This is a genomic window from Nocardia sp. NPDC049220 (assembly GCF_040647855.1).
In the GTDB taxonomy this organism is placed as follows: Bacteria; Actinomycetota; Actinomycetes; order Mycobacteriales; family Mycobacteriaceae; genus Nocardia.
Genome location: NZ_JBEZDA010000012.1, coordinates 88161 through 145630 on the forward strand (window position 1 = coordinate 88161; position 57470 = coordinate 145630).

Genomic DNA, 57470 nt, shown 5'->3' on the forward strand with positions numbered 1-57470 from the left:
TCCGGTACTCGGAACGATGGCAGTCAAGGTCGGCACCGCGATATAGGTGTAGCCGACGCCGTTGCTGGTTCCGCCGGCGGTGGTGACGGTGACCAACACCGTCCCGGTTCCGGCGGGGGCGACGGCGGTGATCTGGGTGGGGGAGTCGACGGTGAACGAGGCCGCTGGTGTGGCACCGAAGTTCACGGCGGTGGCTCCGGTCAGTCCGGTGCCGGTGAGGACAACGGTGGTGCCGCCGGAAACTGGTCCGGTACTCGGAACGATGGCAGTCAAGGTCGGCACCGCGATATAGGTGTAGCCGACGCCGTTGCTGGTTCCGCCGGCGGTGGTGACGGTGACCAGTACCGTCCCGGTTCCGGGTGGGGCGACCGCGGTGATCTGGTTGTCGGAGTTGACGGTGAACGAGGTGGCTGGTGTGGCACCGAAGTTCACGGCGGTGGCTCCGGTCAGTCCGGTGCCGGTGAGCACGACTGTGGTGCCGCCGGTCACCGGTCCTGAACTGGGAGCGATGCCGGTGAGGGTGGGCACAGCAGCATAGGTGTAGGGGAGGCCGTTGCTGGTTCCGCCCGAGCCGGTGACGGTGACCAGCACCGTTCCCGTTCCGGGTGGGGCGATTGCCGTGATCTGGGTGGGCGAGTTGATGGTGAAGATGGCCGCGGTGGTGCCGAACCGTACGGTCAAAGGACCGGTGAACCCGGTGCCGGTGATGATGACGTTGTTACCACCCGACGGGGGTCCCGCGGTCGGGGAGATGGACGTGATGGTCGGGACCACGACATAGACGAACGGGACCGCACCACTGGTGCCGCCTGGACCGGTGACGGTGACCGGCACGATCCCTGTCCCGGCAGGAGAGACGGCCGTGATCTGCGTATCGGTGTCGACAATGAACGAAGTCGCTGGTGTGCCACCGAAATTGACCGCGGTGGCTCCCGTCAGACCCGTCCCGGTGAGCGTGACCGTCGTCCCGCCCGAAGTAGGCCCTTGGTTGGGGCTGATGCTGTTCAACACGGGAACTGCGACATAGTTGAACGGAACCCCATTGCTGGTGCCACCAGTCGAGGTGGTGACGGTGACCAGCACCGTGCCGGACAAATAGGCGGGGGCGATCGCGGTGATCTGCGTGGGCGAGTCCACTGTGAAAGAGGTCGCCACATTGCCGAATTTCACGGTCGTGACGATAGGGACGAATCCGGTGCCGGTTATTGTGACTACGGTATTGGCAGGCCCCGATGTCGGGGAGATGGAAGTGATGGTAGGCATGACGTTGAACCCCTTGCTGTAATGGTTTCTTCTGCACCGGCGGAACCTCCGCCACCATCTACTCCCCCGGCTCTATTCCAGTAACCACCCGAGACCAGCTGCGGCGCAATACCTCTGCCAGTCCGTTTCGGTCCGTTTTTCCAAGCACTGCCTATCAGAGACAACAGATCCGAAACAGCACCGACCCGATACCGGCCGAGACCAAACCAATCGCCGAAGCCCTTGAACCGTGACCGGGCGCGACTCGAACCCGTGCTGTATCCACGAGGGAAACCCCCTACGCGGCAACAACTGATCTCCCATATTCCGGCGATCCTTCTGCTGACGCCGGTATTTTTGTTCAAAACTGTTCCGCTTCGACAGAAGGGATCACGTTGATTCACACCGAGTTCGCGGCTGCGGCTGGTGCGCTTGTTTTCGGTTCGCTGGCCGCAGCAGGCATGGCGACCGCGCAAGCACCCAGCGTCCGCTCCCCGGCTGCGCCTACCCAGCCCACAGGCGCGACCTCCGGCACGTCCGACCCCGCGGCGACGCGATCTGCCCCTGGTGGACCCAACCCATGCACCTGGGCGCCGAGCTATTGGTGCGCATCAACTGCCAATGCCTACCAGTGCGGTCTCACAGAAGAGGATTGCGAGAGATACGGGGGGATCAAGGAACCGTTAGCACGCCCGTTCGGGGTGTCGGTGCCTCCGCGCGCGATCCGGCGCCCCGGGCGCTGACCGCCGGTGACGTTCACATTCCCGCAGCTATTGGTGGTCAGCCGTGAAGCAGGCTGTGCTGCGACCCTTCCTCGCCGTGCCGCTGTCCGTTGCGCACGGATGAGCTCCCATCGAAATCGCCGAGAGCCGGCGAAGTTCGGAAGACCGCCTGGTAGAACGTGATTCGGCGTCTCGGATCGCGTGGTGGGATGGTCGGTGCTCGGCTTCGCTGCGTACGAGTGGTCGGCGTCACGGAGCGTCGGGGGTGTCTCGGCGGGATGTCGAGAACCCCTGTGCGGCTCCGTCTCGGGAGTAGACACGGCCACAACGAGCCGTACTAACGTCAAGGAGAACATCGGAGATATGACCATTCAGCGGATGGACAACGTCGCCATCGTCGTTGATGACCTGGACGTGGCTGTCGCGTTCTTCGCCGAACTCGGCATGGAACTCGAGGGCGAGGGGCAGATCGAGGGCCTGTGGGCGGATCGCACCGTCGGACTCGACGGCGTCCGCAGCGACATCGCGATGATGCGGACCCCGGACGGCCACAGCAAGCTGGAACTGACCAAATACCACACCCCCGCGGCGTCCGGCGCTGAGCCGGCGAGCCCTCCGCCCAACACGCTGGGCCTACATCGCGTCATGTTCGCCGTTGACGACATCGACGACACCATCGCCCGTCTGCGCGCCCACGGCGCCGAACTCCTCGGTGCGGTGGCGCGGTACGAAAACATCTTCCGGCTTTGCTATCTGCGCGGTCCCGCGGGCATCATCGTCGCTCTGGCAGAACAAATCGGCTGACGCGGGCCCGCGCTCGATCGAGTCACCGCTACCCGAACACCGTTGTCACAGCCGTTCGGTGTCCGGGTGGCTCTCCGCCGAGTCGTATGTACGCTGCCGTCACCGGTCTTGGCGTCGGATGTGGCGCGGCCGGAGATCACCGTTGCGGTAACGGGAAATGGTTTGCTGTTTGCAGACATCCCAGTTCGTTCACCACGGCGGCGACCTGGATGTCCTAATGGGTGTCGACACCAAGGAAGCAAGCACCGGCCAGAACCGCAGCCGACAGATCAGAGCTCAGGACACTCGTTCAGTCGCGGCACGGGTAAGGCCGTAACTCTGGCCGGTACTCGATCATCCGCACAGTCTCAGCACGTCGAAGACGAGCGGATCGCCGCCCCGCTGCGCTCGGCGTAGTGCGTGCGTCGCGCGGCTCGCCGGGCTACCGACTCGAACTCGCCGCAAGTCGTTGGAACTGCAGCTCTTCGTCTTTCGTGCGGAGCTGTGGCAGATTCGCGAGCGTGTGCCCCGGATGTAGCGGCGATATCTTCCCTGCCATGAGCAGTCGGCTACCGAGGACCGCGGTCAACAGCGCAACGCTGTTGGCAGAGGTCATGTGGGACAGATGGCTGGGATAGCTAGCGCCCAGCATCTGCTCGAGTTGACCGGAAACACGTACGCAAAGCTGCTGCTCGTGCGGACTTGGCTCCAGTGCCTCATTCGACGGACACCGCCCGCGGCCGTACATGATTTCACCATCGCCGGAACTGACCTTCCCGAGTTGGATGTGCGCGCATCTGGCGATCTTTTCCGCCTGCACTGCGTAACCCGCTCGCTGGTAAGTCAGTCGCCAATCCCCCTTGCCGCTTTCAACGACAAAGGGATTCGGTTCCCGATCGGTATAGTTGATAGCGCTTCCCACCGAGTCCACGACCGCGGCGGTGACGGAGAATTCGGCATTGGCTGCGATCATGATATCGGGCCATCGATCCACCGGGACATGGGCGTCCGCCAAAGCCGACATGGCGGCCTCCAGGGTAGTTGCCCCTAGGGCGCTGAAACCAATGTAGTTGCTTGGCAGTTGCTTGAATAAGTCCGGCTGCAGACCGTTGTTTGTCCGGTCGGGCACCATCCCCACGTTGCTCCAGAAGGCAGCCGATCGGTTTCGAAACGGAACGGATATTTCCTCGCTATAGGGCTCTTTGGATAAGGATTCCGAATCGTAGCGACCCGACGCGCTTTCTTGTCGATAGATTGTTTGCGATAGAGTGCCGAACTCTTCCGTAAGAGCCTTGTTATGATGATGGAGCGTCGCCAGATGATCCTCCGGGAACGTTTGGAGCGCTGCCGAGAAACTGTCGATCAACACCGCCTCCAGCGCGGCCGCGAGACGCGCCGAGTCGCCACTCAGCCAGTAGTTTCGCGGCCCTTCCCAGCTGTAGATCTGGTCCAGCGACGTACCGAGGCTGTTAGACGCGACCCTGCTGTCGACGGCATCGGCCACATCATAATTGGGGTCAATAAATTCCAGAGCCTTTGCGAGTATGGCGTATCCGATTCTGTCGGAAATGACTCTCTGTATGCAGCGACGCAGGTCCTGGGCTACTCGTTGCCCGACGTAGCTCGGCTCCAGTTGACGGTCCGCAAATACAAGGTTGTTGCCATGAAAGTTGCGAAGAAACTTCCGTAGTTCGGCAAGATGGGCTCCCGCCTCGAGAGGATCTTTCTTGATCAGGTTGGACACTGCTAGATCATGTCGATCTCGTTCCGCGTGCAACGACTGCTTGATTTGTGAGACATCGGGCATTGGATACTCCTGAAATGTCAGTGCCTGTGAACATGCTGATAGCTGGTGCTTATTAGGGGGCTTGCGCTGTCCTTTGCTCGATGGCCTGCGTGTCGGGTCCGAGTGGTGGCGGGGGCTTCCCGGTCGCAAGGGTTTTCCGAATCACCGCTTGTCCCAGAGGGTCCCGTATGTCGTTGTACTCCCGTGCTGCGATGGTTGGCAACGATTCCGCTGACACCGGTTGGGGCGTATGGCCCGCCGGTTGGTCTCTGCGCGAAACACACTGTGCGCGAGCGGTGTTACACCTGCGACGTTGATCAATGCCGTTTATGCCGCCGCAGTCAGCGAGACGGGCTCAACCTGGGAGGCGACCGCCGCCACGACACCGTCGAGCAGTCGGGTGGCGGACTGTGCCCTACCGCTTGGAGGATGGCGTCGACCATCCGGGCGTCGGCAGCTGCCGAACTCGGAGATGGCTCACCGAAACCCACGTGCCAGATTCCTCTCGACGACTTCGCAGGACTGATGATTGCGCGGTGCGACGCCGATGGGGGCGTGTACCTGTTCTCCTGCGATGCGGACTGGAACATCATCACCGACACCTACCATGACGAGTTCGGCGGAGCCTCGACCAAGCCGCGTACGAGTTCGGCCCGATCGAATTCGTCGAACTCCCACCAGCCTGAGCGCAGTGGCCATGGACTGCATCGATCATGGCGTCGTCGATCGGCGAATCTCGACCGCAGTGCGGATGGACTGGATGTCCTATCGGCGAATCGGGCGTCACAGTCCTGCGTGACATTGCGCTGTCGAATGCGGCCGTGCGTGGGCTCCGCGTGCGTTCCAGGTGCATGATCGAGTCGACTGATCGGATCGGATCGCTGCTGTCGGGCGCGGGAGGGATCCTGTGCGCCAGGGTTGAGTCGGAAGGAGGCCTTTTGATCTCGGCACTCAATCAGCTTGTCGATCTTGTCGAGGAGCACCTCACCGAGGAGTTCGACGTCGACGGGTTGGCCAGGGCGCTCGGCACGACCGAATACCACCTGCGCCGGATGTTCTCATCGTTGGCGGCGATGCCGCTGTCGGACTACGTGCGCCGCCGCCGGATGACCGTCGCCGCCGCCGATGTCATCCGGGGCGAGGACGATCTGCTGAGCGTCGCCGTCCGGCACGGTTACGGCTCGACCGAAGCCTTCGGACGTGCGTTCCGGGCAGTTCACGGCGCCGGCCCCAGTGACGTTCGCCGCGACGGAGGCCCCCTTCGCACCCAACCGCAACTCAGGTTCCGCCTGACCGTCGAAGGGAACACCCCCATGGACACCCGCATCGTCGACCGCCCCGCATTCCGGCTCGTCGGACACGCCGCCCGGGTTCCGCTCATCCACCAGGGCATCAACCCGCACATTCAGGCGCACATCAGCGCACTGCCGCAGGAGGAGCATCTGCGGCTGAAGGCCCTCGGCGACGCCGATCCGGGCGGTCTGCTTCAAGTGTGCGACGACCTCGACCCCGACGGTGCCGAGGCCAGCGAACTGACCTATCTGCACGGGGTCGCTGTCTATCGGGACACGCCAACTCCCGACGACCTCGACGCCATTGATGTCCCAGCCGGGAAATGGGCGGTCTTTCACACCGCCGGACCCCACCCGCAGGCCCTCCAGCAGACCTGGGCCGCGACCGCGACCGACTGGTTTCCCTCCACCCCGTGGCGTCTGCGGCCAGGTCCCTCGATCGTTACGGTCCTAGAGCGTGCCGACGACTTCAGCACTGCGACCTGCGAGCTGTGGTTACCCGTCGAACCGGCGTGACAACCCTGCGGAATCCAGACCGCACCCGGTCTGTCAGATGTCTGACGAGCCTGCCACGGCCGCAGGGAGAAAGCGGTCCCGAATGACACAAGGCCTTCGGTCGCATGGAAAGAACGCCGTGCACAACACGATCGGCTCCTAGGCGTAGGCCTGCTGATCGGTACCTCCGGAGGGCGAAGAACGACGAGCCGAACGCCGCGTATCGGCTCGGTTCAATACCGGATCTGTCCCACATCCCGTGATCGGGCCTGTAGGGATCATGATGACCATCTTCTATCACGTCTGTTAGGGTCTCGGCTGGCATCGCGTGTTGGTCACCGGCTGGGTGAAGCATGGAGGTGCCGGGAGTTGCCTTGTAGGAGGCATCCGACATGACAGTTTCTGTCGAGCTGAACCATTTGATCATCCCGTCCCGAAACAACCGGGAGTCCGCCGAATTTCTGGCAACCATCCTCGGATTGGACGTCGGCGAGCCCTGGGGGCCGTTCGTTCCCGTCGAAACCCGCAATGGCGTCCGCTTGGATTTCGCCTCCGTGCCGTTGGAGGATCTGCGACTGCAGCACTACTGTTTCCTGATCCCCGAGGATGACTTCGACGCCGTGTTCGCGCGGCTGGTCGAGACCGGCGTGACCTTCCATGCCGATCCGATGGGCAAACAAGTCAGCGAAATCAACCACAACCACGGTGGTCGCGGTGTTTACTTTCTCGATCCCGGTGGCAACGGTATCGAGATCATCACCCAACCGTATGAGCCCGAACGCCGCCGTCCGACGACCTGGTAGGTATTCGGAAAGTCGCAGGCCAGCCATTTGGTGGCCGGCCTGCCTCTTTCGTACCCGACCTGCTCGGCGTCGAGTCCTGTTGAGCGACCGAGTGACCTATCGCGGCCCGCGACGCCGACGTATCGGTCGTCGACAATCATTCTCCATACTCGGGTGTAGAAGAAGGCCGGGCCGTTGGCCGCATGGTCAGTACACCGGACGGTGGAGACGACGAGATCAATTGCGCCCCGGAGTTGTTCGTTCTTCGTGGGTGATCGCCAGTCCGGCGCGTAGCTCCGCTGACGCCGGAGCAGAGCTATCAGACCGCAGCGTCGAAATGTCCAGCGCTGCCAACGTTGCTGGCATGGACGGAGCGATTTCGGTGAGATCAGCGTTCGCTTCGCCCTCGACGGGCGGCGCCGCGTGCGTTCGGGCGATTACGGCAGTGGAGTGTCGTCGACGTTCAGGACCATCCGGAAGCGGGCGTCGCCGTTCATCATCCGTTCGTAGGCATTGGCCGCGTCTTCGAGGCGGGCAGGCTCGATGAGAGCGCGGATGCCCTGTGCGGCAGCGAACTCGAGGTTGTCCTCGTTCTCGATGGAACTCCCGGTGAGGGAGCCACCGATGTTCACGTCTCTGAAGATGAGTTCCAGTGGTGTCACGGAGAGGGGTTCCGTCGAGGCGCCGACAACGACGAGGCGACCGCCGGCCGCGAGCCCTCCGAGCAGCGGGGTCATCGAGCTGCCGCTGGCAGCCGTTGCGATGATGACCTCGGCGCCTCCGAGCTCCTTCAGCTCGTCGCCGGAATTCGTTGCCGCAGCATCAATGTAGTGGTGTGCGCCGAGTTGGAGCGCGAGTTCGCGTTTCGCGCTACCGCGGGCAACCGCGGCAACGCGCAAGCCCATTTTTACTCCGTACTGGATTCCCAGGTGGCCGAGGCCACCAATGCCTTGGACGGCCACGAGGTCACCGGCAGCGGCCTTGCCTTTGAGGAGGGCGTTGAAGGTGGTGAATCCGGCGCAAAGTAGGGGCGCGGCTTCTTGTGATGTGAGTTCGGCCGGAATGGCGGCGAGGCCGCTGGCGCGAGCGTACAGGACTTCGGCATATCCCCCGTCGACCGTGACCCCGGTCTGAGGCTGGTCGGTGCAGGCGACGAAATTGCCACGGCGGCAGTGATCGCAGATTCCGCAATGTCCGCCGAGGAATCCGACACCGACGCGGTCGCCGACCGCCCAGCGACTGACATTGGCACCAAGGGCATCGATGATGCCGACGACTTCGTGGCCGGGTACCCGTCCTTCTTCGCTTTCTGGGTGTTCGTGCACGGCGACGCTATCGGTGTGGCAGATGCCGCATGCCTGCACTCGAATTCGGACATGCCCTGGGGCGGGTTCGACAAGTGGGCGCTCGGAGGGCCGCAGCGCGCCGCTGGGTCCGACTTCGATAACTCTGTAGGTGCTCATATGACAACTCTCGGGATACTTGGGCCGGGTATTCGAACGAACAGCCGGTGTGAAACGATTGAATATGGTCGACCATCTTGAGACGGGGACAAGGCTGCGATACAAGGCTGCGATGAAGTCGCAGGCCGGAGCGGTCAGCCGGTGTAGTGCTCTGCGAAGGCGCGGAGCATCTGCGGAAGACCGATGGTGATGAAGCTGTTCATCGGTGCCGGCGAGTCAGTTGCTCGGCCTCGCAGGGCCGCACCCTCATAAGCGTCGATCATGAGCCAGGCGGTCGTTTCGGAGTCGTGCCCGTCAGCGGAGCGAATGTCCGCGGCCTCGTCGAGAGCAGCTGCCAGAAGGCCGGACCAGGCCGTGAAATTTCCGATCACGGTCGCGCGCATCCGAGGCGTCTCGGATGACATCTCGGCGGCGAAATTGCCGAGGAGGCAGCCGAGGTGAAGTCCTTCTTTGCGAAGTTCTTCCGCCATGAATTCGAAGTGAGCTTGAATTCTCGCCAACGGCTCGACGCTCGAGTCTCGCAGCATCTCCATGCGTTGGCTCTTGCCGTAATCCGTGATTACTTCGATGGCAAGGTCTTCCTTGCTGGGGAAGTGGTTGTAGAACGAGCCTTTGTGCGCGCCCTCGGCACGCGTCGTAATTCCGGCAATGCCGGTGGCGTTGTAGCCGCGCTCATGAAACTCGGCACGTCCCGCGTTGAGAATTGCGGCCCGCTTGCTTGGTTGTGCCACCTTCGTCCCTCCGTCGCGGTCCAGTCCAATATGGTCGATCATCTTGGAATAGTCAAGGCCACCTCGGAGCGTCCTGCCAGGGTCCGTCGCAGACCAGGTGGCCACGCACTACTAGGTGCCGACTTCGTGGATGTTCAGGGCCCGTCGTCCCGCCACGCGAGCCTTTCGCTGCGCGGCGAGCGATCTGATATCACGTTCGAGGCTGACGAACCGGGCGCGCCGCCGGCGCAGCGCCTGCCGGGTCGACGGATGTGGGCACGCCTTGTCCGCGATCACCGACTCGGGCCGACCCGGCCCGTATTCAGACCAACCGCTTACGGCCGGTACCGGACCTCGAAAGTTGTGCAGCCTTCCGCGCTGGTCCACGGGCCGTGTTCCATACCAGGGGGGCGGCACGCGTAATCGCCCGCTGTGAAGGTTCGCCCCAGCCGTATATCGGTGAAGGAGCCGTCCAGGATGTAGACCTCCTCCCAGAAGTCGTGTACCTGGACGCCGTTCGGGGTCGTGTCCGTGCCCGGGTCGAAGTGCAGAATGCGAGTGGCCACACCGCTGTCGCCGTCGGCGGCGAGAATGCGTTCGGTGAGACCGTCGACGTTACCTTCGCAGGGGGTGAACGCAACGTCGGTCGCCGGGAAGAACTCGAATTCCGGCTTGGTCATGGTTTGTCCTTTCAGGCCAGGGAATACGCGTGGGCGAGGGTGGCCCCGCCCGGCACGGTGAGTGAGATGGTCCAGGCGGTGCCGGCGATGAACGTGCCACCCAGCAAGGGGAGTGTGCCGCCGAATAGGATCAGGTCGCGGTCGGCTTTCCCCGGATACAGGGCCAGCACGTCGGTCGTGGCTCGCAGCGCGGTCAGCGGGCCGTGCTGGTACTGCCTGTCGTCCACGGTGGACTCCGCTGTGAGCGCGTCGAAATCGAGGTCCGCGATGGGAATGACGGAGGTGCCGAGCGGCTTCGGGCACGCCGCTTTGGACTCGAGCACGCTGTCGCGTTCGATGTCGCGGTCGGTGTGGTCGGAGCCTACGGTGAGGAACAGGCGACCGCCCGCGCGCACGAGCACGGGTTCGACTTCACCGGAGGTATTCGGGCCGGACACAGAGATCGCCGGCGTCTGAGTGGCGAGGTCCGGGGCGAGTTCGTAGAAGGCGGGCACCGAATCCGGCGGCGCCACACCGATGGCGGCGAGCTCGTCGATGTGCGCGCGCACCGATTTCTCGTCGCGGCCGGTGTACCCGGCGACGACGAGGTCGAAATCGCGGACCTCGATCGTCTCGCCGGTGTCGTGGACAGTGAATGACAGCATTGTGTTCATACCTCGTGTGTTTCGATCAGGCCGCTATAGGACGGCAGCCGGTCGCCGAGGACCGGGAACTCATCACGTACCGCGGGCACCACGCCGGGATCGGCCTCGCACCACGTGATGCCCTCATGTGTTCCCGCCTCGGCGAGCACGGTGCCCCAAGGGTCGACGACTCGGCTGTGCCCGGCGAGTTCGACGCCGGCCTGGGTGCCGGTGGCGTTGCACGCGATCAACAGCACTTGTTCCTCGACCGCGCGCACCGACGTGAACAACTGCCAGTGCGCCAGACGCGCGGCGGGCCACGCGGCGGGGACGATGACCACCTGCGCGCCGGCGTCGACAAGGCACCGCCACAGTTCCGGGAAGCGCAGGTCGTAGCAGGTGGTGGCGGCGACGACGCCGAACGGCGCGCGCGTCGCGGTGACCGACTCTCCCGCGGCCAATAGCTGGGCTTCCTTCGACCGATAGCCGAAGACGTGGATCTTACTGTAGCTGTGCACGACCGAACCTCGCGGATCCAGCAGCGCCGCCGTGTTGCGCAGCGCGCCGGAGGCGAGCCGTTCGACGAAACTGCCGACGTGCACGTACGACTCGGTCTCGCGGGCCAGTTCGGCCAGCCGTGACACGGTCGGTCCCGTCGTCGGCTCGGCCTCGCGGTCGTAGTCGTCGAACGCGAAGTACCCGGCGGCCCACAATTCCGGCAGGACGATCAGATCCGCGTCGCCGGCCGAGCGCACCAGGTCGTCGACCCGGTCCCGGCGCTCGGCCACCGGTTCGGCTGCGGGGCTAGCGATCTGGACGAGTGCGATCTTCACCGGGACTCCCACAGCCCGCGCACGGAGGTCTCGACGATGTCGGTATAGGCCAGTTCGCGGTCGGTGAGCCCACCGGCCTTCGCGAACGAGGCGAGGCCTTCGGTGGCCTGCTCGGAGATCGCCGGGTCGTAGAAGTCGAGGTCACGCTCGATGAGGTCGGCGATCAGTTCCGCCTCCATCGCCGGGAACAGGGCCGAGCCGACTTTCGTCGCCAGCGAGGTATCACGGCGCAGTTCACGCTGCGCGCGCATGATCCCGCGAACGGCCGCGGCGGTCGCGTCGGGCTGTTCACGGAGCATCCGGCCGGATGCCATGAGCGCGGGGAAGGTGAACAGGGCTGCGTCCGCGCCATTTCGTCGGGCATCCACGATTACTTTTCCGGCGCCGGTGCGCACGGCAACCTCGGCGCCCATGCCGTTCGCCCAGAAGGCATCGATCTTCCCGTCCCGCAGCGCCTGGGCCGCCGTGACGCCGAACGAGACGTTGCCCGCCGTACCGGGCACCGGCGCGATGGTGACCTCGGCCAGGTCGACACCTTCGGTTTCCAGCAGGCGCCGTAGTCCGAGGTCGGGTCCGGGCGCGGCGCCGATCCGGATATCGTGCAGGCTGGCGAGCGTTCGGCGGGTTACGTCGAGATCCGGGCGGACGACCAGGAACCAGTACATGTTTCGCGCCAGCGAGGCGAGCAGTCGCGCGTCGCCGTAACTGGGATCGGCGTAGAGGGGCGCGTGCGCGCAGCCGGCGAGGAAATCGATTTCCCCGTCCCGCAGGGCGATCGCGGCGTCTGTGACCGGGAACATCAACTCGAGTTCTACGTCGAGGCCCTCGTCGCGCAGGTAACCCAGTTCGACCGCGGCGATGGCGGGAAAATAGGAGTTGGACACAAGATCCGGTACGGCAAGGCGCATGATCAGCTCTCTACCTCGATACAGCAGATATCTATATGAAATTTGCGGTCGAAGTGCTCTCCGCCGGTGCCGACCTTCCGATCGCGGCAGGCTGCGGCGGCGACCGCGTGCCGGTCACGGAGAGGCGGCTCCGCGCCAAAGTGGCGACTGAATACATTTTCCAAGGAAGGCTAACACCGGTGTGGTCGTTTGAACACAACCATGACCGGCGTGACTGGTCGAGCCTTAGCTGACCTGGGCTGAAGCAGGCACGTCCGGGGTCAAGGCCGTGGCGGCGCCGGCGGCCGCGGCTGCCGGCGCGGGAGCCCTCCGCCGTGGAACGACCGCGGTGGCCCACGGCGTGGCAGTCGGCCTACCGGTGATCTTGTGGCGCCGGACCGGTCGACCTCGCGTCGTCGAGCGTCTTTTGTCGCAGCTGGCGCGGTTGTCCTGCGAGTGCGTACTGGTAGAGGAGTGGTGGCGCCGGGAGGGTACGGTGCATTGTGGGTAAAGGTCGTGGCCTGCCCCTATCTTTCTGGAAGTACAAATGTATTCTGTCTACATGAGTCGCTATGACGTTCAGGGTCGACTTGAGCTCGAGGACCGCATTCGCGCGACCGTGCTTCCCGAGCAAGGTCGAATCCCGATGTTCACCTACACCGACCCCGCTGTGTACGAGCTCGAGATCGAGCGCATCTTCGGGCGTACCTGGCTGTTCGTCGGTCATGTCTCCGAGATTCCGCGCGCCGGCTCGTTCGTGACCCGCACGATGGGCGAGGAGTCGGTGATCGTCGGGCGGGGAGATGATGCTGTCGTCCGCGTCTTCCTCAACGCGTGCCGCCACCGCGGGATGCGGCTGGCCTGCGAGGACTTCGGCGAGGTCAACAACTGGCGCTGCCCGTATCACGGTTTCACCTACGGTTCAAAGGGCGAGTTCCTCGGCACGTTCATGGGCGCACCCTTCGAGAAGGTCGCCTATCCCGAGGGCCTCGACCGTGCCGCGCTCCACCTCGTCGAGGCGCGCTGTGAGACATACAAGGGCCTGATCTTCGCCACCTGGTCGAAGGAGGGGCCGTCACTCGACGAGTTCCTCGGCGACGCGAAGTGGTATCTCGACCTGATAGTGGGGCGCGCGGAGATGGAGGTTGTCGGCTACCCGGAGCGATGGATCGTCCCGACAAACTGGCGACTACCCGCGGAGAACTTCGCCTCCGACGCCTATCACACCGCCACCGCGCACTCCTTTCTCCAGCGTCTGGGCATGGTCAAGGGCGCGGACTTCGGCCGCGACGGCTACCACGTCGACACCGGCGGCGGTCACGGTCTGGGCGTCGGCGTTCATCTCGACGACCAAAGCTATTTCCCCGCCGAACTTGCCGCGGAGTACGCCTCGAACCTCGACGACGATCAGCTGAATACGTTGTCGCGGCTGAAGAACCTCCACGGCAATGTATTTCCCAATTTCACCTTCCTCATTCCGAACTTCATCGAAGTCGATGGGCAGCGAGTGTCCGGGGCCATGCTGCGGGTGTGGCAGCCGGCCGGACCGAACAAGACGCAGGTGTGGTCGTGGCATTTCGTCGAGAAGAACGCGCCCGACTGGTGGAAGAAACTCGGTAAGCGCATGTACACGCAGACCTTCAGTTCATCGGGCATGTTCGACCAGGACGACACCGAGAACTGGGAGATGCAGACACGAGTGTCCGACGGCGCCCTCTATCGGGACGAGGATTTCGTTCTCCACTACGGCATGGGGCTCGATCTCCCGACGCTGGCGAAAGACGAGTTCCCCGGACCCGGTGACGTGTACGACGGAAAATTCAGTGAGGCCGCGGCTCGCACCTACTACAAGGTGTGGCGTGACCGGATTGTGCAGGAGAAGCGGTGACCACTGTGCCCATCGGCGCGATCGACCTTGCCACGCGCATCGAGATTCAGGACTTCTACTACTACGAAGCCGAACTGCTCGATGACCGCCGTTGGGAGGAATGGGTCGCTCTCTTTGCCCCCGAGGTCGAATACACCGCGCCGATCCGTGTCACCCGCAAATCGCCGGCGCCGGACATCATCGATGAACTGGGGCATTTCGACGACAACAAGGCGTCGCTCGAACTTCGGGCCAAGCGTCTTCGCACAGATGTGGCGTGGGCGGAGGATCCGCCGTCACATACGCGGCGCCTGATCACGAATGTTCGTGTGCGGCCGGGCGATGCGGACGATGCGGACGGCGCGCTGGCGGTGCGCACGAATTTCCTGCTCTACCGCAGCCGCGGTGATATGGGCGCCTTCGACCTGATCGTGGGGGAGCGACAGGATGTGCTCCGGCGCGCGGGGGATTCTTGGCTCATCGCCAAGCGACGCATCATCATCGACCAATCGTCGATGAGCACGAAAAATCTAGGAGTGTTTCTCTGATGAACGTTGTCATCGACCTCGGCGTGTGCCAGGGCTACGGGAATTGTGTGGTGGCTGCCCCCACCTTTTTCGACTTGGACGACGCGGGGCAGGCGGTGCTGCTGCGGGCCCAGGCCGAGACCGAAGCCGAGCAGGCGGCCATCCGGGCGGCGATTCCGGTGTGCCCGATGAACGCGATACGTCTCGAGCAGTGATGTTCGCCGGTAGGCCGGTACCGCGCTTGCACGCCTGCCAGTAAGTGTATACAGTTGACAGTGCGCACTATTGGGTGGCCTGCCTGGAACGAGGAGCCGCGGTGAGTCCGTCGACCACCTCGATCGGGTCCGTCGAACCGACGCATCGCCGACCGGCCGTACGCGTTCGAAGGCGGCCAGGAAGAAGGCCACTCAGCTCTTTGGGAAAAGTCCCCAGCGCGAATCGGGGCGTCGGCCACGTCAACTCCGCCGGCACGAGCCCGAAGTAATACGACCCGTTTCGAACCCGCACTCGCCTCGACCGCGCGTTCGACCACGAAAGGCAACTGATCATGGCGCTTCCGTATCGCCGCAGTGAAATCAAGGAACGTGCGAAGAACGAATGGACCGGTGGCTGCAACGTCACCCTTCCGTCTTTCACGGAGGATTTTTCGTCGCTGAACGAGGCGGGGATCCGGCACGACATCGCCCATGCGGCCGAACTCGGTTTCTGGGGCACGCTGGTCGCTGCCGAAAGCGGTACCACGTTCGACGAGTACAAGCGCTTCCTCGAGGTCGCGGCCGAAGCGGCGCCGAATGGCTTCAAGATCGTTTCCCATCTCAGCTTCGACACGGTCGAGCAGTCGATCGAGGTGGCGAAGCTGTCCGAGGACCTCGGTGCCGAGGCGGGATTGCTGTCCTACCCCCAAAGTTTCCGCCCGACGAGCGCGGCCGAGATCGTCGAGCACACGCGCTATGTCACCGACCGTACCGGGTTGGCGATGATCCTCTTCGCGTCCTCGGCCTGGGGATTCAAGCCGCTGTCGCCGACCGGGTTCCCGCTCGAAGCGCTCGAGGAGATGAGCAGGATCGAGACGGCCGCGGCGCTCAAATACGAGGGCGGCGGTTCAGCCTTGTTCTCCGCCCTTGCCGAGGTTGTCGACAAGTGCGGTGACCACGTCATCGTCGAGAACCCGATGGAGCAGCAGGCTCCCGCGCAGGCACGCCTGTTCGGGACCCGCTGGTGGGGCACCAGTGCCTACGAGTCGTTCGGGGATCGTGTCCCTAAGGTCATGGCCGCGCTCAACGCCAACCGATTCGACGAGGCGATGGAGATCTTCTGGAGCTACAACGCCGGCCGAGAGGCCAAAGGGGCGTTCCATGCGTCCTTCGCCGGTGCGAACCTCATCCATCGTCAGGGATGGAAGTACCTCGGCTGGTTGAACGGGTTCAACGGCGGTTTGCTGCGGATGCCCCAGATGAGGCTGGCTCCCGGTCAGATGAAGTCGTTGCGGGCGGGTCTGGCCGCCTCCGGCTTCGATCTCCCTGCCGACGACGCGGAGTTCTACGCGGGTCGGGTTCGATGACTCTGCACCTCGACAGCGCCGCGATCAGGCAGCTCTGCGACGAGACGATCGCCTTCCGCGCGGCCGAGTTGGCCCTGGAGGGGCAGTTCGCCCTACCGACCCGTATCGACGTCAACGTCCCGACCGGCTTCCTCAGGGTGATGCCCGCCGCCTTGGGTGACCATATGGGCGCGAAGATCATGACCCTCGCCAAGGGGGTCGGCAATCGCTACCTGTTGCTGGTCTATATGCAGGAGACCGGCGAGTTGCTGGCGACACTCGACGCTTCCGAGATCACCCGGCTGCGGACGGCCGCGACGACCGCGCTGGCCGGGAAACTGCTGTGCCCGCAGGGCTCGAATGTCCTCGGGCTGATCGGTTCCGGCTTCGAGGCAGAAGGTCATCTCCGGGCGTTTGCGCATATGCTGCCGCTGGAGAAGGTCCGTGTGTACAGCAGGTCGGAATCGAAGCGCCGAGAGTTCGCGCAGCGCCTCGGCGACGCGCTCGGCCTGGATATCGAACCGGCAGCGGACGTCGCGGAGGTGACGAGCGGTGCACCGATGACGGTGCTGTGCACCAAGTCCACGGAGCCGGTGGTCGATGGCGCTACCTTCGCCCCCGGCGCGGTCGTCCTGTCGATCGGATCTACCCGGCCTGACCTACGAGAACTCGATGACACCACATTCGCGCGTTCGCGGGCAGTGCTGGTCGACGACGTCGCCTCGGTCCTTGCGGAGTCCGGTGATGTCGCCTCCGCTATCTCGGCCGGGGCCATCGACCGGACATCGCTGGTCTCGATGGCCGAGTGGTCGCAGCACCGCGCCCCAGCCGAGGGCTCCCGAGATCTGCTGGTGTTCAAGTCCGTGGGTACGGCGCTGCAGGACCTCGCTCTGGCCGCGGTGCTGATCGAACGCGCTGTCGAGCGCGGACTCGGCCGTGAGATCGGCGATATCACCGAACTGAAGAGCGCGCCGCGCCGCAACTGATGGAGACGAAGTGACTACTGCTACAGAAGCCGCGGCGGTCGGCGTGGCGAGCGGGCTGCTGATCGACGGTGAATGGGTGACCACCGAGGCTACGTTCGACGTGCTCGATCCCGCGACGGGCGAATTGATCGCCAGGGTCGCCGACGCGGACGTCGTCCACGGGCTCGCCGCACTCGACTCGATCGACGCGGCTGCCCCGAGCTGGGCGCAGGCGCCGCCGCGCGAACGCGCGGAGATCCTGCGCCGCGCGTTCGAGGCCGTGATCGCACAGCGCGAGGAATTCGCGCGGCTCATCTCCGCGGAGATGGGCAAACCGCTGGTCGAGGCGCGAGCCGAGGTCGACTACGGCGCGGAGTTTCTGCGCTGGTACGCCGAGGAGGCCGTCCGCCCCGACAGCGAATACCGGCGCTCGCCCGACGGCGGCTCGCGGCTGCTCGTCGCCCGCCGGCCGGTCGGACCGTGCCTGCTGATCACGCCGTGGAACTTCCCGCTGGCCATGGCCACGCGGAAGGTCGCCGCCGCGTTGGCCGCCGGGTGTACGGCCATCATCAAGCCCGCTCCGCAGACGCCGCTGACCACGATCAAGTTTGCGCAGACCCTGCTCGAGGTGGGTCTGCCCAAGGGCGTGCTCAATGTGGTGAGCACGCTCGACGCCCCCGGCGTCTGCGGCGCCCTGCTGGCCGACGGTCGTATCCGCAAGGTGTCGTTCACCGGCTCGACTGCGGTCGGCCGGATACTGATCTCGCAGTGCGGGCCGAATGTGATTCGTCCGTCGATGGAGCTCGGCGGGAACGCGCCGTTCATCGTCGACGCCGACGCGGATCTCGCGCGCGCGGTCGACGGGGCGATGGTCGCCAAGATGCGCAATATGGGTGAGGCGTGCACCGCTGCCAACCGCTTCCTCGTGCATCGGTCCGTCGCCGACGAGTTCAGCTCGATGCTCGCCCAGCGAATGGCGGCTTTGACCGTGGGTCACGGTCTTCATGAGGGCACTGAGGTGGGGCCGGTCATCGACGAAGCTGCCCGGGAGAAGCTGGGTGGGCTGGTCGCCGACGCGGTCGCGCGCGGCGCCCAGATCCGCACTGGTGGCCGGCCGATCGACGGGCCAGGAACGTTCTTCGAGCCGACGGTGCTCACCGCGGTACCGGCCGACGCCCGGATGTTCGGCGACGAGATCTTCGGCCCCGTCGCCGGAGTGACAGTCTTCGACGATCTGGAGGAGGCGGTTCACCTCGCGAACGCGACCGAATACGGTCTGGTCGCCTATCTGTACTCCGGCGATCTCGAGCGTGCGCTCCGGACAGCCGAACGGCTCGACTTCGGCATGGTCGGTCTCAACCGGGCGCTGGTGTCCAACGCCGCGGCGCCATTCGGCGGAATCAAACAGTCCGGACTCGGACGCGAAGGCGGAAGGGAAGGAATCAATGACTACCTCGACCTCCAGTACATCGCCATCGACGCGTAGGTTGGGCCGAGCGCCGGGGACGGTCGAGCGCATGGTCCTCACCGTTCCGGACCCGGAAGCGACAGCCCAATTCCTCAGCGAGGGACTCCTGCTTGACGTTCGCGAGACGGACGGTCGCCTGTTGGCCGTGTGCGACGGCGAATACGGGACCGGGCGCGGCCAGGGCGCCATCGAGTTGTGCCACGGTGCGGAGTCGAGTGTCCACCGCCTGGTGTTCGCGCTCCCCGACGACGCCGACTTGGCAGAGTTGCAGAAGTTGCTCGACGCCGAACGGGTGTCCGACACGGCGGTCGAGGTGACCGACCCCACCGCCGATCTGACGGTCACACTCGAGCTGGCGTCGGCGCTGCGCGTCGCGGTACCGAGTGCGTCGGTACTGCGCCCACGGCGTATGGGGCACGTGAACCTCAAGACACCGGACCCCGGCGCGACGGCGTCCTTCTTCACCGATGTGCTGGGACTTCGTCTGTCCGAGTACATCGGTGACGCGCTGTTCTGGATGCGGACCGACACCGAGCATCACAATGTGGCGCTGCGCCCTGGCGCACCGGGCACCGTGCATCACCTCGGACTCGATATCGGCGGCTGGCACGCCTATCAGCCGATCCTCGATCACCTCGACAGCCGTGGATTCAAGATCGAGTACGGTCCCGGTCGCCATCGGCCGGGCCGGAGCCTGTTCGCCTACGTGTGCGACCCGTCGTCCGGCCTTCGGATCGAATTGTTCGCGGACATGGTGCACATCACCGACTCGTCCGCGCCGCCCATCGCGTGGGAGCCCGGCGATCGCCTGACGCAGACGCTCAACACTTGGGGTCCGCTTCCTCCGGATTCCTTTCTCGCGTAGGTCGCCGCAGGGCGACGCCACCAGCCCCAACTCGCCGAGAAAGGCGTGTCAGTCCATGTCTCCTCAGACGGATCTCTCGGTCATCGCTACCTTCCTCGTGGCCAGGGTGGGAACCGACCCGAACTCGCATGACAGACCGACTACAGGAGGCGACGTCTGATGAGCAACCCGTTCTACTCCGCTTCGGCGATAGCCGACCGCCCCACGCGACGGCTGCTCGACGGCAAGCGGATCGCGGTGAACATCGAGTACGACGAGCCCGCGCTCGGACCGGCCCGGTCCACCGCCGGTCTCGCCCGCGCGACGGGTTTCGGGCTGCGCCCGACCCGGTCGGTTAGACCGTTGCGGGTGCGCTACGCCGCCGAAGCACTGGTGCAGTTGGCCGGTGACGACGATGTCCGGTTCGCGACGCCGGACGAGATCGCCACATGGCATGTGGGCGGGGCCGCATGAGCGAGTTCGGCAATGTTGTCGTCGTGGGCGCCTCGCTCGCGGGCCTTCGCGCGGTCACCACCCTGCGCAACGAAGGCTTTTCCGGCTCCGTCACCGTGATCGGTGACGAGCCGGAGATGCCCTACGACCGACCACCTCTGTCGAAGGAGGTGGTTCGCGGTGAGCAGGGCCCGACCGAAATCCGGCTCGCGGGCACCGAGGAACTCGACGCGATATGGAAACTCGGCTCGCCGGCGGTCGCGCTCGACCCGGCGAAAAAAATCGTCGTCACCGGCGACGGCGCGGAGGTTCCCTATGACGGCCTGATCCTCGCGACCGGAAGCGGCACACGCACGCTGCCGACCTTCGACGCGCGCGCAGCGAACGTGCACCACGTCCGTAAGCTCGCGGACGCGCAGCGTCTGCGGGAGGCGCTGCGGCCGGGTACTCGACTGCTGATCATCGGGTGCGGATTCGTCGGCATCGAGGTGGCCTCGTCGGCACGTTCCCGCGACGTCGAGGTGACGGTGGTCGGCATCGACCCTCCGGTCGCTCCGGCCGGTCCGCTCGCCAGCGCGAACGCCACCCGTCTGCTCACCGAGGCAGGGGTGAGTCTGCACGTCGGACAGACAGTGGCCGAGGTCGATTCGACCGCGACGGGGTACCGGGTCACCCTCTCCGGCGGTGCCGTCGTCGACGCGGATCACGTGGTCGTCGCGGTCGGTTCCGTGCCGAACGTCGCCTGGCTGGCGAGTTCCGGGATCGATATCGGCGACGGAGTCGAGTGTGACGAGGCTCTGCGTGTGATCGGCCTCGACGACGTCGTCGCCGCGGGTGACATCGTCGGGTGGCCGAACGCGACCTTCGGTGGTCTGCGCATGCGGGTGGAGCACTGGAGTAACGCGGTCGAACAGGGTGTCGCGGCGGCGAAAGCGCTCCTGGCCAGGCGAGATGCCGCCCCCTTCGGATCGGTACCCAGCTTCTGGTCCGACCACTTCGGCATCCGGTTGCAGAGCGTGGGCCTCCCGCGCCTCGCCGACCGCTTCGAGGTAGTTGCCGGCGCCGCGGCGGAGGAAACCTTCTGTGCGGCAGCCTATGCCGGCGATGTGCTGGTCGGGGGAGTGGCCTACGGAATGCCCCGGCCCCTCGTTTCGATCAGGATGAAGCTCGTCAAAGGAGGCGTCGCCCTCCAGCCCGTAGAAAGCTGAGCGCGTTCACTCGCGCCGACAATCGGTAGAGGAGACAGTGCGATGGGATGGCTCGACGGTGACGTCGCGATCGTGACCGGAGGCGGCTCGGGTATAGGCCGTGCGATAGTCCGGCGCTACGTCGAAGAAGGTTGTCGTGTCGTCGTCGCGGATCTGAGCGCCGAACGGTTGGCCGAAGTCCAGGCGGAACTGGGCGACGCGGTGACGACGATAGTCGCCGACGTTCGTGACTATGCGCAGAACGAAGCCGTTGTGGCCAAGGCGGTCGCCACGTTCGGGAAGCTCGACGTATTCGTGGCGAATGCGGGAATGGGCGATAAGTTCACCGAACTCGCCGACCTCCCGGCACAGAACATCGACGCTGCCTTCACGCAGATCTTCGAGGTGAACGTGAAAGGCATCATCCACGGGGCGAAAGCAGCGCTTCCAGCGTTGCTCACGACCAAAGGCGCATTCGTGATCACGCTGTCGAATTCGTCCTTCTATCCGGATGGCGGCGGCGTCATGTACATCGCGAGCAAACATGCCGCGCTGGGTGCGATGCGCCAGCTCGCCCACGAATTCGCGCCACATATCCGTGTCAACGCCGTCGCTCCGGGCGCAACGCGGACCAACATCACCAGTCCCGCCGCCTTCGGCGCGGCCTCCGCCGGCCCGCAGGCCCCGGGCGGCGCGGACGACGCGGCGCGCGTGGCCGCAATCGAGGCGACGATGCCGCTGAAGAGGTTCGCCGAACCTGAGGATCACAGTGCGGCGTACGTACTGGTTGCCTCACGTACGCAGGCGCCGGTCATGACGGGTACCGTGATCGAGTCCGACGGTGGGCTCGGTGTGCGTGGTCTGCGCCGGGTGCGAGGTGGCGACGACCTGCCGCGGCGTGTATTCGGCCATAGCTGACGGCTGGCGCTCCCGCTGCACATAGTTCGGTCTCGAAGAGTTCGAGCCCACCACTGCGCGCTCGAGGTCGGCTCCGTCGTCTCTCTGTTCTCCTGACGGGTGCGGAGTCCGACCCGCCGCTGCACGAGCCGCGGGCGACTACTTCTCCCGTGACGGCACGGTCCGGTCTCGGTGCCGGCCCCAACCATTCCAGTGGACGACTTGTTCGACGGGCAGCCGCCGCGGCTCGGCCCAGCGGCCGCGCAAGGGATATCCCAGGGGTAGCAAAGCCATCGTTACGGCGTGATCCGGCAGGCCGAGCAGGGTCCGCAGTTCGGGCTCACGGTCGACGTAGAACGTCGTGAGCACGCTGCCGATCCCGTACGCGCGCGCAGCGAGAACCAGTTGCTGGACAGCCCCGTAGATCGAAGCGCCGAGGCGAGGGTTCGTGGACGCCGCCGCATCGGGCAGCACCGGGATCACCCAGACTGGGGCTTCCGCGATGTGTCCGGCGAGGTACTCGATCGCGCGGAACGACGCGGCGCCGAACCCCTGGCTCGACGAACTGGCCCGGGACAGTTCTTCTCGCCGCGGCTCGTACGTTCGTTGCCAGTGATCGCGGTACCAGTCGGCGACCACCCGCTTGATTTCCGGGTCGGTGACCACCACCCAACCCCAGGCCTGCCGATTCCCGCCCGACGGTCCCCTGGTCGCCGTGTCGAGGATGTCCCAGAGTACGTCGGTCGGGATGGGTCGATCGGACAGATAGCGCCGTGACGGTGTGGTGCGCAGGGCGTGTAGCAGTGGCAGATCCGGCAGGGATGTCATCGGTTCTCCATAAGTTCCGAGGTGTTGAGGCTGGAGGTCTGGATGCCCAGGGCGGCAGGGTGTGGCTGATCGGTTCTTGCTCGAACGGCTCGAGTGCCGCACTCCAGCCGCGGCGCCGGCAGATAGGGCCCGTGCAGTCTCTTCCAGTTCTTCCGGCACACGCGACGGCACCTTCAGAGGCCACGCCTCTGAAGGTGCCGAATCCCGCTGCTCGTCGCCCTCGCGGTATCCGTACTCGTGCCTGGATCACGTTCCTTCGCTATTCGCGTCGTGCCAGTTCGAGTCGGAACTACTGACTTACCGGCGAGGGCGCGGCAGCGTCGGTTCCTTTGCGGTGTGCCTGCCACGCGAACACTGTGGCGACGAGCGTGCATGCCCCGCACACCACAAAGGACAACGAGTAGGCGCTCGGAGCGGGGAACACGCCGCCCGGAGCCGTATTCGAAGCGAAGAACACTCCGACCGCGGTCGTCCCGAGGGAGTTGCCCACCGCGTAAACGATGGCGGTGAGTCCGAGCGCGACGCCGGACTGCGAGGGCGGCACGGACCTGGCGACAATCACCTGTGATGCGGCCAGACCCATCGTATTGCCGAGTGCGTAGACCGCGAGGCTGGCCATCATCGGCTCGAAGGTGCTGTGCGCGATAGCCAACGTGAAATAGGCGATAGTGCAACAGACAACGCTGACCGCGGCAGCTCCGGCGAATCCGATGCGTTTGCCCAGCGGTTGCAACAGCGCCGCCGCCGCCAGACCGCCGATCGCCACCGGGACGGCGAACAACCAGCCGTCGGTCGGCGTGTACCCGAAGCCGTACCCGGCGACGGCCGGATTGGTCTGCGAGAAACGAGCGACCGCCGAAATCGCGCCGTAGATGCCGAACGCGATCAGGAATACGACGATGATGGGTGTACGGGTCGCGGTGCGCCGCAGCAACGCCAGATCCACGAGCGGACTCGCGACGCGACGCTGGACCGTCACCCACAGGACGAGTACTGCCAGGCCACCGATGATCAGCAGCAAGACTTGTGGTGACGCCCAGCCCCAGGTGGGCCCCTTGCTCGTGCCCAGCAGGACCCCGACCAGCCCGACGGCGAGCAGCACTGCGCCGGACACATCGATTCGTCCCGTCGCTCGGTACGGTGACTCGCGAACCAGCAGCAAGGCGAGCAGGCCGAGCGCCAGCGTTCCGACTGCCACCCAGAAGTAGAGGTGGTAGTCCCGGCCACCCGCGCCGACGAGCGCACCGAGGAGGAGCCCGCCGGCAACCCCGACGGAGTTTCCCGCATGGATCGTGGTGATGGTGAACCGTGCCTTCTCGGGCCGCATCGTGTCGCTCGCCAGCGCCTCCGGCAAAGCCAGCATCGGCGCCTGGGCGCCCATGAGCGCCCGAGCGATCAAGAGGACGGTGACGTCCTTTGTCAGCGCACCGAGAACCGCTCCAGCGAGCGCCACCGCGAGGCACACGGCCATGATGCGCCGTTTGCCGAACAGATCGGCAAGACGGCTGAACACCGCCAGCGCGACAGCGCCCGCCAGAAGTTCTGCGGTGAGTACCCAGGACACGTCACCTACCGACAGATGGAGCTGCCGGCCGATTGCGGGTAACTGCGGCACGATGCCCACCTGCAGAAGCAGGACTGTGAAGCCCAAATACGACATCACGCCGCTCGCGACGTTGCCGTTGAGCTCGGCGGTCGGTGACTGCGCGATCGGCGGGGACGTGGGCTTCGTTGCCATGTGGCCTCCTCTGGCTGTATGGGGCAGCCTAGCTGTGCATACTGTATCCACTTCATGAATCCAGTCAAGACTTTCTTTTCCGGACGCGCGGTTTTCCCTGGTGATCGGTGGGTCGAGATGCGGCTGCCACGGAGAGGTGATAGCGATTCTCTCAGGTGAATACACTATTGCGCCAGCTGGTCAGCACGGGCGCGCTGGTGTGACGGACGTGGATGCGCACGGGCATTGCCTGCTTCCGGTTCTTTGCCGGCCGAGTTGAACCGGATCCCGTGCGGAGCGGGGCCGGAGGTCCGCAGGTAGCCCCGGTTCGACCGTCTGGTCGGGAGTGGATCGACCGGGGGCTTCGCCGGGCTCGGCCTGGCCACGTCTCGGTCGAGCATTGCCTGCTACCGCGGCGAGCTGCGCGTAGGGGATATGCCACGTTCGGCGACAGGGCGGTGCGGTGCGACGGCCGTGTCGTATCGCACCGGGTCGGCTCGCGCAGCGGTGGGTGGCCCGCCGACCGGGCGACGATTCTGCTGTGCGGTCAGGCGGTGACCGAGGTGCTTCCGCGTTCGGTCTCGAAAAGCTTGATGATGTTTTCGCGGGTGCGCATGAGATGGAATTCCAGCTCGAGTTTTGCGCGTCGTGCGTCGCGGTGGGCGATGGCGTCGACTATGCGCCGGTGCTCTCCGCCGGCTTCGGTCGATCGCTCGACGCCTGAGCCGCTCCACATGTACAGGTAGCGCCCGATACGACTGGAGAGTTGGCTGGACATCTCCAGCGCGAAGCTTGCCTCGGAGGGGGCGTACAGCTTGTCGTGGAACTCCCGGTTGCGCCGCAGCCACTCGAAATGGTCGGTAACGTGGTCCATCTCGTCGCAGATGGTGCGCAACTCGGCGATTCGCTCGGGGGTGATGTGCGGCAGCGCGCGCTCGAGGAGGTAGCACTCCAACATGATCCGAATGTCGATCATCTCCAACGCCCGGTCGACGGTCAGGCCGACCACGACGGTCCGCTGGTGGGCGCGCGCGCTGACCAGGCCCTCCGCCTGGAGTTGGCGCAGCGCCTCGCGCAGCGGCACCCGTGAAATTCCGTAGTGCTTGGCGATGGCGACCTGGTTCAGCTCCTGCCCGTCCTCGAAGCGGCCCTGAAGTATCGCCTCACGCAGGGCGTCCGCGACGTCGTCGGAAGTCGTACGGCGCTGTCCCAGCCTCGCCACGTCGGGAAGGTCGAGTTCCTTCATCGTCATCTCTCTGATCGGGCTTACGGGATCCGCACTGCGTGAGCGGACGCTACACGAGTCAACTGTAGTAACAATAGTCAACTGTAGTCGGTATACAGAATTCAGTGTGGTGGGCCGCCCCGGGCTGGAACTTTGGCGCAGTCGCTGCGCCGACGAGGATCTCGCGAGTCAACGGCCTGACCCGGCTCGCTCGAACCGCGCCGAGTATGTGGAGACGCCAAGTCGTCGCCCGGGCGATATCCGAGCCACCTCGGCCCCGTATCCGTCATACTCCTGCATCTGTCGAACTGCGCCGCTGCTCAGGCTCAGGTTTGCGGACCCGGTGGTCAGCTACTCGGTTCAAGCGGCATGCGCTGTTCGCGGTGTCCTGGGCGTCGCGCTGCTCGCAGCATCGCGGCGGTATCGCCTGCGCCGGGTTCGGAACCACACGTCTAACTCGACAACGGCGGCGTCGACGGACTGGTCGGTTGCGATCGCTGCTACGCGACGGCATCGGCCGAGCGACTGAAGTCGATTGGGGGCTGACAAAGGCCAGAACGACGGCGACTCTCGGACGTCCGGCCGCCCTTGCCGGCGTGTGGCCATGGACCTCGATTGATTCTGACGAATACTGTTGGCGCGCAAATCAACTGCGCAAAACCGGATGGCGATCCGGTTTGTCGTGTGAACCGATGCTCGGGCCGTCGCCCGGCCTGAATTCGACAGGCATCGACTGGGTGATCGAGGGCGGCGAGTCTGGGCATGGATCCCTTCCCATTGGATCTGTATTTGGTTCGCGTCTTGCGAGATCGCTGTTCGAGGGTTCACGTCAGCCTGTTTTCCAGCAGGTCGGGGGTGCGCGGCCCTCGGCGTGCCTGATTTCGCTCGTCTAGACGTTGCTCACCGGCTCGCCGTTCGGTGAGCGCCAACCCGCCGCACGTGATGCGTATGACCAAGCGCCAACTGCGTGAGGGCCGGCCGGCACCAGGGGATGGAAAGCCACCTGGAGCTGGCCGCGGCGGTGCGGGCCCATCTGCCGAGGAGCACCGGGAGGCCGTCGCGGGCATGCTGGAGCGCCGGCCGCCTGACTTCACGGGTCGATGAGCAGATGCGAGCGCTGGCCCGCGGGTCACCGAATCCCCTCACAGGTGGTCGCGTCGCTCCAGGTGCTTCAGTTGTCCGACCGACAGGGCTGCGACGAGCAGGCAGAGGGGTATCAATCCGAATGCCGCACGAATCCCGAGCTGGTCCGCGAGGGCGCCGAGAAGGAAGGGTGCGGCCCCGAATCCGAATGCGATTCCGTAGGAGTTGCGTGACATGGCGAGCTGGGGCTGCCGATTCGATGCCTTCATGGTGAGGGCCACGCCGAGCGGGAAGTGCAGCGAGATTCCCAACCCGCAGCAGATGAGGCCGGCCATGGCGATTTCCGGGTCGGCCGTGGACCAGAACACTGCGAATCCCGCCGCCGCGATCGCCAGTGCGATGAACATCAAAGGTGCGGTGGGGATCCGCGCCACTACCCATCCTCCCGCAAGCCTGCCGACCAGCATGCCGCCGAGTACCGCGGACACTCCGATGGCAGCCATGTCCGCAGCCATTCCGGTGTGCATTCGGAGTTGCTCGGGCGACCACAGCATCAGGCCCGCCTCGACGGAACCGGTGGCCAGCAGGCAAGTCCACGCCAGCCAGTATCGCCGCGGCAAGCCCTCGCTTTCCGAATGTTGTCGATCGGGAACGACGCGGACCTGGGCGATCGACCGTCGGTGGGTCAGTGCGGTGACGATAGCGAGCACACAGGCGAAGGCGATCGAAAGGCCCATCGCGGCACGCCAGGCCAGTCCGGCGTCCACTGCGACGTTGATCAGCAATGGGGCGATGATCCCCATGCCCGCGCTGGCCGCGTTGGCTTCGCTGATCGCTGCTCCAGAAGTCGTTCCGTGGTGGTCGGAGAGTCCGGTTGACACTCCGCTCAGCACAAGGATGCCGAAGCCCATAGCGATTGCGGCAGCGACAAGGGTGCCGACCACCGAGGGCGTCAGGCAGAACATCGCCACGCCGGAGGCCAGTCCGCCCAGGGCGATCGACAGTACGACAGCCAGTGACAACCGCCGCGTCAAGTGTGGGAACAGTGCGCCGCCGATCACCGCGCCGACCGCAAGCGCAGGTCCGTACAGGCCGGTGACAGTACGGCTCAAATCCGCCTCCTGTCTGAAGAGGAGTACGGAGGGACCGAATCCGAACTGGAAATATCCGAAGGCGCCTTGCTGTGCATAGTGCAGCCAGGTAACGCGGTCGCGCACCAAGCGTGTCGTCGAGTGGCTGCGATCTAACGTCTCGGGATCTTCGAACTGGCCGGTCTGTAATTGTAATGCGCTATTAAGTCCGACTGAGTCGCCGCTCAATGAATTTCAACCTTCGTTCATCTACCCGCGAGCGTGGTGGGCCCACGCGTCATCGCTGCTATTCGGGGTCTGGTGCCATACTGGACGCATGCGCTGACAAAGAGGGATCGCGGCCATGCCTGGTGATGGCCAGAAACGCGCAGCTTGATGGATACACTTAAGTAGTTGAAGGTTCGACAGCGCGGGCAAAGTACGGGTTTCAGTCGAACCAAACCGGTCAGTGTGTCGCACATCGAGGTGTAGTCGTGGCTTATTCTTCTCGCATCGAGTTGGTGATGTGACGCCAACTCAAAACCTGTGTACCTGAGGTGATCGATGCGTGTTCTGGTAACGGGTGCCGCTGGGTTTATCGGCTCCCATCTGTGTGTGTTTCTCCTCGATCGAGGTGATCAGGTTATAGGTGTGGACGACCTGTCGACCGGCAGCAAATCCAATGTCGAGTATTTGCTCGCAAATCCTTCATTCGAATTCCACGAGGCCGATGTCAGCGCCGGACTCGACGTCGAGGGCGAGGTTTCCGCGGTTGTGCATCTGGCCAGCCCGGCCTCACCACCCGACTATCATCGGCTTCCACTCGAGACGCTTGCGGTCGGCAGCCGTGGGACGGAGAACGCGCTACGGGCGGCGCACCGACACGGAGCTCGCTTCGTGTTGGCATCGACGAGTGAAGTCTACGGTGACCCACTGGTGCATCCGCAGCGTGAAGAGTATTGGGGCAACGTCAATCCGATCGGCCCACGCAGCGTGTACGACGAAGCCAAACGGTTCGCCGAGGCGATTACCGCGGCCTACCGACGAACTCTGGGCGTCGATACCGGTGTGATGCGGATCTTCAATACTTACGGTCCTCGGATGCGTCCCCATGATGGCAGGGTGGTGACCAGCTTTATCACGCAGGCTCTGAATGGTGACCCGCTGACCATCTACGGCGACGGGAGTCAAACCCGAAGCTTCTGCTATGTCGAGGATCTCATCCGCGGCATCGTCGCCATGATCGACTCGTCCGAGCCGGGTCCGGTCAACCTGGGCAACCCGAATGAACGTACCGTGGCCGAACTCGCCGAACTGGTCTTGGCGATCACCGGCGCCCAATCGCCCATCGAGTACCACCCGCTACCGACCGACGACCCGACTCGACGTCGCCCGGACATCACCAAGGCGCTCACGGCCCTCGGCTGGTCGCCGCGAGTCGACATCGAGGACGGTTTGCGCCGCACAGTGGAGTGGTTCCGGTCCAGGCCGGAGGAGGTCGCCGCGGCCGCCGCCGCCGTTGCCGGCGGACAGTGCGACAACCTGTTGCCGGAATACCAGGAACAGCTGTGAACCCACTCGATTCGACACAGTCACAGACCCGGGCTCACCGGGACTCCGGTGGTCGAGACCGCACTGAGGCGGTCCAACGACTATCCGATGGCAACGTCATCGATATTTCCTCGCGCGGACCGATATTCGATCGCAGCCCGAAACCGCAACGGACTTTCGGCCGGAAAACTTTCGTGCCTGCGCTGCGGCTCCCGGAGCGCATACTCGTCGCCTGTCTGACTGTCGGTTGGCTGGCCGGCGTTCTGGCTTTCTGGTGGTGGTGGCTGCGTCCGGAAAACCGGATGGGATGGCTCGGGCTCCTGGTCGGCAGCGTGGTACCGCTGTACTTGTCGTGTGAGCCGCTGCCCTATCTCGCGGCGGCGAACCGGCTGTGGCAAGTCGATCGGCGATTGCCGGTGCCCAGGCTTCGGGTTGCGTTCGTCGTCACCCGTGCGCCGTCGGAGCCGTGGGCCGTCGCACGGACAACGCTGTCGTCGATGCTGGCGCAAGAGTTTCCGTATCCCTACGACGTGTGGCTATGTGACGAGCAGCCGACCACCGAGGTGACCGATTGGTGTGCGGCGCACGGTGTCCGGGTATCCAGTCGATTCGGTGTCGAGGCTTACCACTGTGACTCCTGGCCCCGCCGTACTCGGGGCAAGGAGGGCAACCTCGCGTACTTCTACGATCACGTGGGGTACGAGAATTATGACGTCGCAGTTCACGTCGACTGCGATCATGTGCCGGACTCGACCACGCTGGCCGAGATGGTCCGACCGTTCGGCGATCCCGCCATCGGCTATGTTGCGGCACCGAATAATTGCGACCGCAACGCGTCGAGTTCGTGGTCGGTCCGCGGACGGGTGCATCGCGAAGCGTACTTCCACGGTCCTGTTCAACTCGGGCACAACCGCGGACTGGCGCCTATCCCCATCGGCTCCCTGTGGGCGATCAGAACACAGGCCCTCGCCGAGATCGGCGGAATCGGTCCAGAGCACCTGGAAGACTTCTCGACCGGGTTCCTGCTCGAATCAGTGGGTTGGCGCGGCGCATTCGCCATTGCTGCCGGCACACATGGAAATGGGCCACTGACGTTTTCGGCGATGCTCGTCCAAGAATTTCAATGGACACGAAGCCTGACCGCCCTGTTGTTGCGGGTGGTGCCACTACATTTCGGCCGCCTCAATTGGCGGTTGCGGTTGCGGTATCTGTACGCGATGCTTTTTCACTCCGCGTTGATCGTGGCCATCGGGTGCGGCGTAGCGGTCCTGGCGATCAGTGCCGTCACCGGGGCGAAGTGGTTCGCCGTCAACCCCGTTCTGGCGCTCCTGTACTGGGTGGCCAATTCGCTCTGGCTCGTCGCGCTCACTGCGGTGTTGCGGAGAGCCGGATTGCTCCGACCGATCGATACACCGATTCTGAGTTGGGAGAACTGGTTGTATCGCCTGACCAGATGGCCGTTCATCGCCTGGGGAGTGGGTGCGGCTGCCGTGCAACTGATCCGGCCCGGCCCCATCACGATCAAGGTGACTCCCAAGGAGGCAGGCGGACTCGAACCGCTTCCGGTCAGACTGATCGCACCTTACGCCGCGATCGGAACAATGTTGGCCGCTGCCGCGCTCATCGGCGAGTTCTCCAGTGTGACAGCGAGTTACGTCTTCCTTTCACTATCGGGGGCGGCGGTCTTCATCGCGGTGACGTTCGCGGTGTGTCTGCTGCATGCTGCGGAAACGGTCAAGGTGGCTGGAGTGAACTTTCGCCGTGCTATCGAGAATGTGGCCGCCCCGCTGGCGATAGCTGCACTCACAATTCTTCCCGTGGCCGCGGGGATTGCCCTGTTTATGGTTCAGAAGTAAATGTAGAAAGGCAAAGAAACTTTTTATCGGATCGTGGATCGACGCCCCGATGACGTGGCGCGCGCCTCATCGCTGACGTGAGCCGGGTCGAGCGGAAATGAGGTTGACGAACCACCGATATATGGCCGTTATATGCAAATAATGCGTGACGGTTTCAACGGCTCAACCAACGGCTACGACGGGTTGTCCAACACCCCGATTTTCCATTCAGGAGAACGACATGCGGATTACTGTGATCGGAACAGGATATCTGGGAGCGGTCCATGCCGCCTGCATGGCCGACATCGGTCATGAAGTACTCGGTGTCGACCTCGATGCCGGCAAGATCGAAGTGCTTGCCGCGGGCCGAGCGCCATTCTTCGAACCCGGCCTTTCCGAGGTGTTGGAGCGCAACGTCACCTCCGGCAAGCTGCGATTCACGACATCGCTGGTCGAAGCCGCCGAGTTCGGCGAAGTCCATTTCGTTTGCGTCGGCACCCCGCAGGAGTGGGGGTCATATGCGGCGGACCTGCGGCATGTGAACGCCGTGATCGACGGGTTGGCGCCCCATCTTGACCGGGAGACCTTGATTGTCGGCAAGTCCACCGTGCCGGTCGGGACCGCCGCCGCGCTGGCGATCCGGGTGGCTCGGCTCGCACCCGCCGAGGTCGAGGTGGCCTGGAACCCGGAATTCCTTCGGGAAGGATTCGCGGTGGAGGACACGCTGAGGCCGGACCGACTGGTAGTCGGCGTCCAATCGGCTGAGGCCGACGCGATCCTTCGTTCGGTCTACGCGCCGATACTGGAACAGGGGATCCCGTACATCTCCACGGATCTGGCCACCGCGGAGTTGGTCAAGGTCTCGGCGAATGCTTTTCTGGCGACCAAGATCTCGTTCATCAATGCGATCGCCGATGTGTGTGAGGCAGCCGGTGCGGATGTCGTCACGCTCGCCGATGCGATCGGTCATGACGACCGCATCGGACGCCGATTCCTGTCCGCGGGACTCGGGTTCGGCGGTGGTTGCTTGCCGAAGGATATCCGTGCATTCACGGCCCGCGCCAAAGAACTGGGTGTTGGTGCGTCATTGGGTTTCCTGAAAGAGGTCGACGAGATCAACATGCGGCGCCGCGAACACGTGGTCGAGGTGGCCCGGCAGCTGGTCGGTGGCTCGTTCCTCGGGTGCAACGTCGCTGTGCTGGGTGCTGCGTTCAAACCGGACAGCGACGATGTTCGGGATTCGCCGGCGCTCAACGTGGCGGCAGCGATTCAGCTGCGCGGCGGCCAGGTTCGAGTGCACGACCCCGAGGCGCTCGACAACGCGCGCGCGGTGTTTCCTGGACTCGACTACGCCCGCGAGGTGACCAAAGCGTGTGAGGATGCCGACATCGTGCTTCATTTGACCGAGTGGAAGGAATACCGGGAACTGGATCCGGCGGAACTCGCCAAGACCGTGAGCCACCCACGCATTCTCGACGGGCGCAACGTGCTGTCACTGGATACCTGGCGCGCTGCTGGCTGGACGATTCGCGGGCTCGGGCGGGCCGCCGCCTGACCTGCCGCCGGCGAGATTTCAGCGGCGGCGTGCCCGGTCGGTACGAAACCAGCGGCCGTTCTTCAGGACGCGGTTTCGGATCGGGGCTCCTCGTTTCGTGCGAGCGCGCACGCATAATCCCTGAGCAGACGATGCAGCCGATAGTGATTCCTGCTCACGACGGTGACCAGATTTTCGTCTGCCAGCCGGTCCAGGAGCAGCCGAGTACGCGAGGGGGGGAGCCGCATCAGTGTGGCAACGTAGTCGGTGATGAAGCGGTCGCGGGCCAGCAGGCCCAGAAATCGAAACGTCCGTTGCTCATCCGCGCTGAGCGATCGATAGGACAGATCGAACGCCGACCACAATCGCCTGCTTCCGACGGCGAGTTCGTTGAGTAGCCCCCCGGTGTCCTCGAGTTGTTCGGCGAGATCCGCGACTGTCCACGTCGGCCGGGATTGCAGGCGGTGTGCGGCAATCGCCAATGCCAGCGGGAGACGGCCGCACAGCTCCACCAAGCAGCGGGTGGCGTCCGGTTCGGCCTGAATCCGCTTCGCGCCCACCGCCAGTATCAGCATCTCCTCCGCCTCGGCAGGTGTGAATGTCGACAGGAGCAGTGTTCTGGCGCCGTCCAATGCGAATGTTCGCCGGCTGGTGATCAGTACCATATTGGTAGGACCGGCAGGCAAGAGTGGCAGCACTTGGTCCTCGAACGCGGCGTTGTCCAGAATTATCAAGGTGCTTCTGCCGTACAACCGATCCCGGTACATGGCGGCTCGCTCGGCCGAGCCGGGCGGAATCTGTTCTCCCGGCACTCCCAGCTGCCGAAGGAACGTCGCCAGGACCGACGAGGGGTCCGCGGGTGGCTGAGCGGCGTGCCCGTGTAGGTCCACGTAGAGCTGGCCGTCACCGTAACGGCCCTCTCTTCGCAGCCGGTGCGCGGCATGCACTGCGAGCCGCGTCTTCCCGATACCAGCCATCCCTTCGATCACGAAGACAGGTGCCGAGGTGTCGGCGCTGTGGGCGGAAGATACGTCCAACAGTTGCTGAAGCTCATCCATTCGGCCGATGAAGTCGGCGATATGCGGCGGCAATTGGTGATGCGCGCTTACCGGCGCGAAATCGGGCTGGCTTACTTCCTGCCGCAACACACGCTGATAGGCGGCAGCGAGTTCGGGCTTGGGATCGACGCCGAGTTCCGATGCCAAGCGTCGCCGCAGAGTGTCGAAGACGTTGAGCGCGGCAGCCTGCTGCCCGCTACCCGCGAGCGCGATCATCAACGCCGCATGGATGGCTTCGTGTAGGGGATCGGCGTCGGCCACCTGTTGCAATAACGGAAGTACCTCCTGGTATGACCCCAAATCCGCGGCAACGGAGGCATATTCGACCACAACGGCTCGGTATTCGCGGATGAGTGCCAACACAATCGGGTGTGTCTGTAACGCGACGATGCCGTCGAGCGGATCGCCGCGCCACAGCGCGATGGCTTCGGCGAACAGACCGCACGCCGCACTGAGGTCCCTCTCATCGCGGGTCTGCCGTGCGCGGGTGACGAGCCGACGGAATATTAGCAAGTCGTGCTGATGCTCGGTCACGGAAAGCTGGTAGCCACTGCGAGTCACCGGAATCGGCTGTGATCCGTAATCATCGATGATGCTCGGCTGCAGGCGCCGCCGAAGTCGGGAGACCCTCGACTGCAACAGGTTCGCCGTGCCGTAAGCGGGCCGCACATCCCAGAGCGCATCGAGCAATGCGCCGCGAGTCACGGAGACATTAGGTGTCAGCGCGAGCAATCCCAACAGTACGTGCTGGGCCTCCGACCCCGGATCGATCAGACTGCCGTCCACCGATACTTGCAGCGATCCTAGTATTTCTACCCTCAGCCCGCCCGCTTGGCGGTGTTCATTGTTCGCCTGGCGTACCAAATCATCGAACTCGTAATGAGACAGTCCGAATGCGTCGGCGAGCCTGCGCAGCGTGGAAGCGCGCGGGCGGACGACTCGGCCCTGTTCGATATCACGCAGTCCGCCGACGCTCAACCCCGCGAGTTCCGCTGCGGCACGCTGGTTGAGCCCGGCGCGCCGGCGGAAGTGTTGGATGCTGTCGGCGAGTTGGTCACCAGTTGTCAGCGACACATCGATCACCCTTCCAAGCACGAAATGGCCGCCATATTCGTAGATCAGAGGCCGCGTTGCTCGATCCGGTTCGTGGTGGTCCGGTCGGAGACACCATCAATGTCCGGTTCATTGTTGCACCGCAACGTGAACGACGCTGATCTGGTGCCGGAAATCTTGACGCAGGATCGGCACGGGGTATCGAGGCCGGGGCTCGTCGGGAGGCTCTGTTCTCGGGCATCATGGCTGAACCAACTTGTAGGACGCACCGCGGATACCGGCGCCCGACCGCTGTAAAGCGCCCAGGTCGAGCTTTCGTTGATGTCCCGGAGCGCGGTGTCCTGCGAGCATGTCGTGATGACCGCCCGCTCACGGGTGGTGAGCTTGCCGCTGGACCCGTCGAGCAGACGGTTGCACATCGTGATCCGGCGAGCGTTCATCGCGGTTTGTCCCCAGTGGCACCAGAACCGGACCTTTGTCAGGACCGTGTCGACGGTGTCGTCGGCATGGGCGATGGCGCGCCGCGACGCTGGGTGGACGAGGGAGAACATCCCCGCCCAGCGTTTCCGGCGATGCTCGCTGACCTGTTCCTACGACCTTGGTGCAGACGAGTGATTCCTGGTCAGTTCGAGGCGCGAGGGGCGTGAGCGGGCTGACAGGATTCGAACCTGCGGTCAGCGCTGTTCCAATTCCGGGGCGGTTGCGCTCTTCGAAAATCGGCCACTGGGTGGTTGTTGGTTGGTCTGCCGTGCCGTCGTTGCGGTGGCTGGGCAGTGTGTCGATTCGGTGTTCCTCAGTCGATAGCTGTTGCCTTTCCGAGTGAAGACCACGGCGTGGTCGACGATCCGGTCGATCATCGCGGCGGCAGCGACGTGGTCGCTGACCGCGCCTCCCCGGCGGGAGAACGGCAGGTTGCTGGTCAGGATCAGTGACGAGTGTTCGTATCGGGCTGGATACGAGTTGGAAGACCGGTTCGTCGCGTCCTGCTCTCGCGCTATCCGTCACCAGCTGATTCCATATGCGAGTATGCGGGCTGGTCGGCCTTCCCGGTATGGCCGAACTCCGCGAATCCGATCGCGGCAGTCTGGGTGAATTCCGGCTGCGCGGGGGCGTCGGAGGCCTACCTTCACCGCCAGGAACCCGAGGTGGGTGCCTTCCTTGGAGAAATGAGTGCTATGGGCGACCTCGTCGAGCAGTGGGAACTTCCGGCTGTGTGCGATCTGTGTCCGCATCCCATCGGGGAGCACACGGTGTGGGAGCCGGACGAGATATGCGGGGTTGGATGCACTGTCGCGCACAGGGCTGTGACAAATGCTGGCACGATTGGCCAACGCTAGCCCGCAAGTACTCGGATCCGAGCTCGGCACAGACACCGCAAAGGGCGGACGTCGAGCAAGGTGGCGACGTCAGATTTCGCTAAGACACCTTCCGACCCATCCGAGCCGTCGAGTGCCACGTCACAGATCGCCGATCAGTCGATGGCCGCTGTAATCAGGCGAGCGGGAGTTCGACGAATTCGATCGGGCCGAACTCGTACGCGGCTTGGTCGAGCGCTCCGCCGAATTCATCATGGTAGGTGTCGGTGATGACGTTCCAGTCCGCATCGCAGTAGAACAGGTACACGCCACGATCGGCGTCGTACCGCGCGATCGTCAGTCCTGCGAAGTCGTTGAGAGCGTGCCCGCCGCCCTCGTGCCGTGTCCTTCCGGTAGGCACGACGTCACGGATATCCGCCGCTGCGAGCACACGCGCGCCATCGATGAACTGCGGGATACCCGTCATGGGCTGATTGTCCCTCCGCGTCTATTGCCCGCAACCTCGGCTCTCGATACTGTCGAGCCGGTCAGCACCAGTCCAGGCGTACCGCTTCGAGGTCCCGCGCTGCCTGGAGCGCCTCGATCAGGTCGGTCGGGCCGGCCACCTTGGTACCACAGAGGTCCCAATCCGACCAGGTGATCCATGATCGGTCGGCGGCCCACAGATTCGAGGGTGAACCGACCCCGCTGGGATGGTCGTAGAGGTCCGCAGCGTCACCGAGGGTACCCGTGACCGTTACTCCGGTGTCGAACTCACCACTGACCGCCGGGCCGAAATAGGCCACGCACGGGGTATCCGCACCGCCCGGGGGCCAGGCGATCAGAATATCGATCAGCGTGGTCCACGACTCCCGATCGAGGGACCCCTCAGCAGGCGGGCGGATGCGCACCGGCCAGCTGCGGTTCGGGTGTGCGCCGGACAGACTGCGGTAACTGGGGTATTGGCCCTCGTCGACCGCCGGCGAGTCGAGTCGAGTCGCGAGTTCGCTCCAGCGCAGCCTGTTCCAGTCCGGGCCGGGGTGCCCGGAGCGGCCCAATCCATTGCCGATCACGATCGTCTCGGCGTCGAGGTCGATGCCGGGGATTATCGTCGGTTCCTCGAGTCCGCCGGCCAGTCGATGCTGCCGCTGCTGGTGGTAGGTGAGTTCCGTTGCGCCCGAATCGTGCTCGTACATCGCATGCAGCAGCCACACCGCGTCAGATCGAGAGTCGATCTTGTATCCGCACCACCCGGGCTCTGTTTCGGGCGTACCGAGCCACGAAACGAGTTCTCGATCGGCGGTAGTCCCGTTCACAGCAGGCGAGGGTACCCAGCCGCGGCCCTACCCGCGGCAGGCCGCCCCACCTGCCGATGAACGGCGGACATCGCGTGCAGTGGAGGGACCACCGGCGTGTGGTGAACGGCATCTATCTCCGCGAGCGCACGGGTGTCCCGCGGCAAGACCTGCTTGTGCGGTACGGGAGGTGGAAGCCCATATACGAGCGACATCGGCACACTTCGGCGAAGTCACCGTGCATCTGGACCGCGACTACGACTCCGGCACAACTCGCGACGAACTCGCCGAACGTGGACGGATCGCTCACATAGGCGAGACAGCGCCGTCCAAGCCAGCAGGCGCTGGTATGTGGAACGCACTACTTTTGGCGCACCGGGTTCAACCGCCTCCCACGCTGCTACCAGCGCCGCGCGGTGATAATCGACGCGTTCTTCGATCTCGCCGATGCGATCATCATCGTGCGCAGCCTGATTCGCAAAGCATGGACCCGCTACCGCTGGGACACTCGACCAGCACGCCGGCCGTGCCGACCAGTTATCGGCGCAACCAGCTAGTGGGTTCGTGAGCCGGAATTAGCGCACTAGCCAAGCCTATGTAGTGCGGTAATGGCTTACCTGCGCCCGGCGTAGACCGGCCCGAGGCCCGGCCGACTCACAGTCCCCGATGTTGCGGCGGTGCGGCATCGTGGGCTAAATCGTCGGTGGGCCCTGAGAGGATGCCCGCGAACGTTGTCGAACATCGGAGAAGTGCATGACGGACAGGACTTTACGGGTGATCGGCGAGCTCATGGGTTCGGTGCCGCCGGCAGGTTCATTTGCTGCGCGTCGGACGGGCTCGGCGGAGAACCTGGTGATTGATGTCGATGGGGTGGGACCGATCCGGTTGCCGGTGACGCCGGCCCAGGCGCGGCGACTGTGCGAGGTCGCGGGGCCGGCGCGGTACGGGCTGCGCGAGCAGACCCTTTTGGACGCGAATGTGCGCGACACCTGGGAGGTTCCGCGGGACCAGGTAACGGTCGACGAGCGGCAGTGGCGCGAGACGTTGCTGCCCATGCTGGACGTACTGCGGGCCGAGCTAGGTCTGGCGCCGGACTGCGAGTTGTCGGCGGAACTGCATTCGATGCTGGTGTATGAGACGGGACAATTCTTTCAGCGCCATCAGGATTCGGAGAAGGCCGACGGGATGATCGGTACGTTGGTGGTGACTCTGCCTTCGGCGTTCACCGGCGGGGAACTGGTGATCGAGCAGCAGGGGACGAAGGTCACCGACCGGGGTTCGCCGGAGGAACTGTCCTTCGTCGCGTTCTATGGCGACTGCGAGCACGAGGTGCTGCCGGTCACCGACGGTTTCCGGATCACGCTGACCTACAACCTGGTGGCCAAGGGGCGTACCAGCCCGGACGCCGCCGCTTTCGCCCCGCATCCGTCGGTCGCGTTACTGACCGAGCAATTACGCGAGCATTTCACCACACCGATCGAATTGCCGACGTGGCGATCGCACGGCAAGCCGGCGATACGCCCACCTCGTCAACTCGTCTACCTGCTGGATCATCAGTATTCCCAGCACGGATTCGGGTGGGATCAGCTCAAGGGCGGTGATACTGCCCGTGCTGGGATGATGCTCGCGGCGGCCGACATCGCGGGATTTGACACGTCGCTTGCGCTCGCGGAGGTCGAAGACTCCTACGAGGAGGACTACACCTCGTGGATGCTGATCTATCGTCAGCGTTGGGAGCGCGTCGAGGACGGGTGGAAATGCGTCGAAAGCGCTGACGTGGACTTCGATGAGGACGGGGAAATGGCGGAGCCGGTACCCGATGACCCCGCGAGCCTTCCGGTGTTGTCCAACCTTCCTTTGGTCCCGGGATCGGAAGATCTCGGCGAACTGCGCGGGTCGTCCACAACATTGACGTGGCTGATCGACCGGTCAGGGGCGGCCGGCGAGCCCGCTGTGCGCGAGGTTTGGGATGAGGAGTTGTGTACGGGCGCATCGAAGTCGACGCTGGAGCCGTTCGCGTCGGAAATCGAGGGTTACACGGGCAACGAAGGGAACACCGCCAGTTTCTGGTACAGGCGCGCGGCGATCATCATCCGGCCCCGTCAGTAGAACGGTCCCGCAAGCAATCCTTGGCGTCAACCTTCGACGAGGGAGGCTCCGCGGTCAAGGGTGGAGTAGCCATCACGGAGTGACACCGTCGGTGGGCGCATGCAGAGCGGTTCCCGCAGCTGCAGCAGCCGGAAGCGTCGGTGCTTGGGCCGGCGCTTCGGAGGGCTCGCTCGAATCGCGGATCCGTCGAAGTCGCCGGCCGCTCCGCCGTCTCCCGCTCCAGGTGCTCCAACAGGCGCAGGGGATGCCGAAGCTAGCCAGGAACAGACGCCGCAGCGCGGCGCGCAGGAACGGGAGTTGGCCGAAGCGGAGGCAGCCGACGCGGCTCGGCAACGCATCGCGAAGGCCGACGAGCTGGCCGAGGAGCAGCAGGACTCGTTCTGGCCGGATCTGTTCCACGCGACTGTCCTCATCGAGGAGCCCGAGGCGCACCTGCATCCCCAAGTTACGACATGGGCTCATCCGATACGTGCGGTCGAGCGTCCCGACGTCAGATCATCGTCTCGACGCACGTTGGCGAGATGGACTCGGCGTGTGAACCGACGATCCGGTCGACAAGATCGGTCACTGCCCCCTGCCGGCGAATTACCACCTCCAATCCAGCCACCACAGGCTCGAACGAGCGCGGAACCGCCAAAGAGGAGCACAATCCCTCCGGCGCCTCCGCCACCACAGCCCGCGCACCCGCCACGTCCGCGCGCACACCAACTGTCATGGCAACACCTCGGCCACCAATTCCCCCGCCTCAGTTGCGGAAGACCTTTGACGCCGACCACTCCGTCGACGGGAAACAGGATCCACCCGCACTGCGCGGCCACACACACCCGCCATGGCTGCCATATCCCTCGCGACCGTCCGCTCGGAGGAATTCAGAGGCAGCATCCGATCCCTGCCGAGAAGAGCGAAAGTTCCAGTGTTGTACTCATATTCGACCAGGAGTCAGACGTGCCGCCGGACACATGCGCCTGCGAGCACCTCCGCACAGGCTGCACAGGGACCGCGCCGATGCCGACACCACCCGCGCATGCTCGCGCCGCTCGTGATCGGCCACCGCTGCCTGCCACCGGCTCTATGCCCACTGAAAACGCGCCCACTCCTGAGCAGCCCGCGCCTAATGCGGCTTCCACATCGCGCCATGACGGACGACCACCAAGCCACACCACGCCGCCGCTGGTGCCAACACTGTGGCTCCCGCAGCCGGCCACAGCCGCAACCCCATGACATCGCCACACACTGGTGCATGCCGAGATCGACACTCCTGCAACAAATACTCGAGGAGGACGGTGAGCGCGTAGGTGTTGCCAGCCTATCCGCTGGATGATCGTGTTCGCGTCGATCTTGTTATGTTCGGGACCGTGTACCGGACGGATGTGTGCACGGACCTCCAAGTGCACATCAAGTCCGGGGTGATTCAACCCAAGGAACAAGCGTCCTTTCGAATCGCGTGACAACTCGATTGTGTCCTGGATACGATCCCCGACAGCATCTTCGGGTCTCGCGACTGATCGCGGGACAGTGGGCACCTGTGCGATGGTCGCCTTTTCCGAAGCCCGTGCATCAGTGCCTGCACGGTTTCGGCCAGCGAGAGATATGAATGCAGAAGAGATCGAAGCGCTGGCCGTGATCTGGCACGCATGGGGACATCGACCATCCGGTACGCCGGGCAGATGGCTGCGGTCGCGGCCCAGGATCTAGGGAGACGCCGATGACCATCCCACACCCCCCGACGTTGGCCGGCCTGTTGGCCGGGCATGCCAGGGACCGCGCCGGATGCCGCGCGATCAGCGCGCCTGCGGGGTCGCAGACCTATGCGGAGTTCGCCGAGGACGTGGCGCGAATCGCGGACCGGCTGCACGCTGCCGGTCTACGCCGGGGAGACCGGATGGCGGTGCTCGCGCACAACGACTTGGCCTACGTCCAGCTCGTCTACGCCGCCTCCTGGGCCGGTATTGTGCTGGTCGGTCTGAACTGGCGGCTGACGGCGGGCGAACTCCGGGCTGTTTTGGCGGACTGCGACCCATCCCTGCTGTTCGCCGAGCGGGAGTTGGTATCGGGGCTGGACCCAGGGCGCCCGGTGGTCCTGCTGGATGGGCCCGAAGGCTCCGACTTCGAGCGCTGGTATGCCGCAGGGGATTCCGACTACGCACCGGATGTCGATCAAACCGAAGAGTCCGTCGTGCTACTGGCCTACACGACCGGCACCACCGGCGAGCCCAAGGGCATTCAACTGGTCGAGCGAAATCTGCGGGAGATGGCCCAGCAGGCGGCGGCAGCCTGGGCGCTGAACCCGGAGATGAGGTACATGGTCTGCCTGCCGCTGTTTCGTATGAGCGGGATGAGTTCGGTGATGTGCTGCGTGCACCTGGGAGGTGAGGTGGTCATCCCGTCGGGGACCTCGGTCGCCGAGATCGCCAACGCCGTCGAGGACCGAGGTGTCACCCACACCAGCGTGGTGCCGACCCTGCTGGCCAGCATGATTGCCGAGAACGCCGCCGAGACATTCGACCTGTCCAGTCTCGAGGTGATCATCTACGGCTCCGCGCCCTCGAGCAGCTCGCTGATCGATCAGGCGATGGAGATGCTGCCGCAGACCGGCTTTTCGCAGGGTTACGGCTTGACCGAAACCTGTGCCGGGGTGGTGGTCGCGCCGATCCTCCGCCGGGGGGAGGTCGACCAGCATCCGGGTAGCGTCGGCCGCATCCTGCCCAACTGCGAGTGCCGGATCGTCGATATTTCCACCGGTCGCGACGTCGGCACCGGTGAGGACGGCGAGATCTGGCTGCGGACGCCGCAACTGACCATAGGATATTGGAACAAACCTGTGGAGACCGCGGCCGCGATATCCACCGACGGCTGGTTCCGTACCGGCGATATCGGGATGATCGACAACGACGGATTCCTCTACGTCCACGACCGGCTCAAGGACATGATCATCTTGGGCGGAGAGAACGTGTACTCGGTCGAGGTCGAGAACGCGATCGGCGCGCACCCGGCGGTGCTCGAAGCTGCTGTCGTCGGCGTACCCCACCCGCACTGGGGTGAGACCGTGAAAGCGGTCGTGGTGCTGCGCCGCGGTCAGGAGCTCGACGAGGCGGAGCTGCTCGGCTGGCTCGAGGGTCGGCTTGCCCGTTATAAGCGCCCGAGGATCGTCGAGTTCGTCGGTGATCTCCCCAAGGCAGGCAGCGGCGAGATCCTGAAACGTGAACTCAGATACGGCAAGGTCTGACCCGGCCCGAAGCGGCTGCCACAGGTTCGGTGGAGGTCCGTGACAGGCTGGTGCCCGCAACGGACTACACGACAGTGCACCGACCCCGGACCCGAATTCCGGGGGCGCTCACCGCATCAGCATGCACGGTGCGGTGGAAGCCAGTCTCCGGCAGCCGAATGCGGACAACATCGATCTGCGCTGCTGGCGGGCACGGGACTTCACGACATTGATCGAGAAATACTGCGTGACATGGACGATCTCGTCCCGCAGGGCGGGATTTTGTGTCGCGATCTCCAACGCCCCGGCCTGGCAGGTGTCGCGCATGCGGGCAATCGCTGATCTGGCGGCCGGCCTACCGCCTCGCAACTCGCCCGCCTCGACAAGGCGAGTCCGATCGAGCGCGGTTCCCTGCACCACGGAAGCGAGATCGAAGTTATGAACGAGACTCGCCTGTAGCTCGACAGGGCAAAGCCTTTGCGCGGCTGCGATATTCGCTCCAAAGCACTTCGCACGACACCACAGCGGATTATCCGCCGGTTTGCGGGGGTTGTATCCGAACTATGGAGCTGAAGGCGGTGATGTTGAGCGAATTACGTTGTACGCAAGTCTATTCTGACCAAGTTTGCACGCCACGGACATCCCTCGCTCCTCGCTCGGGGCGATCACCGAAGCGTTCTTGCATCGGCGTCCGCGCGACGATTATGCGAGGATGGATCCATGACTGAAGAACGGTTCGAAGTCCGACGGGAGATCGCGGCACAGCCGGCCGAGATCTTTACTCTCCTGTGCTCACCCGAAGGGCATGTGTCGATCGACAGCACGGGCATGCTGCAGTCCGCAGAAGGCGAAGCCATCACCGCCGTCGGGGATGAATTCGTCGTGCATATGGACCGTGAATCGCTCAATGACTTTCCCCTGATGGGTAAGTACGACGTCACGGTGACCATCACCGCATTCGAACAGGACGCCCATCTCGAGTGGACAGTCTCGCGAGAGACCCAGGCGCCGGTCGAACACCGCTACGGCTACCGCGTGGAGCCCAGCGAGATCGGCACCTTGGTGACGTCGTACTACGACTGGAGTCAGATCCCAACGACCTACCGCGAAATGGGAATCTTCCCGATTCTTCCCGAATCCGTGCTGCGGGCCTCGCTCGGCCTGCTCGCCAGGACCGTGGAGAAGAAGTAGGCGATCCGCCAGGCTGTGGGCATCGTCAGCCGGTGCCCACCGACACCCACCAGCAGCGGACGTTCAGTAGCTGAATGGTTCGACCCCGGCGACCATTCGGAGAAGTCTCCGAACAGCGCGGCTGCAAGTAGGTTCCACACCAGTACAGCCAATTTGATCTACGCACCAATATCGGAGCGGCAGCCACTGAGCTGGGACCATGTCACGGTCTTCATCGTCTGGCGGTCGCCGATCACCGCGAGCAGCGGCGAAAGATCGCCGAACTTGGACAGGAATGGGCGATCGAGATCCTGTCGGCGGCCCCGTTTTTCTCAGCGCGGGCGAGTATTCCGTGACAGGGGTGATCCGTGGATTCATCCGCCGAGTATCGGGCTCGGTTCGCGGTGAAGCCCACCCGGTCAGCGATGCGATCCATCGCTCGGCTGCCCGGGGTCGCAAAATATGGCAGCGAAACGCTCTGAAACACTATTCTTTTCAGACTCACTGCCCTCGATTGGGTCCGGTCGGTGATGCCTACGACAATGTCCTCACCGAGACCACGATAGGGCTCCACAGGGCCGAAGCGGTCCGTGACGAATCCCGTTCCAGCGCGGCCCGTGTTGACTAGGCTTGCCGACATCGAACTCCGCACGGCCGACGGGGTCGGCTGGTACAACCTCCCTGAACATCACGATTCGCCCGTGTTTTCGAAAGGTTGCCCGCTACTTGGTTGCGACAATGACGGTTCTGCTGTCCAGGTCCACCGGACGGCCACGAAAGTCGCCCGCGAATGTCACGTGGCCGAATCCGGCTTCGTAGATCGCTGTCTCGAGTTGTGGCCGGGAGTACATGTGGAGCCGACCCTGGCGGGACCATCCAGGGCGCTTCCAGTGGAGGTTGAGTTCCTGGGTGGTCCAATCATATCGAGCGCGACCAACGAGATCGGATCGTTGAACGACCTGTGTACTGATCAATTCGCTGCCGCTGCGTACACGATTCTCGAAGCATTCGAGAGTATCGATATCCATGACGAGTTTGCCCCCGGGCACGAGAACATCGGCCCAGGCTGCCAGGGCGGCGAAGTCTTCCTCACGGGTGTCGAAGAAACCGAAGCTGGTCCACAGGTTCAGAATTGCGTCGTATGGACCTGCGGGTGGCGTTCGCATATCTGTCAGGACAAAGACGCCGTCAGGATATCGACGGCGGGCGTCGTCGAGCTGTCTCGGCGAGTTATCTACACCGACTACGCGATAGCCGCGCCGACTGAGCGGGCCGGCGTGACGGCCGAAGCCGCAAGGGACGTCGAGTATCCGCGCTCCGAGGGGCAATCGGAGCAAGGCGACAATCGCCTCGATCTCACTCTCGGTGTGATCGTAGCTACCTAGGATGGCGAATGTTTCGCGGAAACCTTCGTCGAAGAATTCATCTGCCCAGTTTTCTTGTGTGATGTGTCCGGAAGCGGCCATCATGACCGGCCGGAAGAGTCTGTGACCCGAGATGAGCCACGACATAACGGCAGGATTGCGCCACGGTCCTCCGGGACGATCTTCTCCACCGCCGCGCCGACAGCGTGACCCATCACGTCGAGCGGGGCGGACGGTTCCGATAATGGAGCGTGACGCACGCCCGAGGTCGGGCTAGTCGGCGGCTCGATCGAAATCTTCACTGCTTGCTTCCTCAAAAGCTGTTTGGCCGTACTGCAATTCGTGGCTGTCGAAAAAGGTGCGGTTGGTCCACGCGTTCAGCGAACTCTCCGGCCGCCACCGGACGGAATGTCGCCGCCGGGGGCGTAGCTCCCTGGCAGGGGAGCTACGCCGAACAGCTACCACGAAGCGCGGATCACTTCTTGTCGAGATCGACCAACTTGCAGACACAAAGCGTAACCGTGTGAGCGAGAATGCCGCCGAAATACTGGGTGCAGAACTCCGCGTACCCGACCGGATCACACTGGTGTGCATGCCATGCCGAGTCCACCTCCAGATCGTCGGGCAGGTAGTTGCCCTGCATGCCGCTGGTCCGGAAGCGCTCGAGTGACCGCTGGTAGCGGGCTACTCGATCGTCGATCTGCTCCTCGGTCAACGCCGTGGCACCTGGCCAAAACAAGTGGCCCCAGCGCAGGTTCTCCTTGAGATGTGTCGTGTCGAAATCTGCAGCAGGCACTTCGGTTTCAGCCGACACGGCCGCGATACTCGTCGTCATAACCCGAACCCTCGATTCGCTTAGATCTCACCATGTCGGCCGACAAGTCTCCAGATGTGCTGGAGTAATCAGAGTTTGGTGTGTATCAGATGACTAGTCAAGGGGTGAGCCTCTCCCATTCGCTGGGAGGGCTTCGCATGAACCTGGTTGCGACTCAACGGATCACTCGACAACCCACACGAGACACGACGACTACGCCCTCCTCGACGACAGGTGGGCGATGACGGCGAAACCGTTCACCGACACAGCGGACCGTAGCCCCCCGCGATCGGCGTCGGTAGTCAGATCGAGTCGAACGAGATGGATAGCCTTGAACCACCTCGCACCGGGGGATCTCATCCCTCCGAAGCGTCACTCCCGCAACCGTTTTCACATCCATCAGATTAGAGTTGAAATATGTTGTGACGCTGGCGGAGTGGCGTTGAAACCCGCACGGGTAGGGGTCTGCCTTCCTTCGTCGAGTAGATGGTCACCATCAGTCGAAGCGATACCCGCTCGGGGTCGCGAGTAGGTCGTGCGACTGGCTCTCGAGCGCGCGCGCCCGCGACTCCACCCTCTCGAACATCCCGCTACTCGACCGATCGCGTCATCGAAGCCCACAGTCCAAGGCGAAAAATATTCAGCTGCATCATTATTCAGCACGACGAAGAGCAACGACTGAATTAATATGGTCGCCGGACAACGATATACGACTGTCGTGTTGGTCATGGATGGGAACAAGCTTCTGGACACCTCGACGCGGAATCCGCATGGTGGTCGGCGCGCCCGGATGGGCCAGCACATTCGAGATCGAGGATTTGATGAGCACATTCGTTCTGGTTCACGGGGCCGCCCACGGGGCATGGTGTTGGTACAAAGTTGCCGCTCGACTCGAGGCGGCCGGACATCGTGTGATCACGCCAGACCTCCCAGGTCACGGCATCGACCGCACACCGATGCAAGGGCTGTCGATCAACGACTACGCCATCGCGGTGGAATCAATTCTGAACACGCTCGACGAACCCGCGATCCTGGTCGCGCACTCGCTGGGCGGATTGACGGCCCAAATCGTAGCCGAACGGCGCCCAGAGAAGATCCGCTCGATCGTTTATCTGGCCGCTATAGTGCTGAGCGCGGGACACGCAATAGGGACCAGCCCGGTCATGAGCCAGCTTTTCGGCGAGATATCGGCCTCGCTTGCCATGGATGTTGAAACCGAGTCCTACGCCTTCCCTTCGGATGTCGCGACCAAACTGTTCTACAGCGATTGCGACGCCGACGATATCGCGCTGGCACTGCGGCTATTGACGCCCGAGCCGACGGCGACACTCGGGACGACGATAGACGTCACGCCTGATCGGTACGGCACGGTGCGGAGGTTCGGGATCATCACCCAGGACGACGTGATATTGCCATCCCGCTTGCAAGGGGACTTGTACGAGCAGGACGGGATCACTGAGACAGTGACCATGCCGACCGCCCATTCACCGTTCCTGAACGCCCCGGACAGTTTGACCGAGCATCTACTGGACTTCGCCGGCCGGGCCCAGTGAACTGTACCGCTGCCGTACGGTGCGGGTCTTTCAAGTAGCTCCGATCAATCCTGTCCGGAATAGCGAGACCGAGATCGGCAGGGTGCCTTCCAGATCGGGACCGCACCACGCGGGTGTTTCTGGGTGCGGCGACTTGGACCATGGGTCGAGCCAGCCGCAGGGCGAGAGCCAAGCTCGGCGTAGCTACCGAATATCTCCACGGTAGCCGGTGGCTTCCCGGAAAGACGACAACTCTGGCGGATAGGCGCCGCCGGGGCTGTCGTCGTGGGACAGGCGACGGTGTCGTCCTCACGCGCGACGATCGGTGCGCGATCCGCGCAACCGCTGGTCAGCACGAACACCACGGCCGCGAACACCGCACGTTCATCGGCCGGCGCGGTCCCACCGCCCTGTCGACGAGGCTACAACAGGAAGCCTGTCTGGCGGATTTCCCGACTTCGAAGCTGACATAATTCTCGGCGACCTTTCGTACTGGCCGACCGACGCAGCATCAGAGCGGCATTCGCAGTCGACGTCGGGGCAGTCGAACCCGATCGAGTCGTCACCACCGACAAGAACCGCCGAATTCCACGGTCTCTGGTCACTCTCCGCACCCTCGACCCCACCCGGCGTTGCAAGCCTTGTCGGTCTCGTGTAGTTCACTGCCGGTGGCTTCTTGACCGGGTTGGTCATGTGCGATCCGTGATATTCCCCGTCGCCCAGCCATTTCGAGGGGTCAGGGGTGTCGAGCAGGCCGGATTCGGCGAGCGCGCATGTCGTGGCACCGGCCGGGACATAGCCACAATGGCGGTGGATTATCGCCACCAAGTCGCTGACCTCATCGCGGATGAAACATAAGCCGCAAGGGACGCGGGGCATCGGTGAGGTTGCCGACAACCTCACCGATGCCGCGGTCACCGTCTTTGCATGGGGCGCGTCCGATGGAGGCGCTGAGCGCTGCCGAGGCGTGCCGTCGCTACCGGGAGTCCTCTTGCGCCAATGTGTTGAACATTGACGGGAGCATCGCGAGCAGTGGCCGGAAGTGGGTGAGGGATTCCGGCGTGGGTTCGATCAGTGCGGCTGCGTAGGCGATTTGGCAGCCACGGCGTGCTGCGTCGGCACTACCGACCGCGAAGAGTCGGTCCACGGCTGCGGGGTCGATGCCTGCCAGACTTGCGTCGAAATAGCCGGCGAAGGCCACCAGGAAGTCGACTGGCGCACGGTTGCTCATGGCCCAGTTGTAACCTTCGGCGATCCGGAGGAATCGCTCTTCGACAGCAGTGGGGGCCAGACCGTGCCGGACCGCGAGCGCGACGCCGTAGTCAGTTCCCACTTTCTTCGCTCGGCTCCATGCGCTGGCATGCGCCGTGGGGATGTCGAGTTCGCCTGTTCGAAGCAGTTCGAGGTAGCGAGCCCACTCCCGGGCTCCAGGATTGTCGAAGTCGCTGCCGTCCGGATCGACAGCCAACGCGATTCCCCGCTCGACGCCCTCGAGAACGCCGGCGTTGACATGGGAGACCCAAGTTCCTGGCGCCCCGAGGCTTTGGTCCTGGAAGAAGGCGATGACTCCTTCCAAATTGAGCCATTTGTCGCCCGCACCCAGCGTGGCGGCTGGACCCGCGCGCAGAGCGCGAAGAAAATCGATCCGCTCGGACATCGACATGCGGTCGATCTCCTCGGCAGTGGCGTCGAGCGCCGTGGCAGCTGCTTCTGGCGTGCGGGCAATTTTCGCAGTGCTAATTGTTGTCGTCATGTCGAATCCTTGCTGGAGCGTGTTCGTGTCGTATACCGACATTTGCCGATTCGGAAGAGAAGCGGCATGTGCTGGGGGCAGGCCATACCCTCGGCCAAGTGTAGAGCGACAGGGTTGATTCCAGCAGGATAGTTTACGAAGCGGTGTCTGGATGTTGTTGGTAGACAACGTGTCAGTGGCTGGTTTCAGCTCCCCGCTGGCGGCCAGTTGGGGCAGTTATCTGGCCATTGTATGGATACGTCATGTCATGATGGTGATGAAAAATGGCGTGGTTCACTGGTCTCTACGGAGGCTCCGTGGGCAAGCAAAGCTTGAACGCTGGCCGGCGGGGAGTGAAGATCGATGCATGCTCGGTGACAGGTGGGGTGTAAGCGACAGCGAGATCATGCGCTGCTACCCCTGCGACGACTTCGTCACCTCACCCGCGCTGGAGGCGTGGCGGGGTGTGAGTGTCCAGGCACCTTCCAGAGCGGTATGGCCATGGGTCACACAAGTGAGGCTCGCGCCTTACTCGTACGACTGGATCGACAACCTGGGTCGCCGTTCACCTCGCGAGCTGTTAGATCTTCCTGAGCCGCACGTCGGTGAAAGGTTCACGACCGCCTGCGGACGCAGGCTGGGCCGGATCGTTTCGGTCGAACCGGGGAAAGAGCTGACCGGCACCATCCTGGGCGGCGTCATGTCCTACGTCCTCGTATCCGAGGGTCATGACACGACACGCCTACTGCTCAAACTGGTCATGCAAACCAACCGCTGGGTGGCGCTCGGGTTGTCCGTCGGCGACCTGATCATGGCTCGACGGCAGTTGCTCAACCTGAAGTCACTCGCCGAGCGGCACCGCGACCACAGGTGACGACGCGGCCCGCACAACGGTGGTGACAGGCCGTGCAAATGGCGGCGAGCGGGCACTGCATCTGGCCGCGTTGCCCACGCAAACAGTCATCGTTCCCGGGACCAAGTCGCCGAAACCGTGTTGCCGAACTCGCCGCCTCACTGAAAGCGATCCTGCTGCAACGCAAACAGATCGCCGAGGACATCGAGAGGATGTTCGACGACCAACCTCTTGCCAAGGTCGTGACTTCGATGCCCGGCGTCGGAGTCAGGACCGGAGCCCGCATACTTCTCGAAGTCGGCGACGCCACGGCATTCGCCACGGCCGGCCACCTCGCCTACGTCGGATCGCCCCGATAACCCACCGATCCGGCAGCTCGATCCCCGGCGAACACCCGCCAGATCAGGCAACCACAAACTACTACCGCTTCACCCACGACGGACACCGAGCCGCCATCATCCGAGCACTCCAAACGCGACTCCGAAAGCGCCGAACCAATGGGAAAAAGGTGGTCAGCGCACTTCGTCACGACTTCAAACCCAATCCATCCCGAGGTTGCCATGACCGACGGCACTCCTCGGTGAGTCGCCATGAATGTCGCGTAGGAGCCAGGCCGGCCAGGATTTGGCGCGGCGTGACCACCCGACACTGTGAAGGCACGCTACGTCTCGGCGGGATCGCTACGGCGCTTGATGACCTGCATTCCGGCACCGGTTCCGAGGAACCACCAGCCCGACGGCGGATCGGCAGGGAAGCGACCGTTCACCAACGCGATGAAGCCGTCGGCGACTTCCAGGACACGATCGACACCGATCCCACCTCGCGTTCGCGAAAATCCGTCCGATACTGCCATATCAGGCACGATCATCCACTCTCGCAGCCGATCCTCGGTGATGTCGCCTGCCGCCACAGCGGCACGACGGGCTGCGTCGGCGAACTCGCCGATCCACTCGCGCTGCTGCTCGGTCTCGATCGAGACCGAGCAGCCGCAGTCGGTGATAGCAGCAGCGACACGCCAGCATTCGACCTGCTCGCTCAGCAATCCATCCTCAATCCGGTCATGTCTGTCGGCCTGTTCGACCAGATAGGCCAGCCACACCCCGAGCGCGTCATCCAACGACCAGAAACCTCTGCCGTCGATTTCCACAAAACTGGTCCGGCTCATACCCGAACCATCTCACGAACCCCCGTGATACCGCCCTACGATATGTCCCTCAATCAGCTGCTCTCGAGTTACCGGCACGAGGCGGGCACCACAGAACCTTCACGAGACCGATGGTTCAGCCAATCCTGCTGCCAGTGGGCTGGATCGCGTTGGTCGCACGCGCTGCGATCAATACTGCTCGCTGCCCTGATAGCCGCGAGTCTTGATCTCGTCGAGCAGCTGGGTCGCATTGCTGCAGGATCAGCGTTCGGCGGGCGTACCGGGCCGCGAGTTGCAACACCTGTTCGGTGAAAGTTGTTTCACCACACTCGGAGTTGACGCGGAAAAGTCTGCGGACCTGCAACCTGATCACGACTTCGCGGCCGGTGATGGAGGTATCGGACAGCCGCCGCTGGTCCGGCAGGAGTTCTATCGATGCCTGACCGCTCGGGCTGATGCGGTGTTCGAGTTGGCCGATGCGGTGTGGTGTGCGTACGGGCCGGTAGGGTCTCTGCCGGAGTTGTCGCTAATCGGCGAACATCGCAGGGGCCACGGCAGCGTGTATCGAGCGTTGGATCGGGGCCGCATCGAGGTTGCTCGACTGCGGCGGGCGGGTCGCGGTCCCCTTGCCGCGGGCCGCCGAATATCACCAGTTGGCTCCGACCCGAAGCACATACCTGCCCGCAGCGGATGCTGTGTCACACCTACGGCCGCGCTGAGAACTCCCACCTGATGATCCCGGGATGGCCGTATCAGTGGTCTGCGCCCTGGAGACCCGGCCGCAGTTCCTCGACCGCGCCGCTGGATGCGGTGCGATGGGCACCCGGTGACGCCACCGCCACCGCCGGCCAGGTGCGCACCGTTATCGGCAACCAGATCGACGCCGGGCACCAGCAGCCCGGCGACCCCGACGTCTGGATCGTGACCGACGCCGGCTACGGCGCGCCCCGGTTGGTGTTCCTGCTGGCAGACCTGCCCGCCGCGGTGCTGGGACGGATGCAGTCGGACCAGGTGCTGCGCCGCGCCACACCTCACCAGCCTTTGGGCACGATCGGTCGCCCACCATGGCATGGCGGCGAGTTCGTCTTCGCGGGTCCACCAGCTCGTCGTCGACGCCGACGTAACCGTTCCCCGTCTCGTATCCGGTTGCGAGACGAACAACGACCGGTTGCGTGCCAGCGGATCTGTCGAGTCGGACAAAATGGCGCTGTACTCGACAAGGACACAAGAGGACCGGGTCCATCGGACTTCAGGGGACGATGAGTGCCTTGACCACCCGTTGCGCGGTGACGTCGTCGATAGCTATCTGTGCCTCGTCGAGGCCATATTGGCCGCTGATGAGTTCCGTCCACGGGAACTGGTTGGCGTAGCGGGCCATGACCCGCACCGCTCGGTACATATGCCCGACATCGCTACCCCAGCAGCCGCGGATGTCGAGGTGCTTCTGGTTGAGGTCGAGGTGCGGATTGAAGGCGGTGTCACCGACATTGGTGTACTGGCCGACCACCACGTAGCGGCCGGCATCGCGGGTAATCCGCATCCCCTCTGCGACGGCGGATGCTACTCCGGTGGCCTCGATCGTGACATCCGCCCCGCGGCCTCTGGTCATATCCCGTATCGCTTCGAGACGTTCCCTGGGAGTCGTTTCCGCAATGTCGATGACCGCGTCGGCGCCGAACCGGGTGGCCGCGCGCAATCTCACCTCCGGCCCCCCGACGACGATCACCTGACCCGCACCGCGCAACTGGGCGAGCACGGCAGCGCATAATCCGACCGGCCCGGAGCCCTGCACGACGACCGTATCCCCGAAGGCGACCTCCCCCAGGCTCACTGCGTGCAGCGCCGTCGGCATACCGCAACCACCTGCCAGGAAGGCCCGCCAATCCAGGTCTGGCGGGAGCGGAACGACATGGACTCCCGGCTTGAGGTAGATGTACTGGGACCAGCCGCCGAGCAGACCTTCCTCCGCTGAGAAGGTGACCCCATAGACCTTGCGGGACGGGCATCGGGTGGTCGCATGGCCGACGGTGCAGTACCAGCACCGTCCGCAGTTTCCGTGGACATCGAGGAAGGTCACCACCTGGTCTAGTTCCAGCGGCGATCCGTCCACATCCTTCGGCACGTCGGCGTCCGTGGCCGCAGGCCCGAGAGCGGCGATCTTTCCAACACTCACATGCCCGGGAATGATCGGGTAGGGCACGCCGGCAAGCTGCCCCTTCGACAGGTGCACGTCGGTGCCGCACACCTCACTGCCGAGCGTTCTCAGCAATACGGCACCGGGTTCGAGAACCGGCTCCGCGAATTTCCGCACCTCCAAAGGCATATCTGGTCCTGGCATCACTACTGCGTTGATAGTCATAATCGGCTTTCTAGGTAGGTCCTCTGTGTGGAATGCAGTTCGGTCACATGGTCGGGTTGCTTCGTGCGCGGGCCTGGACAGGCGATCGGTTGCCGGGCGGCGGATGCGGATGCCGCCCCGCCGTGCCACTTCGCGTGGCGTGCTGGTCGAAAGATATTGCTGACCAGCAACCTCCGGCGCAGTGGCAGCGCGGGCGGAAATAATTGTCTCGACATCCGTAGCACCCCCATAATGGGGGAAACGCCCATAGCGTACAAGCGATGCGAGCTCGCCACCCGTATGGCTGGCCTGATGCTCGCATCAGCACCGTTGCAGCGATCGAGCTCATCGGAACTCCCGCGTCTGCATGTTTTTGCGACGCCTACATCCAAGTATTGGACAGGGGTCGGCACCGCTCGGCCCGGTCCCTTCGACAGGCCACCCGCACTCCGTCGATGGGGCAGAGTCTCGGTACTCCGAGACCGACCTGGATCGCGAGCTACCCGTCGCGATCCAGGTCATCGAAGGGCCTTCTCAGACGCGGCGATTTCCCATCCTTTGCCGCGGCAACAAGTGCGGTCCGGTTTATCGCTCTAAGGTCATCTCATTCGGAGAAATGGGTGCGACGATACGGATACTCGGTGAGCATCCGACCCGATAAACCACCCGAATAGCGTTGCATCCCAGTACTGTCGAGCCGATCTGGAAGCCCGTGGCGTGCGAATCGACCGCGGTGACATGCTCGACCAGACTCCCTCATCTGGATCGAAATGGACTGCTCAGGCGACGGAACGTCCGACGGACATCACAAGCGGCTTGGCCCGCGGCCAGCAGCTTCCAATCAGGCCTCGCGGTCTGGCTTGTCAGCATGGTTTCGACCAGGACGCCGACCCAGCGTATCCGGCCCGCTGCGGGGTGTCACTGACAAGACACGCGAACCAAAGCCGCGGCCTCGGTGATAAGCCCACTTCTTCATCTGAGCCGTATGTGGTGATGCGCCTTCGGTGTGGTCAGAGGTTGATGGCGCCGCCGGTCAGAGCGTGGAAGCATTCCTGTAGTCCCTCGCCGAGCGTGGGGTGGGTGTGCACGTTGCGGGCCAGCTCGGTGGCGGTCAGATCCCAGAGTTGGGCGGCGGTCAGTTCGGGGAGTAGCTCGCTGACTTCGGCGCCGACGAGGTGAGCTCCGAGCAGTTCGCCGTGGGCAGTGTCGGCGATGAGTTTGATGAAGCCGGCCCGTTCGCCCAGGCCGTGCGCTTTGGCGCTGGCCTGCATGGGAAACGTAGCGACTCGAATATTGCGGCCGCTGGCGCGGGCCTGGTTTTCGGTGTAGCCGAAGCTGGCGACTCGAGGTTGGCAGAAGGTCACGCGTGGCATCATGCGATAGTCCAAGGGAATGGTCGGGGAGCCGGCGATAGTTTCGGCGGCGATGACTCCTTGGGCTGAGGCGACATGGGCGAGTTGCATTTTGGCGGTGACGTCGCCGATTGCGAAGATGTGGGGAGTCGAGGTGTGCATATAGTCGTCGATGTCGATTGCCCCGTCTGTTGTGAGGTGCACGCCGAGCAGATCGAGGCCGAGGTTTTCGACGTTGGGGCAAAATCCGATACAGATGAACGCGCGGGCGGCGTCGACCGAGGTGGTGTGGCCGTTGTGGTCGGAGTGGGTGACGGTGATGTGGTCGCCGTGGTCGATCACCGAGTCCACCCGGGTGTTGGTCTGGATGGGGATGCCGCGGCGTCGGTACTGGCGGGTCAATTCCTTGGAGACGTCGGCGTCTTCGTTGGGGAGTGCGCGGTCGGCGTACTCGAGAATTTGGACGTCGACGCCGTAGCTGTTGAGGATGTAGGCGAATTCCATTCCGATTCCGCCGGCACCGATGATGATGATGGACTGGGGTATTGTTGCGTCGAGGATCTGCTGTTCGTAGGTCACGATGTTGTCGCTGAGGGTGACCCCGGGCAGCATCCGCACCCGTGAGCCGGTGGCGATGATGGCGTTGTCGAAGCGGAGGCTGGTGGTGCCGCCGTCGCGTAGCTGTACGTCGAGTGTGTGGGAACTGCTGAAGTGGCCGCGGCCGTCAATTTTGGTGATCTTGTTTTTTCGCATCAGGAAGTGCACGCCCCGGACCCGGGCGTCGGCGACTTCGCGGCTGCGTGACACGGCGCGGGCGTAGTCGAGGTGGATGTCACCACGGATGCCGAACTCGTCTGCCTGATGAGTCAGGATGGAGGCGATCTCGGCATTGCGCAGCAAGGCTTTTGACGGAACGCACCCAGTGTTGAGGCAGACCCCGCCCCAGTAGCGTTCTTCGATGATCGCGACAGTCATGCCGAGTTGGGCCGCGCGGATGCCGGCGACGTATCCGCCCGACCCGGCGCCGACGATCACCAGGTCATACTGGCGGGGGACTGATGTGCTCATCGCTCGGCGCCTTCCTGTGGTGATGAGTAGAGCGGCTGTGTCGGTTCATCTCTCAACGGTGTGCGCCGCCGCTGTATTGAGTACTGTGTGCACGAAACCGGCTTGGGCGCAGCTATTTGGTTTGGTAGCTTTCCCTACAGCCCAATTCTACGAAACAATCGTGCGCTCATAGCCGGTCAGACGCGACTGCACAGCATCGATCAGTAATCACGCCATCTCCTTGTCGGAGATAATCGACGGGTCGACTGTGGGGCGCGATTGCGCGAGCGAACCACGACTCGCGAAGTTCAGTATCGCCGACGACGCCCATCGCGCCGTGGGCCCGTGTCTCATCAGAAACCACCCGCCTGTTCGGCGGCCTCCGTGGGGGTGGAATAGCTGCCGTTCGCCAGCGGTGAGCATCAAACAATTCGCCGCGCCAACGGGTTTCGGCCGCCAGCCGGTCAGAAGCAAGACTCCCAGGGTCGCTTCGGTGGCCGTGGCAGTCCACACAGTGGCGGTCAACGACCATCCAGCAAACGGAACAAGCTGGCGGGCATAGTCGGCGAAGGCACCCATGCTTCCCCAGCTACCCTGCGCGATCGGCCTCGACCAACCGAATCGGTCGGCAACAGCGGACAGAAAGGCCGCCGCGAGCGACAAGCGTAGTGCGATCCGGACAACCCGGATAGCGCTCGGCGTCTGCATGGCCCTCCTGCTGTGTCGTATTGCGGACACAGATAATGTCTTCAAATTATTGGTGCCAACGGTGCGAACATCTTGCATCGTCAACGCGGCGGTTCATTTTTCGGCGGTGTCGTCCGTGGTGAGCGGGCCGTCTCCGGTATCGAGCAGGAAGACTGCGAGTAATTCAGCGGGTTCGGTGGTGCTGGCATTTTCACTGACCGCGTGGTGCGCGCCGGGGGCCTCACTCCATGTCTCACCGGCGTGATAGACGCGTGCAGGTTCACCTTCGACTTGGCTGCGGATCGTTCCGGAGATCACATAGGCCATGATGAACGCTGATTTCGCGTGGTGGTGAGATGCGCTTTTAGCTCCGGGTGGATAGCTGACGGCCACTGCTGCAACTGATTTGCCCGGAATATTGCTAGGTTGATTGAAAACTATGCGGACAACCGGGTTTTGGCCCGAATTCTGTTGCGCTGGCTCGAAATGGGAACACGCGACCATCGTCGCAATAGTCAGTGCGGCGAGTGGTA

General features: G+C 64.0%; 49 protein-coding genes and 5 pseudogenes (1 of these 54 only partly in view). 26 read left to right on the forward strand and 28 right to left on the reverse strand.

Translation table 11 applies throughout. The features are described from left to right. On the reverse strand, positions 1 to 1263 hold a 1263-nt coding region (locus tag AB0C34_RS23275; RefSeq protein ID WP_357076640.1), incomplete at its 3' end, for an IPT/TIG domain-containing protein. A gap of 1064 nt (positions 1264 to 2327) precedes the next feature. Between AB0C34_RS23275 and AB0C34_RS23280 the strand changes: the two genes are divergently transcribed. After that, on the forward strand, positions 2328 to 2768 hold the full coding sequence (locus AB0C34_RS23280; protein WP_357076643.1) for a VOC family protein: 441 nt from the start codon (positions 2328 to 2330) through the stop codon (positions 2766 to 2768). Positions 2769 to 3189: 421 nt separating this feature from the next. Here the strand turns inward: AB0C34_RS23280 and AB0C34_RS23285 are convergent, their stop codons facing one another. Continuing rightward, the gene (locus tag AB0C34_RS23285) at positions 3190 to 4491 is read right to left on the reverse strand and encodes a hypothetical protein (protein ID WP_357076646.1); all 1302 of its coding nucleotides are present in this window, start codon (positions 4489 to 4491) and stop codon (positions 3190 to 3192) included. 980 nt (positions 4492 to 5471) lie between these two features. Here AB0C34_RS23285 and AB0C34_RS23290 point away from each other — a divergent pair. Together AB0C34_RS23290 and AB0C34_RS23295 are read left to right on the forward strand one after the other, a co-directional pair. After that, the gene (locus tag AB0C34_RS23290) at positions 5472 to 6341 is read left to right on the forward strand and encodes an AraC family transcriptional regulator (RefSeq protein ID WP_357076649.1); all 870 of its coding nucleotides are present in this window, start codon (positions 5472 to 5474) and stop codon (positions 6339 to 6341) included. Positions 6342 to 6712: 371 nt separating this feature from the next. Continuing rightward, positions 6713 to 7123 carry a VOC family protein gene (locus AB0C34_RS23295; protein WP_357076652.1) on the forward strand — a complete coding sequence of 137 codons (411 nt, stop codon included), beginning with the start codon at positions 6713 to 6715 and terminating at the stop codon, positions 7121 to 7123. A gap of 416 nt (positions 7124 to 7539) precedes the next feature. Here the strand turns inward: AB0C34_RS23295 and AB0C34_RS23300 are convergent, their stop codons facing one another. The 6 genes from AB0C34_RS23300 to AB0C34_RS23325 all read right to left on the reverse strand — a co-directional run bounded on the left by AB0C34_RS23300 (position 7540) and on the right by AB0C34_RS23325 (position 12319). Then, positions 7540 to 8565 (reverse strand): alcohol dehydrogenase catalytic domain-containing protein, encoded by a 1026-nt coding sequence (locus AB0C34_RS23300; RefSeq protein ID WP_357076655.1) that lies wholly within the window; start codon positions 8563 to 8565, stop codon positions 7540 to 7542. 134 nt (positions 8566 to 8699) lie between these two features. Then, positions 8700 to 9338: a TetR family transcriptional regulator C-terminal domain-containing protein gene (locus AB0C34_RS23305; RefSeq protein ID WP_357076658.1), complete on the reverse strand. Its 639-nt coding sequence runs from the start codon at positions 9336 to 9338 to the stop codon at positions 8700 to 8702. 272 nt (positions 9339 to 9610) lie between these two features. Beyond that, positions 9611 to 9955, reverse strand: coding sequence for a cupin domain-containing protein (locus AB0C34_RS23310; RefSeq protein ID WP_357076661.1), 345 nt, complete (start codon positions 9953 to 9955; stop codon positions 9611 to 9613). An 11-nt stretch (positions 9956 to 9966) separates the two neighbouring features. After that, a complete protein-coding gene (locus tag AB0C34_RS23315; RefSeq protein ID WP_357076664.1) occupies positions 9967 to 10599 on the reverse strand; it encodes a DUF2848 family protein in 633 nt (210 codons plus the stop codon). 5 nt (positions 10600 to 10604) lie between these two features. Continuing rightward, positions 10605 to 11411, reverse strand: a complete 807-nt coding sequence (locus tag AB0C34_RS23320; RefSeq protein WP_357076666.1) for a carbon-nitrogen family hydrolase — start codon at positions 11409 to 11411, stop codon at positions 10605 to 10607. After that, entirely contained in the window at positions 11408 to 12319 is a 912-nt protein-coding gene (locus AB0C34_RS23325; protein ID WP_357076669.1) for an ABC transporter substrate-binding protein, read from the reverse strand. Before AB0C34_RS23325 ends, AB0C34_RS23320 begins: the two co-directional genes overlap by 4 nt. A gap of 541 nt (positions 12320 to 12860) precedes the next feature. Between AB0C34_RS23325 and AB0C34_RS23330 the strand changes: the two genes are divergently transcribed. From AB0C34_RS23330 to AB0C34_RS23375, 10 genes are all read left to right on the forward strand, one after another. Beyond that, positions 12861 to 14186: an SRPBCC family protein gene (locus AB0C34_RS23330; protein ID WP_357076672.1), complete on the forward strand. Its 1326-nt coding sequence runs from the start codon at positions 12861 to 12863 to the stop codon at positions 14184 to 14186. Between the two features lie 5 nt (positions 14187 to 14191). Next, on the forward strand, positions 14192 to 14713 hold the full coding sequence (locus tag AB0C34_RS23335; RefSeq protein ID WP_357076675.1) for an aromatic-ring-hydroxylating dioxygenase subunit beta: 522 nt from the start codon (positions 14192 to 14194) through the stop codon (positions 14711 to 14713). Next, complete coding sequence (locus AB0C34_RS23340) at positions 14713 to 14907, forward strand: ferredoxin (RefSeq protein ID WP_357076678.1); 195 nt, start codon at positions 14713 to 14715, stop codon at positions 14905 to 14907. Before AB0C34_RS23335 ends, AB0C34_RS23340 begins: the two co-directional genes overlap by 1 nt. A 332-nt stretch (positions 14908 to 15239) precedes the next feature. Beyond that, on the forward strand, positions 15240 to 16253 hold the full coding sequence (locus AB0C34_RS23345) for a dihydrodipicolinate synthase family protein (RefSeq protein WP_357076680.1): 1014 nt from the start codon (positions 15240 to 15242) through the stop codon (positions 16251 to 16253). Then, positions 16250 to 17218 carry an ornithine cyclodeaminase family protein gene (locus tag AB0C34_RS23350; RefSeq protein WP_357076683.1) on the forward strand — a complete coding sequence of 323 codons (969 nt, stop codon included), beginning with the start codon at positions 16250 to 16252 and terminating at the stop codon, positions 17216 to 17218. Before AB0C34_RS23345 ends, AB0C34_RS23350 begins: the two co-directional genes overlap by 4 nt. A 10-nt stretch (positions 17219 to 17228) precedes the next feature. Continuing rightward, positions 17229 to 18683: an NAD-dependent succinate-semialdehyde dehydrogenase gene (locus AB0C34_RS23355; protein ID WP_357076686.1), complete on the forward strand. Its 1455-nt coding sequence runs from the start codon at positions 17229 to 17231 to the stop codon at positions 18681 to 18683. Positions 18684 to 18714: 31 nt separating this feature from the next. Further along, complete coding sequence (locus AB0C34_RS23360; RefSeq protein WP_357076689.1) at positions 18715 to 19530, forward strand: VOC family protein; 816 nt, start codon at positions 18715 to 18717, stop codon at positions 19528 to 19530. Between the two features lie 159 nt (positions 19531 to 19689). Then, positions 19690 to 19983: a hypothetical protein gene (locus AB0C34_RS23365; RefSeq protein ID WP_357076692.1), complete on the forward strand. Its 294-nt coding sequence runs from the start codon at positions 19690 to 19692 to the stop codon at positions 19981 to 19983. Beyond that, positions 19980 to 21170: an FAD/NAD(P)-binding oxidoreductase gene (locus tag AB0C34_RS23370; RefSeq protein ID WP_357076695.1), complete on the forward strand. Its 1191-nt coding sequence runs from the start codon at positions 19980 to 19982 to the stop codon at positions 21168 to 21170. Before AB0C34_RS23365 ends, AB0C34_RS23370 begins: the two co-directional genes overlap by 4 nt. A gap of 42 nt (positions 21171 to 21212) precedes the next feature. Next, positions 21213 to 22067: an SDR family NAD(P)-dependent oxidoreductase gene (locus tag AB0C34_RS23375; protein WP_357076698.1), complete on the forward strand. Its 855-nt coding sequence runs from the start codon at positions 21213 to 21215 to the stop codon at positions 22065 to 22067. Between the two features lie 138 nt (positions 22068 to 22205). On the opposite strand, the gene AB0C34_RS23380 is transcribed toward AB0C34_RS23375, so the two are convergent. The 3 genes from AB0C34_RS23380 to AB0C34_RS23390 all read right to left on the reverse strand — a co-directional run bounded on the left by AB0C34_RS23380 (position 22206) and on the right by AB0C34_RS23390 (position 25843). Next, entirely contained in the window at positions 22206 to 22874 is a 669-nt protein-coding gene (locus AB0C34_RS23380; protein ID WP_357076700.1) for a nitroreductase family protein, read from the reverse strand. Between the two features lie 289 nt (positions 22875 to 23163). Then, positions 23164 to 24612 (reverse strand): MFS transporter, encoded by a 1449-nt coding sequence (locus tag AB0C34_RS23385; RefSeq protein WP_357076702.1) that lies wholly within the window; start codon positions 24610 to 24612, stop codon positions 23164 to 23166. A gap of 526 nt (positions 24613 to 25138) precedes the next feature. Continuing rightward, positions 25139 to 25843 carry a GntR family transcriptional regulator gene (locus AB0C34_RS23390; RefSeq protein ID WP_357076705.1) on the reverse strand — a complete coding sequence of 235 codons (705 nt, stop codon included), beginning with the start codon at positions 25841 to 25843 and terminating at the stop codon, positions 25139 to 25141. Positions 25844 to 26043: 200 nt separating this feature from the next. On the opposite strand from AB0C34_RS23390, the gene AB0C34_RS23395 reads away from it, so the two are divergent. After that, positions 26044 to 26709, forward strand: coding sequence for a DUF5131 family protein (locus tag AB0C34_RS23395; protein WP_357076708.1), 666 nt, complete (start codon positions 26044 to 26046; stop codon positions 26707 to 26709). 249 nt (positions 26710 to 26958) lie between these two features. Here the strand turns inward: AB0C34_RS23395 and AB0C34_RS23400 are convergent, their stop codons facing one another. Further along, the gene (locus tag AB0C34_RS23400) at positions 26959 to 28116 is read right to left on the reverse strand and encodes an MFS transporter (RefSeq protein WP_357076711.1); all 1158 of its coding nucleotides are present in this window, start codon (positions 28114 to 28116) and stop codon (positions 26959 to 26961) included. A 417-nt stretch (positions 28117 to 28533) separates the two neighbouring features. Between AB0C34_RS23400 and AB0C34_RS23405 the strand changes: the two genes are divergently transcribed. The 3 genes from AB0C34_RS23405 (at position 28534) to AB0C34_RS23415 (ending at position 32910) form a co-directional block, all read left to right on the forward strand. Beyond that, entirely contained in the window at positions 28534 to 29541 is a 1008-nt protein-coding gene (locus AB0C34_RS23405) for a UDP-glucuronic acid decarboxylase family protein (RefSeq protein ID WP_357076714.1), read from the forward strand. Positions 29542 to 29714: 173 nt separating this feature from the next. Then, positions 29715 to 31376: a glycosyltransferase gene (locus tag AB0C34_RS23410; RefSeq protein ID WP_357076716.1), complete on the forward strand. Its 1662-nt coding sequence runs from the start codon at positions 29715 to 29717 to the stop codon at positions 31374 to 31376. A gap of 220 nt (positions 31377 to 31596) precedes the next feature. After that, the gene (locus tag AB0C34_RS23415; protein WP_357076719.1) at positions 31597 to 32910 is read left to right on the forward strand and encodes a UDP-glucose/GDP-mannose dehydrogenase family protein; all 1314 of its coding nucleotides are present in this window, start codon (positions 31597 to 31599) and stop codon (positions 32908 to 32910) included. A 62-nt stretch (positions 32911 to 32972) separates the two neighbouring features. On the opposite strand, the gene AB0C34_RS23420 is transcribed toward AB0C34_RS23415, so the two are convergent. From AB0C34_RS23420 to AB0C34_RS23440, 5 genes are all read right to left on the reverse strand, one after another. Next, entirely contained in the window at positions 32973 to 35021 is a 2049-nt protein-coding gene (locus AB0C34_RS23420) for a BTAD domain-containing putative transcriptional regulator (protein ID WP_357076722.1), read from the reverse strand. Positions 35022 to 35065: 44 nt separating this feature from the next. Then, a complete protein-coding gene (locus AB0C34_RS23425) occupies positions 35066 to 35551 on the reverse strand; it encodes a hypothetical protein (RefSeq protein WP_357076725.1) in 486 nt (161 codons plus the stop codon). 123 nt (positions 35552 to 35674) lie between these two features. Further along, positions 35675 to 35998 (reverse strand): ATP-binding protein, encoded by a 324-nt coding sequence (locus AB0C34_RS23430; RefSeq protein ID WP_357076860.1) that lies wholly within the window; start codon positions 35996 to 35998, stop codon positions 35675 to 35677. Between the two features lie 493 nt (positions 35999 to 36491). Beyond that, on the reverse strand, positions 36492 to 36782 hold the full coding sequence (locus AB0C34_RS23435; RefSeq protein ID WP_357076728.1) for a hypothetical protein: 291 nt from the start codon (positions 36780 to 36782) through the stop codon (positions 36492 to 36494). Between the two features lie 61 nt (positions 36783 to 36843). Further along, the gene (locus AB0C34_RS23440; protein ID WP_357076731.1) at positions 36844 to 37611 is read right to left on the reverse strand and encodes a hypothetical protein; all 768 of its coding nucleotides are present in this window, start codon (positions 37609 to 37611) and stop codon (positions 36844 to 36846) included. A 56-nt stretch (positions 37612 to 37667) separates the two neighbouring features. On the opposite strand from AB0C34_RS23440, the pseudogene AB0C34_RS23445 reads away from it, so the two are divergent. The 3 genes and pseudogenes from AB0C34_RS23445 to AB0C34_RS23455 form a co-directional block, all read left to right on the forward strand. After that, positions 37668 to 37820: pseudogene (locus AB0C34_RS23445) on the forward strand (IS5/IS1182 family transposase); the annotation flags it as partial. Continuing rightward, positions 37820 to 38147, forward strand: a pseudogene (locus tag AB0C34_RS23450) (IS5/IS1182 family transposase); the annotation flags it as partial. The pseudogenes AB0C34_RS23445 and AB0C34_RS23450, both read left to right, overlap by 1 nt. 196 nt (positions 38148 to 38343) lie before the next feature. Beyond that, positions 38344 to 39699 (forward strand): 2OG-Fe(II) oxygenase, encoded by a 1356-nt coding sequence (locus AB0C34_RS23455; protein WP_357076734.1) that lies wholly within the window; start codon positions 38344 to 38346, stop codon positions 39697 to 39699. 490 nt (positions 39700 to 40189) lie between these two features. On the opposite strand, the gene AB0C34_RS23460 is transcribed toward AB0C34_RS23455, so the two are convergent. After that, positions 40190 to 40414 carry a hypothetical protein gene (locus AB0C34_RS23460; RefSeq protein ID WP_357076737.1) on the reverse strand — a complete coding sequence of 75 codons (225 nt, stop codon included), beginning with the start codon at positions 40412 to 40414 and terminating at the stop codon, positions 40190 to 40192. 990 nt (positions 40415 to 41404) lie between these two features. Between AB0C34_RS23460 and AB0C34_RS23465 the strand changes: the two genes are divergently transcribed. After that, positions 41405 to 42925, forward strand: a complete 1521-nt coding sequence (locus AB0C34_RS23465) for a class I adenylate-forming enzyme family protein (protein WP_357076740.1) — start codon at positions 41405 to 41407, stop codon at positions 42923 to 42925. Positions 42926 to 43033: 108 nt separating this feature from the next. On the opposite strand, the gene AB0C34_RS23470 is transcribed toward AB0C34_RS23465, so the two are convergent. Next, positions 43034 to 43321, reverse strand: a complete 288-nt coding sequence (locus tag AB0C34_RS23470) for a hypothetical protein (protein ID WP_357076742.1) — start codon at positions 43319 to 43321, stop codon at positions 43034 to 43036. A gap of 303 nt (positions 43322 to 43624) precedes the next feature. On the opposite strand from AB0C34_RS23470, the gene AB0C34_RS23475 reads away from it, so the two are divergent. Further along, positions 43625 to 44095, forward strand: coding sequence for a polyketide cyclase (locus AB0C34_RS23475; RefSeq protein WP_357076745.1), 471 nt, complete (start codon positions 43625 to 43627; stop codon positions 44093 to 44095). Positions 44096 to 44796: 701 nt separating this feature from the next. Here the strand turns inward: AB0C34_RS23475 and AB0C34_RS23480 are convergent. Together AB0C34_RS23480 and AB0C34_RS23485 are read right to left on the reverse strand one after the other, a co-directional pair. Further along, positions 44797 to 45585, reverse strand: coding sequence for a class I SAM-dependent methyltransferase (locus tag AB0C34_RS23480; RefSeq protein WP_357076748.1), 789 nt, complete (start codon positions 45583 to 45585; stop codon positions 44797 to 44799). Positions 45586 to 45913: 328 nt separating this feature from the next. Then, positions 45914 to 46273, reverse strand: a complete 360-nt coding sequence (locus AB0C34_RS23485; RefSeq protein ID WP_357076751.1) for a hypothetical protein — start codon at positions 46271 to 46273, stop codon at positions 45914 to 45916. An 800-nt stretch (positions 46274 to 47073) separates the two neighbouring features. On the opposite strand from AB0C34_RS23485, the gene AB0C34_RS23490 reads away from it, so the two are divergent. Beyond that, positions 47074 to 47805 carry an alpha/beta fold hydrolase gene (locus AB0C34_RS23490; protein ID WP_357076754.1) on the forward strand — a complete coding sequence of 244 codons (732 nt, stop codon included), beginning with the start codon at positions 47074 to 47076 and terminating at the stop codon, positions 47803 to 47805. Positions 47806 to 48113: 308 nt separating this feature from the next. Here the strand turns inward: AB0C34_RS23490 and AB0C34_RS23495 are convergent. Then, positions 48114 to 48203 (reverse strand): annotated as a pseudogene (locus AB0C34_RS23495) (IS5/IS1182 family transposase); the annotation flags it as partial. A gap of 557 nt (positions 48204 to 48760) precedes the next feature. Continuing rightward, positions 48761 to 49537, reverse strand: a complete 777-nt coding sequence (locus tag AB0C34_RS23500; RefSeq protein WP_357076757.1) for a hypothetical protein — start codon at positions 49535 to 49537, stop codon at positions 48761 to 48763. A gap of 151 nt (positions 49538 to 49688) precedes the next feature. Here AB0C34_RS23500 and AB0C34_RS23505 point away from each other — a divergent pair, with 151 nt between their 5' ends. After that, the gene (locus tag AB0C34_RS23505; RefSeq protein ID WP_357076760.1) at positions 49689 to 50390 is read left to right on the forward strand and encodes a hypothetical protein; all 702 of its coding nucleotides are present in this window, start codon (positions 49689 to 49691) and stop codon (positions 50388 to 50390) included. 61 nt (positions 50391 to 50451) lie between these two features. Then, positions 50452 to 50766: pseudogene (locus AB0C34_RS23510) on the forward strand (transposase); the annotation flags it as partial. 264 nt (positions 50767 to 51030) lie between these two features. On the opposite strand, the gene AB0C34_RS23515 reads toward AB0C34_RS23510, so the two are convergent. Continuing rightward, positions 51031 to 51534, reverse strand: a complete 504-nt coding sequence (locus tag AB0C34_RS23515) for a hypothetical protein (RefSeq protein WP_357076873.1) — start codon at positions 51532 to 51534, stop codon at positions 51031 to 51033. A 465-nt stretch (positions 51535 to 51999) separates the two neighbouring features. Between AB0C34_RS23515 and AB0C34_RS23520 the strand changes: the two genes are divergently transcribed. Beyond that, complete coding sequence (locus AB0C34_RS23520) at positions 52000 to 52776, forward strand: transposase (protein ID WP_357076763.1); 777 nt, start codon at positions 52000 to 52002, stop codon at positions 52774 to 52776. On the opposite strand, the gene AB0C34_RS23525 is transcribed toward AB0C34_RS23520, so the two are convergent. From AB0C34_RS23525 to AB0C34_RS23540, 4 genes and pseudogenes are all read right to left on the reverse strand, one after another. After that, positions 52763 to 53872, reverse strand: a complete 1110-nt coding sequence (locus AB0C34_RS23525; RefSeq protein WP_357076765.1) for a zinc-binding dehydrogenase — start codon at positions 53870 to 53872, stop codon at positions 52763 to 52765. The two genes, AB0C34_RS23520 and AB0C34_RS23525, sit on opposite strands and share 14 nt — an antisense overlap. Before the next feature lie 989 nt (positions 53873 to 54861). Then, positions 54862 to 56271 carry a dihydrolipoyl dehydrogenase gene (gene lpdA / locus AB0C34_RS23530; protein ID WP_357076768.1) on the reverse strand — a complete coding sequence of 470 codons (1410 nt, stop codon included), beginning with the start codon at positions 56269 to 56271 and terminating at the stop codon, positions 54862 to 54864. Positions 56272 to 56667: 396 nt separating this feature from the next. Continuing rightward, a pseudogene (locus AB0C34_RS23535) lies at positions 56668 to 56958 on the reverse strand (hypothetical protein); the annotation flags it as partial. 93 nt (positions 56959 to 57051) lie between these two features. Continuing rightward, a protein-coding gene (locus tag AB0C34_RS23540) for a cupin domain-containing protein (RefSeq protein ID WP_357076771.1) crosses the window boundary here: on the reverse strand, positions 57052 to 57470 show its 3' portion. It continues 13 nt past the right edge of the window; only the last 419 of its 432 coding nucleotides appear in the window; its start codon lies beyond the right edge, outside the window; it ends in the stop codon at positions 57052 to 57054.

Coding starts and splice junctions, on each gene's coding strand:
- AB0C34_RS23340 (WP_357076678.1), top strand. CDS start 14,713: ATGAACGTTGTCATCGACCTCGGCGTGTGCCAGGGCTACGGGAATTGT.
- AB0C34_RS23315 (WP_357076664.1), bottom strand. CDS start 10,599: ATGCTGTCATTCACTGTCCACGACACCGGCGAGACGATCGAGGTCCGC.
- AB0C34_RS23435 (WP_357076728.1), bottom strand. CDS start 36,782: ATGACGGGTATCCCGCAGTTCATCGATGGCGCGCGTGTGCTCGCAGCG.
- AB0C34_RS23330 (WP_357076672.1), top strand. CDS start 12,861: ATGAGTCGCTATGACGTTCAGGGTCGACTTGAGCTCGAGGACCGCATT.
- AB0C34_RS23460 (WP_357076737.1), bottom strand. CDS start 40,414: ATGACAGTTGGTGTGCGCGCGGACGTGGCGGGTGCGCGGGCTGTGGTG.
- AB0C34_RS23345 (WP_357076680.1), top strand. CDS start 15,240: ATGGCGCTTCCGTATCGCCGCAGTGAAATCAAGGAACGTGCGAAGAAC.
- AB0C34_RS23375 (WP_357076698.1), top strand. CDS start 21,213: ATGGGATGGCTCGACGGTGACGTCGCGATCGTGACCGGAGGCGGCTCG.
- AB0C34_RS23310 (WP_357076661.1), bottom strand. CDS start 9,955: ATGACCAAGCCGGAATTCGAGTTCTTCCCGGCGACCGACGTTGCGTTC.
- AB0C34_RS23300 (WP_357076655.1), bottom strand. CDS start 8,565: ATGAGCACCTACAGAGTTATCGAAGTCGGACCCAGCGGCGCGCTGCGG.
- AB0C34_RS23395 (WP_357076708.1), top strand. CDS start 26,044: ATGTGGAGACGCCAAGTCGTCGCCCGGGCGATATCCGAGCCACCTCGG.
- AB0C34_RS23485 (WP_357076751.1), bottom strand. CDS start 46,273: ATGACGACGAGTATCGCGGCCGTGTCGGCTGAAACCGAAGTGCCTGCT.
- AB0C34_RS23415 (WP_357076719.1), top strand. CDS start 31,597: ATGCGGATTACTGTGATCGGAACAGGATATCTGGGAGCGGTCCATGCC.
- AB0C34_RS23295 (WP_357076652.1), top strand. CDS start 6,713: ATGACAGTTTCTGTCGAGCTGAACCATTTGATCATCCCGTCCCGAAAC.
- AB0C34_RS23360 (WP_357076689.1), top strand. CDS start 18,715: ATGGTCCTCACCGTTCCGGACCCGGAAGCGACAGCCCAATTCCTCAGC.
- AB0C34_RS23390 (WP_357076705.1), bottom strand. CDS start 25,843: ATGACGATGAAGGAACTCGACCTTCCCGACGTGGCGAGGCTGGGACAG.
- AB0C34_RS23380 (WP_357076700.1), bottom strand. CDS start 22,874: ATGACATCCCTGCCGGATCTGCCACTGCTACACGCCCTGCGCACCACA.
- AB0C34_RS23505 (WP_357076760.1), top strand. CDS start 49,689: ATGTTGTTGGTAGACAACGTGTCAGTGGCTGGTTTCAGCTCCCCGCTG.
- AB0C34_RS23465 (WP_357076740.1), top strand. CDS start 41,405: ATGACCATCCCACACCCCCCGACGTTGGCCGGCCTGTTGGCCGGGCAT.
- AB0C34_RS23425 (WP_357076725.1), bottom strand. CDS start 35,551: ATGTTCTCCCTCGTCCACCCAGCGTCGCGGCGCGCCATCGCCCATGCC.
- AB0C34_RS23305 (WP_357076658.1), bottom strand. CDS start 9,338: ATGATCGACCATATTGGACTGGACCGCGACGGAGGGACGAAGGTGGCA.
- AB0C34_RS23350 (WP_357076683.1), top strand. CDS start 16,250: ATGACTCTGCACCTCGACAGCGCCGCGATCAGGCAGCTCTGCGACGAG.
- AB0C34_RS23405 (WP_357076714.1), top strand. CDS start 28,534: ATGCGTGTTCTGGTAACGGGTGCCGCTGGGTTTATCGGCTCCCATCTG.
- AB0C34_RS23525 (WP_357076765.1), bottom strand. CDS start 53,872: ATGACTATCAACGCAGTAGTGATGCCAGGACCAGATATGCCTTTGGAG.
- AB0C34_RS23455 (WP_357076734.1), top strand. CDS start 38,344: ATGACGGACAGGACTTTACGGGTGATCGGCGAGCTCATGGGTTCGGTG.
- AB0C34_RS23280 (WP_357076643.1), top strand. CDS start 2,328: ATGACCATTCAGCGGATGGACAACGTCGCCATCGTCGTTGATGACCTG.
- AB0C34_RS23385 (WP_357076702.1), bottom strand. CDS start 24,612: ATGGCAACGAAGCCCACGTCCCCGCCGATCGCGCAGTCACCGACCGCC.
- AB0C34_RS23490 (WP_357076754.1), top strand. CDS start 47,074: ATGAGCACATTCGTTCTGGTTCACGGGGCCGCCCACGGGGCATGGTGT.
- AB0C34_RS23365 (WP_357076692.1), top strand. CDS start 19,690: ATGAGCAACCCGTTCTACTCCGCTTCGGCGATAGCCGACCGCCCCACG.
- AB0C34_RS23515 (WP_357076873.1), bottom strand. CDS start 51,534: ATGAGCCGGACCAGTTTTGTGGAAATCGACGGCAGAGGTTTCTGGTCG.
- lpdA (WP_357076768.1), bottom strand. CDS start 56,271: ATGAGCACATCAGTCCCCCGCCAGTATGACCTGGTGATCGTCGGCGCC.
- AB0C34_RS23370 (WP_357076695.1), top strand. CDS start 19,980: ATGAGCGAGTTCGGCAATGTTGTCGTCGTGGGCGCCTCGCTCGCGGGC.
- AB0C34_RS23480 (WP_357076748.1), bottom strand. CDS start 45,585: ATGTCGTGGCTCATCTCGGGTCACAGACTCTTCCGGCCGGTCATGATG.
- AB0C34_RS23475 (WP_357076745.1), top strand. CDS start 43,625: ATGACTGAAGAACGGTTCGAAGTCCGACGGGAGATCGCGGCACAGCCG.
- AB0C34_RS23325 (WP_357076669.1), bottom strand. CDS start 12,319: ATGCGCCTTGCCGTACCGGATCTTGTGTCCAACTCCTATTTTCCCGCC.
- AB0C34_RS23500 (WP_357076757.1), bottom strand. CDS start 49,537: ATGACGACAACAATTAGCACTGCGAAAATTGCCCGCACGCCAGAAGCA.